This is a genomic window from Mesorhizobium sp. WSM4310 (assembly GCF_007003935.1).
Lineage (GTDB): Bacteria > Pseudomonadota > Alphaproteobacteria > Rhizobiales > Rhizobiaceae > Mesorhizobium.
In genome coordinates this window covers 1-45,962 of sequence record NZ_VFTA01000043.1, presented here as the reverse complement: position 1 = coordinate 45,962, position 45,962 = coordinate 1, and the positions used below count along the sequence as shown (strand labels likewise).

The following is a 45,962-nucleotide window of genomic DNA, read 5'->3' as shown; positions in this document are numbered from 1 at the left end:
CGATCCTTCGGCTGAGAATTGCGCTTGATTGACAGTGGCGAGGTCCAGCTTGGCCGCCGCTGTCCCGCCGCAAGTGATGGCAAGCGCCGCAGCCACGAGGAGAAGGAGCCTGACCATAGATGCACTCCACCAGAACCTGGTTCTACGACGTATCAAGGCCGATATGGTTCCGCCCAAGCGGCAACTCACTGTGGGGACCGAACGACGGAAAGTGATGAGGACACCCGGGCATTCGGGCGCGCTCTCACGGGATGCGCTCTGGCCAGGCTTCGCGATCAACCAGAGGAAGGCGAGGACGGAACAGGCGAGCTTCGATCGCCGATCTCCCTGCTGGCTCGAAGAACCAAGATGGACGGTGCTCGTGATTAGGAGGAGGCGGTTATCGTCGCTTTCGCCGCATAACACCGCTATGGCTCGACGCCGTCACTGAAGAATGAACCGGACATCAGAGACGCCACCCTCAAGCGCTCCTGCGACGAGAGCCACGACAACTCCGAACTCATCGCGTTACTTCGCCGCCGCCTACGACGTCGCCCGCAGGAGCAGCACCCTCAAGGTTTGACCTGCAAATGGGGCATGACACCGGGAAGGCTTCAAACCCGTCCTGATCCAGCAAAATGCCGGGACTAAAAACATCTAGGAACAACGCGTAGGGGTAAAAGGATTTGCGCCAATTGCGTCCTTGGCAGGAACTGGCATGACAGAGCGACGTTTTCAGGGACACGCAGTCAAGGAGAGCTAGAATGCAAACCTCCCCCCTGAGTCCCGAGCATTCTGCGATGGCGCCTGCCATCGTTCCCTTTCATGGGACAGTGACAGTCAGATTCTCCGACGCCATTGTCGCATCCAGCGAGCGCGCAAAACTGCTCTACGAAGACGGACGAAATCCGGTCTTCTACATCCCTTTCGAGGATATCTATTTCGAGCTTTTCGAGAAAACCAACTCCGCCTCGGAGTCCCCATGGGGCACGGCTGGCTATTGGCGCGTTCATGCAGCCGGAGCATCCGCCGATAATTTCATGTGGGCCTATGAAACTCCTGAAAGGGCCGCCCTGGCCATCGCCCGGCACGGCGCTTTCGACCCCCAAAAGGCTCGCATTGACGCCGATCCGGCAGAGGACAAGCAGCATACGCCGCACCTCCCCGATTAGTTGTGTGGAGGAAGCGGTACGAACCGCCGAGATCTCGATTAGCAGCGCATCGGTTGACGACGGGGCGTCGGTCAAGGTTTGCGCAGCGGGCCGAAACAATAAGCATGGACTGGCTGGAAAGCGTCCAAGGTTGGTCGTTCCGATCTTAGCCTTCTTTGTCCACCCCTCAAAGCTGCAACTGCTCAAAGCCTCCGCGAGGGCTTTGAGGAGCATTCCGGCGCCGCCGCACGCTGCAATATCGCCACCCAGGAAAGAGGCGCTCGCCGCTTCAAGGAGTTTTGCAGAGCAGGCGAGATTCTTTACCGCGGCAGCCAACCCACAAAGCGCAGGGATACCTTTGGCAAGCGCGTGCAAACGACATGCCGTTGCACTCTATACCCCCTAAAGCGGCGGCACGCTCTCGCCATAAAACGCCAGAACTTTGTTGCCTCCGAGCGTCCCGCGCACCTCCCGGCAGTTCGAACAAGGGCTGGCTTCGCTGTAAGTGTCCGATTTAGGGCCGGAAGGACGCGCTCGGCCACTCGGATGTCTCGGCCGGAGTTACGATGCTAAGGGTAGAGGCGGTCGCGTGCGCAGGGGGAGGACGCTCCTCATGCATCGCTTCAGGACTGCACCGGGCCGGCCAGACGATCACAGCGGGGTGAGGGAACCTAAGTGTGCTGGACATGTTGGCGCTTGGGCACAGCAAAAGGAACCAATCAATGGCACCAAAATCATCGCGCGACATTCCGGGACAAAAGCCTCGCAAGGACAGGGATCGCAATCCGGAAGGCCGCCGTTAAAACCCCGGATGAGACGAATGACTGGGATCGGGATGCAGTCCACGGTGAGGAAGATTTCACCGGAATAGACATTGAGCGGGATCGAGTCGAGATAGGCGTCACCGTCCCAGGATTATGGCATTGCCTAAGAGGCTGAAGTGAGCCGCTTGGCACCCAAGTACATTAACGCCGAAGCAACACGAACTCGGTCCCAACCGGCTGTTTCGGCGCGGGTTATCAGCTCGTCAACATGGGACGTTAAGGCATCTTGGCAATCGGCGTCATACGGAGTCGCGATTACCTCATGAGTTGGGGGTCTAATTGCGGCTTCCTTTACCATCAACGTTCTCGTGAAAATAACAAGATTGAGGGAAAGGCGGCCGCCGGCTGTGGCAACCGCCTTTTTTGGCCTTAGACGTGGTCGGGCGTCCACGTTGAGAGGGGCGGGGTCGTGACCCCATCATCCATCAGTATATCTTTTTTCCGAGCGAAGGCCGTAAAAATGCCCCGTGCGGTTTCAGGGTCGATATCGCCTACCAAAGCGGCTTTGCAGGCTCGAATAGCCGCTTTCTGTTCCGGGCTATTGCCGCACCACTCCACTGCAAATTGATAGGCCTCGGCAACTGTGTTGAGTTGACGGGGAAAGCCTAACCCAACCCAGACGCGAACCGGTTGTTCAAAAGGCTTTGATAGCATCGCTGACTACCTCCTCCCATGCTCACGTGACCAACCCGCCGCTTCGGCTCCGGCCTTCGGGAACCACCCATAGGATGGCACCTGTTACTTCTTGATGGATCTTGGCTGTCTTTGCGAATCCACAAAATGCTTGGCGGGCGGCCGAAAGCGGGTAGTCGCTGTCGAACGCTCTCTGGCAGGCGCGAAGAGCGGTTTGGTAGCTAACGCCCCGTCTCTCCTTTGGCCACTCGTAGAGGAATTCCAGGGCGTCCTCGAGATCAGCAATTTCCTGTACCAGACTGCCGCCGCTGTTTACGAAAACAGGGCTGTCGAAAATCCGATCGTTCATAGGATCCTCCAAGTCGAACGAACAACTGAGTTTTTGATGCTGGCGCACCTCACGGTGAACGCCCGACGGCGATATGGGTCTGAGGATTTTGGCCGTCAAGATCGGTCAAAAACAGGCCTGAAAAAAATTTGCGCAACACGTTTGGCTTCCACCCCCGCAACCATCGTGCGGCCGTCTGGTGGCGGGCTCGCCGCCTTGCCGCATCCAATGTTGGATGGAGCAGCTTGATCATGCCGCTTCAAGTGCCTTGATGCCACCTCATTGCCGAGCTTGATACTTCCCCGAGCCTTGGCCTGATGATGGAGGGAGAAATCGCGTTGTCAAAGGATTGCGAGGACTTATTCCATGACCGCTAGGCTCATTGCAGGTCTCGTACGCGCCCGGCCGGCCGGCGAAGGTCAAGCCCGCCGCCGCGAAGGAGGCGGCGGGCTATTTTCTTACCAGCCTTGCCTGTTGTACCAGTCGTCGATATCGCGACGGACACGGTCGCGTTCGATGCCGTAGCGCTCCTGGATCTTACCTTCGAGTTGATCGCGTTTGCCGGCGATGCGATCAAGGTCATCATCAGTGAGTTTCCCCCACTGTTCTTTGACCTTGCCCTTCACCTGCTTCCAGTTTCCCTCGACGCGGTTCCAGTCCATCACGACCTCCTTCGTTACAAACAGATCGAACGTCGTTTCGCCAGGGAAGTTCCAGGCCGCCCGGCCTGTTGGACTCGTCGGGGGCCGGGGAGAAGGGCGCCCGCCCAGCCCTGGATGGACAATCCCGCAATTATTGGGCGTGCGCAAAGCCGGCACCTTTCGACAACGCGTTTAACGATTTGAACAAGGTAGCGGGATTGCGGGATCCTATGCGGGACGATCCTGCTATAATGTCTCATGGCCGTCAGAATAGTGGCTGTCCTGGTGCTTCTTGTGGCCTTCGCCTACGGATTCACAAAACTCGTGGAACGTTATGGTGGCGTTGGACACAGGCCCTCTGGGTGTGAGCAATTCTCTGACTGCCCCCACCCTAACGCCCCGCCTCCTCCCTAGGGCCGCGACGACACCCAGAAGAATGCCGAGCATCATGGCGAAAAAAGTCCTGATGATGGTGTTGACGCCGCCTGCCATTACCCATTTCGAGAACAGGTTGTCGGCGACGTGGTTCCACGAGCGCTATGCGCCCACCTTTTCTTCGCGGCGGCCGAGAGCTCGTTTTATAACTAGATGCGGTATTTGCGGCTATTCGATCGGGATACTGTTCAGCTCGGGCGAGCGGGCGCTTTTCTGCACGAACTGCGATGGCGGCGGGCCGGTTCGCCTTAGGTCCACAGCCTGCCGCCAAACTGAGGGAGTTGGAAAATGCATGGCCACCCGACAACTTGTGAAACTCTTCAAAATTGCCGGGAAAAGTATGGGCTAGGTAGCGCACGACCCTGGAGTTACCCATCAGCCGGTCCAAATAACGGCCGGCCGCCAACAGTTCCAGGCTCACAGGGCCAAGTCGCTCCATAGCGCTCAGAAATTCACAGCTTGGCCTGCCAAGTTCCGGCGTCATCGCGCCCGGTTGGTCTTCAGACACGTTGGCAATCATCGCCGGATAGAAACCCTCGGCCAGCAGCGGACGCGGCGTAAAAGCGATAAGGATCTTTGCGTATGTGAATGTGACCCGCTCCATGGCGACCATCAGTCGGGCAATTTCCAACTGCCTGTCGGGGAGCACATGCCGCAGCAAGCCGAAGATTTTCACCTTCACAGGGTAGTCTTGGAGGAAATCGAGGACGTCCGGGCAGATCCCGCTGACAGGTTGACGGCCTGCGTTCTTGCCAAGAAAGGGCTTGCTGGCATGCGCTGCTGCTCCCGGTTTGAACTTCTCGCCTTGCAACCTCTCGGCCACGGATTTTGGTATCGGGGCAAGTCCCTCGGACACCAACAACGATTGAAACCTTTTATCCCTCATTATCGGGCGAAGCGCTTCGACCAGGCTGCCCAACCGCTGTTCAGTTTCCACGGCTTCTCTTATGAAATCGCGCTTGCGTTGGCACTCTGCTTCATAGGCTGCCAAGAGCTTGGGCGCGAAGAGCTTCAACTTTGACCCTGGTTGATCGGCAGCAATGCTATGGGCGTGTCTCTGGTCGCTGTTTTGCAAGCATTGTTAGCGGCCTCGCTGGCTGCGGCGCGGCTTCTCGCCATAATAGTGCCGGAAATGTTCGGCCCGCGGGTACCTCTTTCTGTTACATTAGCGAATGCTCATATTGACGAAGCCGTTGGCTGCGCCAAGTTCTTCTGACGGGCAAAGAGCATCAAATGACCGAAACGACTTCATTGAAGCCACCGGACAGGCTGCAGCTTGCCCTGGCGTAGCAGGGAGGAGATTAGAGATGAAAACGGCTATTCCAACCTCTTTTACAAGACGGGGCGTCGTCACTGTTGCTGTGTTGGGCGCGGCCGCCGCGTCGACCGCAATATTGCCAGCTCACAATGCGCTGGCGCAGACCAAGCAAACCACGCCTGAGAAAAGTCTATATGAACGGCTGGGTGGCGTGTTCGCCATAGCTGCCGTGGTGAACTACTTCAGCGACGCCGTCGTGAAGAATCCCATTGTCGGCCAGAAGTCCAAGAACCCGCAGCTACGGCAATGGCACAGTAAGAACCTCGAACGGCTGCCCGGTCTTAAGTTCATGCGCACACTTTGGGGCTGCGACGTTTCGGGCGGGCCCTACAAGTTTGTGGCCGGGCTCGACGCCGCTCGGCCTTGAGGAAGCCCACCGCCGGCTGAAAATCTCGCCCCCGGCATTCGATGAGGTCGCAGCGGAGCTCGGGCGCACGTTGGACCACTTTAAGATTGCCAAGCCCGAGAAGGACGAAGTCCTGGCCGCCTTCGCCGCGCACCGCCGGCTACCGCGAAAAGGGCTGAAGACGCTCGCTCAATACGCGCTTGCGCCCCTTCATCGCCTGCCTTGTCGGAAAGGGCTGCTTTGCTCGTAGAAGTCCCGGCCTGCCTGGAAATGTGTAGAGTCATCTGAGCCATACAATTGGTAATGACGGCGAATAGTGCCTTTTCGAAACGTGCTGCAACGCGGTATTCGGAATGACCGCGTCAGGTTCCCTTCATGTTGACCAGCCTCGGAAGCGGGAAGTGTCGCATCTCTAACCGCATTACTAAATAGATGCTACAATGTAAAGTTGCATAACATACATTATGGAACCATTTTTATTGTTTTAAATCAAGTAGTTGTCTCGGTATCGCCGCGTATCTTTGTGCAGGTTGGCACGCTGACGAAAACCCACCAGACCCAGACCATCGCTGTGCTGATGCTGTGGCGAGCATCTTTTTCGCGTGCGGTGGCGTTCTTCGCTATCGTCCTACACTTTTACGCTGGCCTCCCTCGCCCAAAGCCGCAGCTTTCTGCAGGATTCAACATACGCGTCCACGGCGCCGGCGTCCGTTAACGGAACGAGGCCTTCATCGGCGGCGGAGTCAACGCCAGCTTTCATAAGCAAAGGCAATGCCCCTGGTGTGAACCCGATGAATTTGCAATGCGCAAACGCGTCTGCCACGAAATCCCGCGCCGCCGCTTCCCTCGTCAGCAGTTCCGCACCTTCTTCCGTTAACAGCAGAGCAACCGAGTCAAAGAGCACCGACGGCCCGCCATCCACAATGTGCCTGGCGACGATCGTAGTGTCATCGTCGGCGACTACGTTGCCTGCTTTCAGCGCGATCACCTCCATTGTTGCTCCCTCCGCCTCTAGGGCCGCTTGCAGCGCGGTGAAAAGAGCAGCATCCATACCATTGCTGACGAGCACACCGACCTTGCGTCCTTCAAAACTGTCAGGGCCATTTTCTATGATGCTCAAGGCAGGAGACGGCTCCAGATCCTTTCGCGGTGTCACGGCAGCGTCCGCCGCCTTAGGCATGTCGGCGATGCCAACTTTGTCCGCCACCGTCTGTGCCAAGCCCTCATCAATGTTGAGGAGATGAGCAATCATTCGCTCTCGGATAACCGGTGCCTCGACCTTGCTCAGTTCGAACGCGAGGGCCATTGCGATGTGGCGCTGCTCGGTAGAACTCTGGCTGTTGAAGAACTGGATTGCCTGGCTGTAATGATCCGCGAAACTTTCGGGGCGCAGTCTCACCGTTTGGCCGTCCTCGCCGTCGGCAAAGGATCGGAATCCTCGGTCAGGTGACTCCCTGGGCCCTTCACCAAAGGAGTTCGGTTGGTAGTTGGCCCGTCCTGTGGGGTTGTGCATCGCCATGTGCCCGTCCTGCTGGAAATGATGGAAGGGACATTTCGGTGCATTGATAGGCAGGTGGGTGAAGTTGGAACTTCCAAGGCGCTTCAATTGGGTGTCCAGGTAGGAGAAATTCCTGCCCTGCAAAAGAGGGTCGTTGCTGAAGTCGACGCCGGGAGGGACATTCTGCGTCATAAACGCGACCTGCTCCGTCTCGGCAAAGAAATTGTCGGGCATCCGGTCAAGGACCAATCGGCCAACGGGGATCGGTGGAAGGACTTCTTCGGGGATCAGCTTTGTCGCATCGAGGACATCGAAGTCGAAACCGTCCGCAAACTCCTGGTCAAAGAGCTGGACGCAGAGCTCCCATTCCGGGAAATTGCCCGACTTTATCGCGTCCCAAAGATCCCGGCGGTGGAAGTCCGGATCGGCGCCGTTGATTTTCACGGCTTCGTTCCACATGACAGACTGCATGCCGAGCTTTGGTTTCCAGATGAATTTCACGAAAGTGGATTCATCTGACGCATTGACCAGCCTGAATGTGTGAACGCCGAAACCCTGCATAAAGCGGAATGAGCGTGGGATAGCACGATCCGACATCACCCACATGACCATGTGCATCGATTCCGGCGTCAGGCTGATAAAATCCCAAAATGTATCGTGTGCCGACTGCGCTTGCGGAAATCCCCTGTCTGGCTCAGGCTTCACGGAGTGGATCACATCGGGAAATTTGATGGCGTCCTGAATAAAGAAAACTGGGATGTTGTTGCCGACGATGTCCCAATTTCCTTCCTGCGTGTAGAGCTTGACCGCGAATCCCCGCACATCGCGAGCCAAGTCGAATGAGCCCTTGCTTCCTGCGACGGTGGAAAATCTCACGAACGCCGGTGTCTTCTCGCCGGCGCGCTGGAAAATATCCGCGCGCGTGTATTTGGCTAGCGATTTGTAGGTCTCGAAGAAACCGTGCGCGCCATATCCACGCGCATGCACCACCCGCTCGGGGATGCGTTCATGATCGAAATGAAAAATCTTCTCTCGGAAATGGAAATCCTCGATGAGAGTTGGCCCGCGCGCGCCGACCTTGAGAGAGTTCTGGTCGTCGGCGATTGGGCTTCCCTGCGCGGTGGTCAGGGCCTTGTCGCTGCTTCCAGCAAGTTGGTGTAGCTCTCCACCCTCCCCTCTTACAAGGGTCTGATCATGGATGGTTGCAGTATTGATCTTCTTGGTCGTCGCCCTGCGCGCCATATGGTCCTCCTTGAGGGAACAGTTTCACTGAACAAGCTGCTCAGCAACCAGCGCAGAAGCGACAGGTTCCGCCCGAAACTGCGAGTTGTCGGATTTCTTTAATTGGACTGATGACGAAGGGATTTGAGGGCAGCTGCCGTCACTGCGCGGTTAGCGACCGTTGGCGCGCTACACGCGGAGGAGTTAGCTTGCGCGGTTCTTAATGGGCGATCGGTCATTGCGAACGCGTGCAGGGGCACGGCAAAGAACGCCGCCCTCGATCTACTGATGGCAACGCGACGCTTTCGCCTCGCTGAAACGGGACCGCGTAACTGCTCCTGGCTAGTGCAGCTGGCGCGGCACGAACCATGGCAGGTTCAACCGGGGAAGGCGGCATAAAGCATCACGCTCACCGAAATCTCACTGGGGCTTTCCAAGTCAGCGCATAACGCTTCCCGGCTAGCCTGACATGAGGTGAGGGTCGGCACTCGTCTTCCGCGCTGCTCCCTATAATGCGGGCCAGCTTCGATATCGGTATTCGATCTGTCTGCCGTGACATCATCCATGTGAAGGATCTGGCAACCGTCTCTCCAACCTAAAGTCTCGATCGGGGGGTAAAGCACCCCACTCGCTTCACAATCGGCCCGAGCGTTTTTCCATTGGAACCAAGCAAAGTCCGGGAGGTTTGCCTGTCATCGTCATCGCCAACGAAGGAGTAGCTGCATGAGAAATTCTTTTCGCCTGACGTCTCTATCGCTCGCCACCTCACTGGCGTTTGCATTGCCGTCGCTCGCCGCCGAAACCGCGCAAGACTTCGTAACCAAGGCCGCGATTGGCGGAATGTTCGAAGTCCAGTCGAGTAAGGTCGTCCAAGACAAGATTCAGGATCAGACGCTCAAGGATTTCGCCCAGAAGATGATCTCCGATCATGGGGCTGCCAACGCTAAGCTCGAAAGCATCGCCGGCGAGCAGAAACTGCAGGTGCCTGCCGATCTCGATGCTTCTCACAAGAGCGACGTCGACAAGCTGAAATCAGCCCCAGCACCGGTCGATAGGCCGTATGCGGACTTGCAGAAGGCGGCGCATGCCGATGCAGTCAATCTGTTCGAGACGTACGCGAAGGATGGCGACAATCCCGCCCTGAAAGCCTTCGCATCGGAGACGTTGCCCACGCTGAAGATGCATCAGGACATGATCCAGAAGCTTGCAACCAAGGCCCCTGCCGGCGAGAGCACCACGCCTGCGGTCACAAGCAGCGGCGCCAACAATCCCGCAGCTCCTTTACCCGGCGCCAACAGCTTCACGGAAGGCCAGGCAAAGAGCGCGATCGAGAAGGCCGGTTATGCCGACGTCTCTGCTCTGAAGAAGGACGACAAGGGCATCTGGCGGGGAACGGCGAGCAAGGACGGCAAGTCCACCCCAGTCGCTCTCGACTATCAGGGCAACGTCGTTGCCGGCACTCAGTAATCAGAAACAAAGGACAATGAGATGCAAACCATAACAGGATTGTTCGACAACTATGACGATGCCAACGATGCCATGGGCGAACTTGTTGCAACGGGCGTGCCTCGCGATGAGATCAGCATCGTGGCCAACAACGCGACCGGGTGGTACAAAGCCGACGAAACCGAGGCCGGTGAGGATGCGGCCGCCGGAGCTGGCCTGGGCGCCGTTATTGGCGGCGCCGGCGGCCTGGCGACTGGCCTCGGGTTGATGGCCATTCCGGGCCTTGGCCCTGTCGTTGCCGCAGGATGGCTGGCGGCCACCGCTGTCGGCGCGGTCGGTGGCGCCGTGGTCGGTGGGGCAGCTGGCGGCATTATCGGGGCTATGACGAAGGCAGGTGTCCCGGAAAACGATGCCCATGTTTATGCGGAGGGTGTCCGTCGCGGTGGAACGATGGTCACGGCCAGGGTCGAGGATAACCTCGCCCCGAATGCCGAACAGATCCTCAAGCAATACAACTCCGTCGACATCGCTGACAGACGCTCTGAGTACGAAGCCAGCGGCTGGACCGGTTTCGATCCAGAGGCCGACGTCTACCCTGAGGAAGACCTCCGCCGGGTCGGACGCGGGCGCGATCTCTGATGTAAACCGCGGGGCGGCGAAAGCCGCCCTGTCCTTCTCTTCGATCCGATCGATCTACCCGAGCGCCTAAGCGGCTAGCGACCCTTGAGGTCGACCCAGGCGGGAGCATGGTCGCTTGGTTTCTCCCATCCGCGCAATTCAACATCGACGCCAGCTGCGTGAATCCGGCTGGAAAGCGCCGGACTCACCAGAAGATGATCCATGCGCAAGCCGGAGCTGCGATCGTAACCGCCCTGGTAGGAGAAATTCCAGTAGGTGTAGATGCCTTTTTCCGGATGCATTGTGCGTACGGCGTCGACCCATCCGCTGGCCAACATGTCAGCATATGCCTTGCGACTCTCGGGGAAATACACCGCGTCTCCAACCCAGCGCTGCGGCACCACCGCGTCTATTGGGGTTGGGACGACATTGTAGTCGCCACACAGAACCGTCGCCACGTTTTCCTGGAGCAGCAGGTGTCCGTGGGCAATCAGACGGTCGAACCATCTAAGCTTGTACTCGAATTTTGGTCCCGGCGCCGGATTGCCGTTTGGCAGATAAAGACAGCCGACGATCAGACCATCGACCTCGGCCTCGAGATAGCGGCTGTGCGTGTCGTCCGGGTCGCCCGGCAGACCGCGTCGCCGTTCCAGGGGCACTCGTCCGCGAGCCAGGATGGCAACACCGTTGTATGATTTCTGACCGTGCCAGATCGCGCCGAAACCGGCGTCCTCGATTGCGTTGACCGGGAATTTCTCGTCCGATGTCTTTAATTCCTGCAAACAAACGATTTCGGCAGGGGTTTGGGACAGCCATTTCAGCAGCACAGACAGCCGACCGTTTACACCATTCACATTGAACGTTGACACACGGGTCATTGTCGATCGCATTGCGCCACCTATTGTGTTGATCTCGGGGGTGGATGACGTCGCCGCATGATATCGATAAGGCTGCTATGAAGATCATCCCAATTTTCAATTATGTCTTTGTCGGTAATGCCTTCTGCCTATGCTTCAATTACGAGCCGTTTCGCGAGTTCCGTTATGACGGCATTGTCCACGCGCCGGCCATCAAGCAGACCGTTTCTCTCCATCCACAGGTGTAAAAGCGAACGGCGCGCTGACATATCACTTTGGCGCTCCCGAATTCTCGATCGCATAGACAACAATTCGCCAGAGGCTTTCCCTCTCTCCATTCCACCTAGGCAGAAAGTTGACGCCGCGCGTGTTCATTTATTCATAAGCTCATGCACGCTTTTCCGTTCCGGTTGTCGTGGCGAGTGCCGGAGACGTTGCAAAAGTTGCTCCCGCGCGACTGGCGAAATTCCATTCCTGTCGACAGGAGCGCTGCCTACGCTAGATCGTTGGCGAGGGCTCTCGACAGGGTCAAGACAACCAGAAAGAAGGCTAAACCTGAAGATGCTCGAGCCGCGTTGAAGGGCTGGGCATTCTTCGCCGTTCTCATGGCCGGCATCTTTGGCGTGGCCCATGCCTTAATCGAAGTGTAAGTGACTAACGATCCCGTCCGGTTAGCATTCCATCCTTCCAGTCACACCGACCGTGGCCCGGCGCCTGGGGACGATCATTTCACAACTGCTTCAACCCGCGTAGCGCATCCCGCGCGTCGGCTCGCGCCTCGCTTGCTTCCGGATAGACGGCATAGGCCGGATAGTTGAATTCCCGGGCGCGCCTTCCACGACCTCCAGCTGCCCCGCCTCGATATGGGAAGCTGCGGCGCCCATGTACCTTCCGCCGGCGGCAAGGATGTACTTCAGCACGAGCGGACCAAGACCGACCATCAATCCCGGTCCTCCGAAGGCAGAGGAACTGGTACCATTCTGGCGACGTCAGGCGTCTTTTAGGAAGCACCTGAAGTACCCGTGCAATGAACATATGGAACTCCGCCATGTAGTTGCGCAAAAACTGCTCGGTGGATTCAACCGTCACTTCGCCGCTATCCGTGATCAGGCCCGGCGTGAACTGTATATAGGCTTCCGGGGCATTCATTTGCGGCGAATTGCAAAAGCTCAGCACGCTCCGCAGGTTCTGCTGGGCCACGGCGGTTCCGATAGTGCCGGGCGAGGTCCCAATGACGGCCGAGGGCTTGCGAGCGAAGGAATTCTTTCCATAAGGGCGGCTTGCCCAGTCGATCGCGTTCTTCAGCCCGCCTGGGATCGAGCGGTTATACTCGGGTGTTATGAAAAGCACTGCCTCCACAGCGGCGATGGAGTCTTTGAAAGTGCGCGCGACAGGTGGAAAGTCGGCATCGTAGTCGTAGCTATAGAGCGGCAAATCCTTGAAGGAAATCTCCGACATCTCAAGCTCTGGCGGGGCGAGCTGAACGAGTGCTTTTGCAAGCTTGCGATTGATCGAGGCATTGGCGAGGCTGCCGATCAGGTAGCCGACCTTATGCGTGGTCATGAAGCCCTCCGGCGTTTCCCACCGACCCAACCAGCAGTATCCGCTTAATCAAGGGTAGGAGCCAGTAAAATTTCGTCAGGTGTCCAAAGCCAATCACAAGCTTTGGATATCAATCTTGGCCGGGCAGGCAAGGCATTCGCCACGTCGGCGTGCTCGGCGATATGGCAGTCATACCGGTCAAATGCCCCGTTGACGGCGACCCTTTTTAACCAGCAATCATATCCCGCGGACGGCCACCTCGATACGTTCTTGTGGATTGTGCTAATCGCCGGCCTCCTGTGGCTGGGGTCGCTGCGCTTAAACGCAAGCCATTGATCCGGTCACTCTCCTGGCCGGAAACATGGATCGGCCCGCTCCGTCGCTGGCACTTCCGATTACGGCAAACCCATAAGTTGACTCAGTGCGGTTTCTGCAGGCGCGGGCGCGCAGGCTTGGACGCCGATGCTTCCTCGGTTCTTCGCGGCCATAGTGATGGTTAGCGTATGGACCCACTGGGGAATGCCGGATAGCCGCGATGGTTGGCGTAAGCAAGATTTCGCGCGTTTGCAGGTCCAGCGCCCCCGCTTGCGGCCTTTTCTATACTGAGCGATACTCTTTGGGGAAAGCTTGGGTTGTTGGGGGTGAACTATGCCAATTTACGACGTCGCAGAGATGTGCCTCGATCGAATTGTTAGATCGAAGGCAATCGAAGCATGTAGTCCAGACGCGGCTGCATTGATCATGAATTCACGCAGGTCAATCTCCCAAAAATGGGAGACAGATTGGATCCGCGTGACTGACGAAAATGGTGGGCGAGTATTCGCGTACACAATCGCCGATGATGGGGCCGACGATCCCTGTGTGTGATGCGCGGCGGACCTGAAAAGCGGGCAGTCCGTCGGGCGCCATTCCGGGCAGCCTGCAACGGAATTGCCCAGTTCAACGATTGGATGACGTGGCAACAACTCGCCGGGCAAGACCCCAGCCACCTTTAGCCCGGCGAGCCTGCTGCCTAATCAGGAGCGTGATCAGGCCCGGGATGACCCGGTGCCTGGTCCAATGCAAGATCGCTGCCAGCGCCCCTGTCCCGAAATGGGACGGCAACGCCATGTCGAGCGCCTTGTGTTTGTTTTGGGGGTCAACACCACGGTGCGCCAGTGCGCCTTGTCGAAGACATTGACCAGTAGGTCGTCAGGCTTGTCGGTCATTAATGGCCCCCCTCCTTCATATGCATGCTTCGCGCATATTTGCATTGGCGCATACGTCGACCAGCCGGCGGGCCGTGCTCACAAACAGCCCGTCGGTTATTCCCGGCTCCTATTCACATCCCAATCTATAGGCATCGGGCCGCATGGAGGACCGTCATGGAAGCAGTTGGCCTTTACCGGTGCCCAGGAATTCCACCATTTGCCTGCATCGTAGAGCGGGCCAAGGCTAGTTACATCAGCCAGGACGCCTACAGATCCGGCGGCTACAAGCCAGACTTCGACGCGTTGCCTTGGGAGGCTGAGTACAGGGCCGCAAAGCAAAAAGCCTAGGAGGGAAGCTCGGTTTTGGCGGCAGGCTGAACCGAACCCCGCCCCCTTTACCATCGAGCGATGCGGGCAACGGACGGGCGTTCGCACGAGCTTTTTCGATCGTCGCGAAGCCTTTGCCTCCTGCTGGTTCCCGTGCGGTCTCCGGAGATGACGGGTGGCGGGTTTGCTGCTGATCAGACTATGCGCAACAGCTCGCGCAGGCGGACTGGCAATCTCGGCGAAGCCTGCAACTCAACACAGCTCGCCTCCCAGCGCTGCAGATACTCGGCAATCGGGATACCGGTACGACCGGGCCAGCGATTGAGTGAGCCCAGTGCCTCGACGCAGCCTGGTGCGCGGTCGTATTCGGCGAGGATGGTCACCGACATCGCCTGGGCGAAAGGATTGAGGCCCGGTGTTTCGATTTCGCTGCGATTGTCCGCAAACCACGCCGCGGCGTTGCCCGTGAGCGCTTGGCTGTCGGCCAGCGTGGTATAGCCTCGGATAATGTTCTGACGATACCCGGCAATGGCATCGCCGAAGGCGTTGTCGCCGGCGAAGGGCGGGTTCTGCTTCCAGTCCATCGCCAGGCGGCCCAGCCCGCGCAGCGAGAAGGCTTCGACCATCGCTTCCTCGAGCCACTGGCAGGGTGGTGACGGCTTGGCCTCGGCCTGCCAGCTGTTGGCGGTGACGTGGCCGAGCTCATGCCCGAACTGGTAGGCAAGCTTCGACCAGTCGCGCTCGCCAATATCCACAATGATCCACGCCATGGTGCTGCCGTCCGGATGCAGCCAGACGGACGGTGGGCCTGACGTATGCTCGTCGACGCGAAGCCGGGTCGGCTGGCGATCGGAGACCAGGCGGACGCCATCCAGGCAGGCGTGCCGCATGCGCTCTACGACTTGCTCAGCTGCGCGCGGCAGCATGTGGCCCCAGTTGCCTGCGAGTTCGATGGGGGCGGAGAGTAGGGAGGTGGCGGTAGGATAAGGCGATGTGGTGGCCGCGCCGCTCGTGCCCCAACCGCCTGACTGAGTCAGCGTCGCAGGGGCTAGGCTTCCGGCTGCTGAGCCCGCAAACAGGGTAACGAAATCCCGTCGCCGCATTTCGATTCCTGATGTCCGATCCATCATAATGAGGAGCATCATGCGAAAATCACAGAGCGTGTCCGTGAGTGGGAACGCGCACTTCGACCTCAGGGTTCCACACTGTTTGACTAGGTAAGCCGAAAGCACGAGGTGTCCCCCCTGGGCAGAGCTGAGCTACTCCCAAGGATCGCCTCGGATCGGCGCGCCGATGGGCAGCTGATAGCGGACGGATGGTGCAGTCCCATTCAGGATGGAACGCGTAGCCGCGTGTCTTCATCCCGGCTCCGGACGTGAGCCTTTTTGATAAGTCGCGCTATCGACGTGCCGGGCGGATAGTGATGGACGTGGAGCACTAGGCCCGTCGCCGAGCTTTTGCTACTCGACCTTCTATACCCGGACACCCGTTCCATTTGAGCCGCCGCCATCGCGATGGTCAGCTCGCGGGCTTTCGGATAGCGCTCGCGCACGATCGCGCCAAGCCATTGGCGGAGACCTGCGAGACTGCCTCCAGACCGCACCATCCTTGCCCGCGCCCATCGAGCTCCGAGCCGACCAACTCTCACTTTTGCCGAATCCCGCTCGCAATGCGAATTATGTGTTGTGACGGGACTCTTAAGTTCGCCAGCTGTCGCAGCGCGTACCGCACTGGAAGCCCTACCATTCTGTTGAAGGTGGGAACTGCCGCACCTGCTCGGTGAGTCCCCACTCGGAACAGATTACCGAGAGCTTCCATTTGCTCGCAACATCCAATTGCGCAATGCGTTCCTGCCGGACAGTAAACCACGCATCTAATTCCGCGACGTCGCCATCGAAGTGGTCGACGGGCGAAATTCTTCGTAGAACTAATCCGAATCCGTCGAGCAACATTACAAGATCGTGAAAAAGTCTCTGCTTCTCGTAAATCGGATATAGGTGTGCTTCCAACTGCAAGCCCAAGCATCCGCTGAGCAGATCCCCAAATCCTTTGAGAATTTCAAATTCCGTCCCTTGCGTGTCTATTTTGATAACATCAGGCGGCGGGACTTCGCCGGCCAGAAATAATTCTAAATAGGTTTTCACCTCGACATCAATATTCGACATTATATCAAACGCCGGTCTCACCGAATATCGATCGAGGAACGTTCGATTAGGCAAACGCGTCGACGAGCAACCACTACTTTTGGTCAAATACAAAGTCGATATACCAGAGGCTTCGCCGAGAGCGCTCTGAATTACCACGACCTCCGCAAACCTGTTCGAGCTTTTCCTAAGTTCAACTGCCCTTGCCGGGTTTGGTTCGAACATCACCGCAACAATGCGATCCTCAACTTTTGACCATGACTGCTGAAGGCCACCGGCCGCTCCGATATCCGCTACCACGAGGTGTTTGCCAAGATCTAGATCGCGCCCCGACCGACTAGTCCACGACCTCCAGCTGTCGGCGGTTCTCACTTCGGGTCTTGCAGGCACAGATGCTGGAACTGAAGCGTCGATCATGTTGAGGAATCTGTCCGGAACAATCGCAAAACCACCTTTGAAACTTTGAGACGTGTTGGCACGATCTATTCTTAATCGGGATAAATCATCGGAAAAATCGAAGTCTCCTATGAGAGACGCATTAACTTCTTCAAGAGAATATGGAAACATTTTTCTTATAAATTCATCTTCGCTTAGTCTAAATTGCGTACCATGGCCCGTCCCCAACGAACTTTCCGCCCATTGAATGGACTGAGTCTTTCGTAAATTCTCGAGAGCCAGGTTTCGATCCATCGCTTTAAGATGAAAGAGGAACAGGCTTCTGTTTACCAACTGAGGGTACTGGCAACTATGAAATCCAGGATCCCACGTCAGTGGAATCCTAGAGATTAGAGGTTTACAATAATCTGCAGCAAATCGAACGTACCGCCTTTGAGACAATATCGGGCGACTTAGGTTGATATTCGGCTCCACATTCTGCAGATGCTGCACCTCGACACCAAGGGCAGTGACAAACTGGTCACACTGCCGCCCCACGAAATCTACGAGTCCGGCAAACAGCGCTGGATCCGGAATCAATATCTCATCAACGTCCGAGAATATCACCGCGTCGTAGTAGCAGAGCAAACTCGCTTGAAATCTGCTTACAAATGCCGATCTTTGGTACTCATCAAATTTGTCTCGAGGGACACGAACGGTATTTGCACGTCCTAAGTTATTTGTACTCCCATCGTCCGACCCGTGGTCTAGAACGAATAGGTTTTCTTCACCGACGGCCCGCCCGTAGTGCCGTCGCCAGATTGGCAGGAACACTCTCTCGTTGTATACCATCGTAACCGCGGCGATCTTTAGCTGCTTTGCCACGTCAGGTTCGCGAAGCGTGAACCTCTCCCACGCGCCGCATTCCGTGCGCGAAAGAGTGATCCGCCCATCAGATTCTGCACTGAGAAAGGCGCCTAGCGCCTTGAGTGCAATCTGGCCTCCGTCAAGACGCACCACTTCAAGAACGGTTGAAGTTGCGGTAGTTCCCGCTCCCAACGGCCCTACAATAGACCAGGAATGGTTGGTTGAGCAGGCTATCGGGTGAAGCGTCGTCAATACGACGTGCATGATTTGGGCGCGCGGTCCATCAAACACGAGTCTCGCATTCGGCGGGCTGATTGCGGGGGAGCCGTGCCGCAACTCACCTGTCGTCGGATCAACATTCAGAACGGTTCCGTGCGTCGTGAACACACGCATCGGCGATCCTGGTTGTTCTGTCGGCACGCCATCCTCCGATACCTAGCAGTTCATTCGGCCCTCTACCTACTTCAAATTGGTCCTTCTCGGAATCGAGTTTAGCACTGGAAGTGGCCATAGACTTCGACTTCCGATAAGTGCAGATACTCCCTTCGTGGAATCGAAATCCGCACGAAGCGGATCAGGACCGGTTCCTCGGCGCTCCACAGCAATGGGCGGCCGCTGCTGCACCCGCCAAAGACCTGCCCGGGCTCGGTGCGGAAGAGCAACGTCCATCGCTCTCCATCTGTTGATCCCTCCACAATCAGTGGCGAGGCTCGTCGCTGCATCCACTCTGGAATATTGTCACGATTGAATATCCTAATAGCTAACACTTGAGCTAGCTGTTCAAGGTCAACCATCCACCACGGATTTTCGGTATTGTTAGTGTGAAATCCCAGCACTTTCGCTGGATTTCCGTTTGCGGCATTCCCCGCGTCTTCCTCCACGGTGCGGCCATTGGACCATTGACTCACGGAACTTTGAGTGGCTCGCTTGTTAAGCGCGAGATTCGGCAGCGACAGGTCTATGCGCGGTTGCGCCTCAAGCTCGCGGACCGGCTGGTAGCCCCGCAGTCTACCAACTTCGAGATAGTGGTGCAGCGGATCCTCGAACCACCCTTCGCTTATCTCCATTGCGGCGTCGATGTATCGGTGCGCGTACCAGACGGAGTCGAAGGTGATGGCAGACCCCTGCGCCGCCCTCGTCGGCAAGCCGTTGTCGTAGTTCTCCCTCGGCACACGCAGGAAAGGAGCGGCGGTCTTCAGCAGCGCGACCTGATTGCGCGATATTTCTTTCCATCTGCCTGATATCCGTTGGTGATATTCCAGGCTCTGTTCCTCAGGCAATCCATAGTTCAACGGAAATAGAAAGTATCTATAGCGAATGTCGTCAACCGGCAGCAGATCGATCTCGCGATGGTGCGCTGGATTGTAGAAACCACTGAGTGGAAGAAAGATCGTCTGCGCTCGGGAAAGCCACGCCGCTAACCAGGAGAACGTACTGACCGCAACGACAATGTTCTTTGCGGAACGAATCAAATCGAAGTCCGCCCTAGGCCCTTGGCTGTCGTAAAATATAGCTTTCGGGAAGCGAGATTTAAGCTGTCGTACGTACTCTGAATCGGCGAGCTGTCCGGCAAACACCGGATTTAGCCCTGTCGAAGCGATCACATCCTCATAAAACTCTATTGGAAGCAGTGGATAGTGGGGTACACCCTGAAGAATTTCAGCGGTACGAACATTAATCAGCAAGTCACTTTCGCCGATTTTCCGCGAGGGGGGACTGTAAGGGAAAAGCGGTTGATAGACGTGAGGCGGCTCAAGGAACTCCATCCTCTGCAGATGGTCGGCCATCATTATGCGGACCGACTCGCTCCGGTTCGCAAGAACGCAAATCTCATTAATGTGAGGCCGGAAAGCGTCCCAGGTCCATAGATCTATATTATCAAAAAAGTGTTCATTCTGCGTATCGTCGGGAATTTCCAGATCCCACTCCGGAATCGAAACGTTAACAATGCTACAATTCGCAACCCGCTTAGATATTGTTAGAGCACCCATATACTGGATCATTTTATTTGCTAAATTGCCTCGATGCCTCATAACGACTACGCGCCTGCGCGTAAAGTGATTATCTTTCGTCAACTGCATCATCGCGCCACACGCCTCCGTAGTCCCCGTCCCGCCATACTTACTGACGGATTTTCGAACCCCACATCAAAACTGTTTAACAGTTGCACCACCTTGCGCAATATTCTTCAACTGACAGAAGTGTTGCAGGTTATTTTTCAACCTGTTGTTCTCCGGGTCCAAGTTCAGCGCCCTTTGTCCCCATTCCACGGCGCGGTCCATGACATTGAGGCGCCATGCCGCGATGGCGCCAAGGTCGTACAGCCGAAACCCCCAGCAGTTCGCGTCGTCAAGGTAACTACCTGTGCGGTAGGTCTTTTCGATCCCATTGGTGCTGGCCCAGAAGAGATTCAACCAGTCGGCCTTGCCATGAAACTCTTCGGCCAGGTCAAGCCAGATCTCGCGCCGGTGCGGTGCTTCCATCCTCGCCTTGTCCAGCCAGGACAATTTCTGCTCTGGCCGCATGCGCGCGATATAGCGCATCGCCTCGGATCGTTCTTCCGCCCACTTGCTTGTCGGCAATTCAAGGTAGCGCTCAAGCAGTTGAACGGCCCGCTCTTGTTGGTTGGCCCACATCAAGTCCCGCCCGAGCCAGAAGCAGATCTGCGCGTCGTCGGGATCTTCCTTGTGCGCAACCTCCATCAGTGGCAGGTAGCTGCTCCTTGTTGGCTTGGTGAGGTCCTGCACTTCGAACATGACAATGTCGTTGCTGTTCGTGGTGACCTCTCGATCGCCGGTGAAAAACAAGGCCTCATGCACTGGCCGCTTGAAACGATATCCCCAGCGATGGTGAAAATTCTTCGCCGGCCAGCTTCGCAGCGGCGTAGGGTCATCGACACTCGATCTGTAGACCGTCTGGCAATAGAGGGCTGTCGTCTCGGGCGTCCAGGCCGCCTCGAGCTTCGGCCGCCAGCCGGGCTCGAGAAATCGATCCATGTCCATTGTACAGCAGACATCGACGTCGGGCGGGATTAGCGCCATGGCTGCGTTGCGGGCATCGTCGAAACGCCACGGGCGGACCGCTATCCGGTGCACGGTAACGCCGGCAGCGGTCAGCCGCGCCACCGTGTCATCGGTACTGCCGGTGTCAGCGACAATGCGATAATCGGCGTCGACGGCCGAGTTGGCCCAGCGCTCCACGTTTGCGGCCTCATTCAACGCTATGGTGTAGACGGCGACTTTCACCAGAAACCTTCCATAGGATCTATGAGCGAAAGGAGTATGTTCGGTAGACAAAACGTATCGGCCTGGCGATGTATGGATTGGTATCGATCATGGTAAGAATTGACTTCATCTCTTCATAAGGATCAACACCGATCGAGCGAAGATACGAGTAAAATGCACCCGTCTCGTGATTGCTTACTTGGGTATGCCGCATCAGAAATTCATCGACGATGCCCGCTGTCCAGCGGTCCGCGAGGTGATGACCCCAATATAGATCCAGTCCCCATCCTGAGATCGATAGGTCAAAGGAATGGAGCATCTCCTGCAGGAAGGCGCGCCTGAAGAACGGGGCCATGACCTCGACCCAATTGGTGGTCCGCAGCTTGAGGCCGGGATGCTCGCGTGTCAGCCCCATCGCGTCGATGCAATCCGGGGTCAAGGCGGGTTGAGCAAGATCAAGCGAATATTCTTCGCAAATTGCAAAAAAAGCATCCGGATTGAAAAGAAGTTCTATATCGTCATCAAGAAATAAGGCCCCCTCATAGACGTTATGAAGGTCTGTAGCCTCGAAGAACCGTTTAGCGCCGTGCATTTTTGATCGGCCGCCCGCAAAAACAATTTCGGCCCTATTTCGAAGAATATCGTCCCGGTGTGGCGTAGCGTAGTAATTTATCGCGAGGTCGTACTGGCGCTCCCCTTGCGGGATCTCGGAAAAAAACGAAGGGCGACGCTTCGATCCGGCGCGTATCAGGACGAGATATCGCCTCGGGTCCCTCGGGACCGATAACAGCTGAATATCGTTCGAATTCTCAAACATTGAACCGACGGTTCTCGCTCAGATTGTTACCGAGTATCCCCAGTTCCCGCGCACTTGCGTATGGCTACGAGACCACCCATCAGCTTGGCGCGATTCAACTCGTAGTGGCTGTCGAAGAACAGGATTTCGGCGAACTGACCGGCAAGCGCGCTCACCCCCAGCGGATCGACCGAACGCGCGCTGCCCTGCTCCTTGATCTCACGCAGCAGGGTCTTGGTCAGCGTGATCTTGCTCGCGTCTTCACCGGGCGGCTGCCAGTCGAGGTCTTCGATGAAGTACCAGCCACTCGGTTTAAGCAAGGAAAAGAATTCGCGAAGCGTAAGCTGTTCCCCAAAGGACGCGTGGCTGCCGTCGTCGATCACCACGTCAAGTGACTCAGGCTCGAGTTTCGCGGCGATTTTGCGCAGGTCCTCCGCCCTAGACTGATCGCCGACAAACGACCTGAACCTATCATTGTTCAGATGGGAAAGATCGTTGAGGTCGACGCCGATCACTTGGCTAAACGGAAAGTACTTTTGCCAAAGGCCCACCGATGCTGGTGTGGCCCGATCGTCGATCGCCGCGCCGCGGTGCTGTACGATCTCCATAATACGCTGCACCGCAAGCCGGCGGCTCGACAGCAACCGATCATAGACGCGAGCATAGCAGTGCCGGTTGCCTGTGTGTCGATTCTTGTCGGTCGGAAATTGGTCGGCAAGCTTCGTTAGCGAGGAAAATCCGGCGAGGGGATCCATCAGCGACGAGATCAACGGCGCCCCTTCGCCGCCCAGCCGGGCCTCATTGCGCGCCGTCCACAGATGGACGCCGAACACCCGCTCATCGTTCAGATAGTCGGCCAAGTCCGCTATCGGCTTCTCGAACCGGTCGATCTCGGTCCAATCGATGGTGTTGAAGAACATTGGGCTGAACACCCATTCTCGCAGTTCGGCTCCCGCGCTGGAGGCAATGTAGTCGGATAGAAGCTTGGGGCCGATGTCGCCGAACTCCTTGCCGCTGGCGTCATGGAAGCGCGAGATCGACAACTCATACAGGGCCCTGAGATGACTGCAGTAGGGTCTGGCATAGATGACGTTACCGCAAACAAAATGACCCTTGTGCGATCCGCGCCATTGCAGATTGAAGAAATGATCGCCGCGGAACGGGAAGGCTCGCAGAAGGATGATATCGGAATCCATCCATAGCCCACCATGCTCGTAAAGCAGGGCGTAGCGAAAGATATCGCTGAAATACCTGATCTCGGAGCCGGCGACGATCCGATCGAACAAGGCTCGCGGCATGACGTCGTCGGCATTGCGGAGTTCGACCCCGTGCGGGACGAGGAATTCGAGCTTCTCCGGTGCGAAGCTCCACACCCGCACCGGATGGCCCGCTGCCCGCATCGACGTCGTGGCAGCGATCAAAGTACGATGCTCGGCCTTGTCGGACATTACCTGGTAGAAGCAGTTGATCTGCGGAAGCGCGGTACCGTCGCTGCCAAGGAAGCGGGAAATCCGCGCGTCGAACTGGTGCGATCGTTCCCGCCGTTCCGGCGGAGAATCGACGTCGCGCAGGAACGGCGCGAGCTCATGGAAGATGTCGTCTGCCGACTTCATTCCGCCAGGGCCGAGGTCCTTGCCTTCCGACGGCGCCTGGCTTGCGTCGCCCATGGCTCCGTTGTCAGCACAGTCAGGCTTGATCCCTGCTTTGGTTGGCGCAGCGCCATGCCCCGAGACCAGCGTCACCCTGGACGCCGTGCCGGCCGCACCTGATGGCAGGCTATCCACGTCGTCCAACATCGACCTAACCTCCGCCTCGTCGACGGTCGCGATCCAGGATTCGCTGTCGGTGACGCTGTAGGAAATCACCAAACGCCTTTCGTCAGGGTGCCACGCCAGCCCGGCAGCAAATTCGACGCCCTTTTTGTCGAAGAAGAACGGCCGGCTTACTTTTCGCAAGGTGTTGGCTTCATCGAACCAGACGAACCGATGCAGGTAGTAACGCCGCTTCTCGGCGGCCCGCCACTGGACTTCATGAATCAATGCAAGCCACCCGCCGGCAAATGCGATCAGCTGTGTTCCACCCCTGAAACTCTTCGCTGCAATTGCGGGAGGAGTCTCGCTGAGAGTCGAGCCCCGCTCGTCCACGGTCCGGGTGGGATCGCAAAGGTAGATGAATTGCAACGCCTCTGCCCCTCCCCCCACCGTGCCTGGCTTGACTTGCGGCATCCAGTTCTTCTGGTGCAGCCGCGGCCCCGCCGGGCGGAGTACGCGCCAGTCGGTGAGCCGGCAGGAAGCGTCCTCATCAATGCGCGCGACGATCTGCTCGCACCAGCCCTCCTCCGTCAATTCGCGCACGCACGAGACGCCCCATAGCGCATCGCGCCAAGCGAACAGGCGCATGTCCTCAAATCCGAGAACACGGTCGTTAGTGGGTTCCGGCATATCGGCCGGCGGCAAAACCTCGCTTGCGGACTGAATGGCGAGCTCATCACTTAATCGGAGAAGGAAATTGCGCGTGTGAACCGGCACTCCACCCGGCGTGTCGTATTGCAGGTTGTCTTCGGCCAGCGTGTAATTCACCGTTCGCTGCAAAAGCACGATCCGGTCGCCCAATCGAGCCACCGACTGGTTTGACGACCGATAGCCATCGGGCGCCGTAAAGCCGACCGGACGCGCGCTAAAGGACGGCATCATTGTCTTGGCGGACTTCACATAGAAGAACAGGTTGGACCACGCCAACTCCCTCGGGCCATCGTCGATTGTCCGGTTCAGCGCCAGCCAGTTGCATGCCGCGAAACCACGGTCCTTGCGCACGGGGTCGCGCGCGTAGTTTGCCGCTATCGCAAACTCTTCCACCATGCCTGTCGTGTAGATGTAGTCCTCGATAAACAGGATGTCCTGTTCCGGCCGCTTAATCGCCAGCCCCGCTTCCGAAAACAGGGCGCTGGCGTGGTTCATCCCTTTGTCGCGGTAGAACCGGGCCAGGTCATAGAGCGGCTCGGCTCGTTGCGGCCGTTGATTGAAGGCGGCAAGCGCCTGCTCAATGAAGCCGGGCTCGTCGCCCAGTTTGCGCAGGCAGCGAGCCCCCTGAAGGCGGGCGTTCCACGCCTCCTCGTCCCAGCCGCCCATGGCGGCGCGTTTGGCGTAGGCCACCGCGGCCTCCGCGGTCCGGCCGGCATCGCGATAGGATTGCGCCAGGTAGAACCAGTAGCGCTGATTTTCCGGATCCTTTTCGAGGGCTTCCAGCAGAAGCTTCGCATCACGTTCGAATTTGTCGACGCGGTTCGATCCGCTGGCGTGGTCCTTGTACCAGGCACCGCGCAGCTCCTGCACGCCCCCAGGCACATCGAGATATTCGTGGGTCACACCGTAATAGCGCGCGCCGGCGTCGCGCCTGACCAGGCGCGTGTTCCAATAGGCCAAGCCGGACTCCGACCGCTGCAGCAGCCGATAGCCCGCACTGTCGAGCCGCGATCGGAAGCCCGCGTCCTCGACCATCAGCTCCATGTCGGCGTCGTCAAACAGCAGATAATCGTAGGCGAGTGGCGAGGCATAGGCGTGATCGAGCGCTGCGTTGCGCGCCTGCTCGAAATTGTGGAATGGGAATTCGTGCAGCTCGCCGGGCAGGTTGCGAGCAGCGAAGAACGATTTGATGAAATCCTGGGTCCCGTCGGTCGAGCCGGTATCGCCGATGACCCAGCAGTCAATGTGGTCGACAACCGCACCGAGACAGCGTTGAAGGTTCGCCATCTCGTTCTTGACGATCATATTGAGGCAGAGCCGCTTGCCGTTTGTCATTCGTGATCCATCGGCCTTCAATGCGACTGTCGGCGACAGGAACGGTTCGCGTGTCGCCGCGCTTGCCGGATCCGTTTCGATGCGGATTCGCCGAGCCTGGACCGCTCATGCCTTCGCCCGCTGTAGCTGTCCACTTGCCAGTCCGGCTGCGCAACAGCTTCTATTTCAAAGATCCGATCACTCCTTCTCATGGATCCTATAGGTCGTTCTCAGGAAACCGCGCTTAACCTTGTCCACAGTGGTTAGCAGCCAGCCGTCGGGCCAGCGGGCGGCAACGGCGACCGTGAAAGGAGGCTGCTTGAACTGCAACGCCGGCATTCACCGCTCCGTCCGGTCTGACCGGTAAGTTCTGTATTTCGCCGCCATTTGCAGGCTGCCGTCAAGGCCGAGGCACCAGCGTCCGCTGAGACATTGCCAACCCGTCTGGCTGCGCCATCGTCGATAATTTGCATGGAAGATGGAGACCTTCAATTGCTGTCTAAAGCAGGCAGGATTGCAAGTAGTCCTATTAAACATCTGATTGTCATACCGATTCTCCAAGCCATCTCCCCTGCAATTGCCAAAGCGGCACTACCTCGTTCGAGCTAATTTAGTAGTTGCTTAATTTATAGTTTACAATTTGCTAATTTTCGAATCTACTAAACCGCGGTGTTGAGGGGCCCTCGCAGTTTGGACGGCCGAATGCCGGAATATCTGCGAAATTCTTTCTTGGGAGTTGAGTTAGAAGGGTCTGGGTTATCAAGGACGTTTCGCGGATTGGAAGGCGCGTCCACCGGGCACGCCAGTTATATGTCGCGACCATGTCCCCCCTTGGTTTGGAGGCGGACGACTTCCCATTCCCTTAAGAATTGTCGCCGAGGCATCGGCGCCATCGTTGATGGGAGTGGGTGTTGGGTCGAGTCTTGCCACGTGCGCACGGGAGGGGTGCACAGCCTCGGTTCGGCTGGCCGCAAAACCATCAGCCGGCCGATCGCCCGGAGTTCGGTGAGCACCAATATGCGCGCGAGGCAGACCCCGCCGCGCTGGACGCAACCGGCATTCAGCCTGAACCCGCCCTAAACCAGACCGGCTTCGCCATCGGCCGCGTACGCGAACTCGGCGCGGACCCGGCGGTGGCGACCTCGATTGTCGCAGATCACTTGTCGTTCAACGTCATTCATTTGAAGGACGACGGCTTTCCAATCCCGGAGTTTCCTGACGAGCCGACGCCGAGCCTTCGGCGTAGCCTGGAGGGATTGCGTAGTGGGTGGGATGACATCGCCTGCCGACCGGCGGTGCCGTGGTACAGCACCCCGTTTCGGACGGCGCAGATTCATTTGCAGACAAGCGCTGGAAACGATCGGCCAGACGCTGCAACCGATGCTTTGGACATCGGCGGCAATCCCTTCATGGCAGTTGCGGGCGGCTCACGGCGGGGTCGTCCACGCTTCGCTGATCCGCCCCACGATGCGGCGCCGTTCGATGCCACGACGCCGCCAACCCGACAGAGACTATCCGCCCGCTCGATCGCGCCGACCTTGCTGGCGCAGCCGATCGGCGGCGATTGAAAATTGAGAGTGACGACAGAAAAACGCAGCGGCGCATTCGTCCGCTGACCACGGAGAGTATCATGAGCTATATAACAGGGTTTGCAGTCATGGAAGTTACCGTTAGAGGCGCCTTGCCCATCGGCGACACGACCGAAAATGTGCCCTATTTCATCCTGGACACGGCTAAGAGCGCCATCGTCGGTCAGGTCATCCTGCCCAAGGCCGTCAAGCGAAGCCTCGCTGTCGCTGTCACCGTCAAGGTTCCGGCCGCAGCCGGCTCATTTGCGATTGGTACGTTTGACGATGGCGGGAATTTCCAGGCCTGCAGCTTTCTCCGCGTAGAGAGCCCTTCTGTCCAACGACCCGACGGCGCCGTCGGTCTATCCGGAAGATGACCGTCCAATCTCCTTGTCGTTGTCGCGACCGCACGCCGGCCTAGCGTCGGGCGGTTTTTCCCTAGGATTGAGTTCAAAGCCAACAGGAGCCAGTCATGGCCCGTGCCTCTGAAATTCTCTTTGTCGATCCTTCAGTCTCCGATCTCAACACGGTTCTCGCCAATCTGAGGGCCGAAGTCCAAGCAATAGTGCTGGACGGCCGCCGACCGGCGGCACAGCAAATCGCCGCCGCGTTGTCAGGGCACGAAGGGCTCGACTCGGTCCACGTCATCGCTCATGGCGCGCCTGGCCGGGTTAGCTTTGCTGCAGGAGAGTGGTCGGCCGCCACAATGAAGGAAGATGCTGGGGATCTTGCTGCAATCGGCAGGGCGCTTGCAGCGGACGGCGAGCTGCGGCTGTGGAGCTGCGAGACGGCATCAGGGAATGCAGGCGAGACCTTCATAGGGGCTTTGGAACGGGCGGTCGGCGCGGACGTCCGTGCATCCCGGTCGCTGGTTGGCGCAGCCGCCCTGGGCGGCGCCTGGGAACTTTCCGAATCCTCCCCTCTGCCGCCAATCACTCCAGTCGGCGTGGCGAATTACGCGGGGGTACTTGAAGCGGGCGACCTGACGCTTACCGGCACTGTAGATGCGGGCAGCAGTAAAAGCATTAATACATATTACCTTATTGACACACAGAATACACCGGCTACTACAGACGACTCGGTTGTTGGTAGCTTTGTTCTTCCGTCCTCAGCTAATGTCGCCGCTCCAAATTTTGCGATAACTATAACAGTCCCTGATATTACTCACACGTATCTTATCTACGATTCGGGATTTCGCCTATACGGCACGCTTTCCCCTACCGTCCCCGCCACTAATCCTCAAACTTATACTTTCTTTACCGAGACCATCAACAATATCGGCGCCGCAGGCAACGACGGCGATCACTTTAAAAATGGCCAATTGACCATCGCGAGTAGTGGTGCTGTGGGTGCAACAGGCCCTGCAGGCCCGACCGGAGCCACGGGTGCTACCGGTGCGACAGGTGCCACGGGGGCAACTGGAGCGACGGGTTCGACCGGCGCCACGGGCTCAACAGGTGCGACTGGCGCAACGGGTGCTTCAGGTGGCACCGGCTCGACTGGTGCGACAGGCTCTACCGGTGCAACCGGAGCGAGCGGTGCAACAGGAGCCACGGGGGCGACTGGCGATACGGGTGCCACGGGTTCGTCTGGCGCCACAGGTTCGACCGGCGCGACCGGAGCGAGTGGTGCAACGGGCTCCACTGGCGCAACAGGCTCGACCGGTGCGACTGGCTCGACCGGTGCGACTGGATCGACTGGAGCAACTGGAGCGACTGGATCGACCGGCGCCACGGGTGCCACGGGTTCGTCTGGCGCCACAGGTTCGACCGGCGCGACCGGAGCGAGTGGTGCAACGGGCTCCACTGGCGCAACAGGCTCTACCGGAGCGACCGGTGATACCGGAGCGACTGGCTCAACCGGGGCCACGGGCGATGCCGGTGCGACAGGCTCGACTGGTGCCACGGGCTCGACCGGTGCGACTGGCTCGACTGGTGCCACGGGTTCGACCGGTGCGACCGGCTCGACCGGTGCCACGGGCTCGACCGGCGCAACAGGTTCGACTGGTGCCACGGGTTCGACTGGCTCGACCGGAGCAACGGGCTCGACAGGTGCCACGGGTTCGACCGGTGCCACCGGTTCGACCGGTGCGACTGGCTCGACTGGTGCAACTGGCTCGACTGGTGCGACCGGGGCAACTGGCGACACCGGCGCAACCGGAGCCACGGGTGCAACTGGTGATACCGGGGCGACTGGTGCAACGGGTGCCACTGGCGACACCGGCGCAACCGGAGCCACGGGTGCCACTGGCGATACCGGAGCGACCGGAGCCACGGGTGCAACTGGTGATACCGGAGCGACTGGTGCGACCGGGGCAACTGGCGATACCGGCGCAACCGGAGCCACGGGTGCAACTGGTGATACCGGAGCGACTGGTGCGACGGGTGCCACTGGCGACACCGGCGCAACCGGAGCCACGGGTGCCACTGGCGACACCGGAGCGACTGGTGCAACGGGTGCCACTGGCGACACCGGCGCAACCGGAGCCACGGGTGCCACTGGCGATACCGGAGCGACCGGAGCCACGGGTGCAACTGGTGATACCGGAGCGACTGGTGCGACCGGGGCAACTGGCGATACCGGCGCAACCGGAGCCCCGGGTGCCACTGGCGATACCGGAGCGACCGGCGCCACGGGTGCAACCGGCGATACCGGCGCAACAGGCTCGACTGGCTCGACTGGTGCCACCGGCTCGACTGGTGCCACAGGTTCGACTGGAGCAACCGGTGCGACTGGCGCAACGGGCTCGCAAGGTCCGACAGGCCCGACCGGAGGAACCGGTTCGGATGGTGGTGGAACCGGTAGTCATGGCAACAACGGCCACGGCAACGGAGAACAGCCCGCACCGGGCAATTCCGGGAACCATAACAATGCCGACAACAGCGGACATCAGGGACAGGGCAACTCTGCCGGTGGTCAGGGCAAAGGAAACGGGGGGCAAGCCGCGGTCACGTCCAACACGCTCGGGCTCAAGGACACCACACAGTTCCTGCAATCCGGCTCGGCTGACGGTAACAGTGATCCCGGCAAGAATGCGTCGTTCGGCCAACTGGTCAGCCTTGCGGCGACTTCGGTGACGACAGACCTGCTGAACGTCCTCAAGACAATCAGCGGATCTGGCAACAACCAGAACAAGCCTTCCGGAGCGAGCACGGATCTCACCTCGGATCAGACCAAGCCTGGCGCCGGCTACGCCAGCAACGACCACGCCGTCAAGACGTCCCTGAAGGATCTTTTGAAGCCGCACGAGTGAGCGGCGAATGGACCTGGACCATGACTGGTCCAGGGTTAAAACGGGCGCGCGGGCTTCGCTGGAAAGCGGGTCCGCGCGTCCAACATCCCGGACAGGGATTGGCATGAGAGTCGCACGGCGAATCAATTCGGAGTACAGTGGCGGCATGATCGAAACCCTCGGCAGGGACGCTTCGGCCCAAGAATTGTCGAGTTCGCTCTCGTGCCGGAAGACAAAGCCATGGTGAACCTCCCCGTGAACGCCGAAATCCAGGCGGTCCCGATCCAAGCCGGTTCTGCGCAAGGCGACGCGGCGGGCGGCGAAAGTACTATGGCGCGGATCCCTGGTGGTCCGGCCGAATTCGACAAGATCGGGCCGCGCCTCAAGGCGATGCTGCGAGCCGCCCGCTATCACGGTGTCGAGCTCGACCCGAACGAATTCAGGGCCGCGAGCGCCGTTCCGGCCGCCGCCGATCTGTCGCAGTGGGCGCAGGACGCCGGCATGTGGTCACGCGCCGTGCGCATCCGCTGGTCCCACCTTCTGCGCTTCCAGGACGCCGGGCCGGTCGTGCTTTTGTTCAACGATGGCGGCGCGGCTCTCCTCACCGGGGCGAGCGCCGAGCGAAACGTCGTCTTCCTGAAGAGTGCGGATGCACCCGACGATGGTGAGGCCGTCGCCATCGACGAGCTGCGGCTGTCGCAGGTGTGGACGGGCGAGGCACTGCTGGTGCGTGCCACGCGATCCTATGTCGCGGCGGACGCGCCCTTCACCCTTCGCTGGCTCGCCGAACTGGTGCGGCTCGAAAGCCACGCCCTGCGCGATATCACCATCGCCTCGTTCACGCTGAGCGTCCTTACCATCCTGCCGCCGCTCATCGTCATGACGGTGGTCAACAAGGTGCTGCAGTTCAACAGCATCTCGACGCTGGTGCTCCTATCGGCGGTGATCGCCGTGGTTTTCGCCTATGAGACACTGCTTGGCCATGCACGGCGGCTGATCATCAATGTCGTGGGCGCCCGTCTGGACACCAAGTTGCAGTTGCACGTCTTCAGCCGGCTGTTACGCCTGCCGCTCGACTATTTCGAGCGTCATCCGGCCGGCGAGACGATGTATCATCTCGCCCAGGTCTATCGCATTCGCGAGTTCCTGACCGGAAAACTCCTCAGCACGTTCCTGGATATGATTACGCTGTGCGTGCTGGTACCGGTCATGTTCTACATCAACCCTGCCCTCGCCTGGATCGTGCTGGCCTGCGCGGTGGTGATCATGCTGATCATCCTCGCTTTCCTGAGGCCGCTGCGCCGCAGATACCAGCGGGTGGTCGACGCCGAGACCTGGAAGTCGGCGGCACTGGGCGAGACTGTCGTCGGCATCAAGACGGTGAAGGCGCTCGGTCTCGAGCCGCAGCGCAAGGCGCTCTGGGACGAGCGGGTGGCCGAAGCGGGAAAGGCGCGTCTCGCCTTCGGACAGCTGGCAAGCTGGCCGCAGACCCTGGTCACGCCGATCGAACGCGTGATGGTGCTCGGCACCATGCTGATCGGCGCCTATCTCGCGATGAACGACCGCACCGGCTACATGGTTGGCGGCTTGTTCGCCTTCATGATGATCGCCCAGCGCGTGGCGCAGCCGCTGGTTGGCCTAGCGCGGCTGGTTGAAGACTACGAGGAGGTCGGTGCGGCGATCGGCGAGGCAGCGTCGGTCCTCAACCGGCCGCTGGAGAGCAGTTCGAATTCCACCGGCCTGAGACCCAGGCTGGTCGGCGAGGTCGTGTTCAGCGACCTGACCTTCAGCTATATCGCCACCAAGACGCCGGCGCTCGACCGGGTCAGCTTCCACATTCCGGCCGGCAGCATGTTTGGCATCGTTGGGCGCAGCGGGTCGGGAAAATCGACAATCGCGCGCCTCCTGCAGGGGATTAACCGCGACTACAGTGGTTTCCTTAAGCTTGATGGCGTCGACCTCAAGGAAATCAACCTGCGCCATCTTCGCCAAGGGCTCGGCGTGGTCCTCCAGGACAACTTTCTGTTCCGCGGGTCGATCCGCGACAACATCATCGCCGGCCGCCCAGGCCTGACGCTTTCCGACGCCATGCGCGCCGCGCACCTCGCCGGTGCCCAGGAATTCATCGAGCGGATGCCGAATGGCTACGACACCTACATCGAGGAAGGTTCGCCCAATCTGTCAGGCGGTCAAAAGCAGCGGCTGGCGATTGCGCGCGCGCTCATCCACGATCCGACCATTCTCATCCTCGACGAAGCGACCAGCGCACTCGACCCGGAGAGCGAGGCGGTTGTCAGCGCCAACCTCATGCGCATAGCCAGCGGGCGCACGATGATCATCGTTTCGCACCGGCTCGCCTCGCTGACCGAGTGCGACAACATCCTTGTCATGGATCAGGGCAAGGTCCTCGACGTCGCGCCGCACGCGACCTTGCTCGAACGATGCGCGCTCTATCGCCAGTTGTGGTCGCAGCAGAACCGGCACCTCGATGGCCGCCACGGCCGCCCGGTCGCTGTCCCGCCGCGGTTGGTTTGATCATGTCGCGCGCCTCATATTCGCATCAGGTCCGGTAACCCATGAGCAGCACCTCCCTCACCGCCCCTCCCGCTCGGTGGCACCGGATGGAAACGAAGGATCCGACGACGCCGGCCATACTCGAGTTCCAGTGGCCGTCGACGGCTGTCGCCAATGCGCCTATTCCGCGGGCGGCGCGAGGCATTGTCTGGATCGTCTCTAGCCTGGTCATCGCGCTGATCGCCCTGGCGGGGCTGATACCGGTCGATCAGGTCGTGACGACCAGAGGGCTGGTGGTCTCGCAATCCCCCAACATCGTCGTTCAGCCGCTGGAAACAGCGATTGTCCGCTCGATCGAGGTGCGGGAAGGACAGCGCGTCAAAGCTGGCCAATTGCTTGCCCGCCTCGATGCGACCTTTACCTCAGCCGACCAAACGGCACTGGCGATGCAGGTCTCGACGCTTGAAGCCGAGGTGGCGCGGTTGAAGGCCGAGGCCAGCGGCCAGACGTTCACCTACAACGGCCTCGACCCGAGTTGGACCCTGCAGGTGTCGATATTCGAGCAACGTAAGGCGGTCTACGACGCCAAGGTGGAGAATTTCGAACGCCAGCGTGACGAACTTAGCTCGGTGATTTCGCGATCGCAATCGGATGCCGACGGCTACCGCCAGCGGCTCACGGTCGCCGATTCGATCGAGCAGATGCGTAAACAGCTTGAGGCAAGGCAGGTAGGAAGCCGCCTCAACACGCTCCTAGCTGAGGACAACCGGGCGGAAATGTCCCGGGCACTGGGCAATGCCGATCAGACCGCGGAAGCAGCCAAACGCCAGCAAGCAGCGGTGGCCGCCGAGCGCGACGGCTACATTCAGGGCTGGCGCGCTGAAGTCTCGCAGAGCCTGTCGGAGGCGAGTTCGCGGATCTCGGACGCCCGCGAACTGCTCAACAAGGCAAAGCTTCGAAACCAGTTGGTCGAGTTGAAGAGTCAATCAGACGCCATCGTTCAATCGGTGGCAAAAGTCTCTGTCGGCTCGGTCATGCAGTCAGGGGAGCGCTTTATCACGCTCGTGCCGGCCGACGCGCCGCTCGAGATCGAGACAAACATCGTTGGCAGGAGCAGCGGTTTTGTGCATGTCGGCGACCCGGTGGTCATCAAGTTCGACACCTTCCCCTATTCGCAATACGGCCTCGCCCATGGAACCGTGCGGGCACTCAGCCCGGATTCCTTCTCGGCACAGGAGCAAGCGCGCGATCCGAACAGTTCCCTGGCCATGCTGCCTTCCGACGCCGAGCCATTCTATCGGACACGGATCTCCATCGACCAGGTCGCCCTCCACGGCGTTCCCGCCGGTTTCGCCGTCAGCCCCGGCATGCCGGTGACCGCCGACGTCAAGGTCGGTCGGCGCACGATACTCAAGTACATTCTCGGCGTCATGCTCCCGATCGGCCAGGAGGCGATGCGGGAGCCTTAGAGTACTGGAGGAATCAGAGGCTCGGATCGATGACAATCCTGGATCGGCTGACTGGTCTGGCCTTCCCGGCGGCGGTGTTGCGTCGGGCGATCCAGCTTGCTGACGGCGGCAAGGCGGCCGAAGCCTTTCCGCTTATGGCGAAAGCGGCGCGCGCGGGGATCGTTGACGCCGAGTACCGGGTCGCGCGATGCTATCTGGAAGGCGCCGGTGTGCCACCGAGCCGTATGGAAGGCGCGCGATGGCTGCTGCGGGCGGCAAACCACGGGAGCGCGGATGCGCAGGCGGTCCTCGCGGCGCTCTACGTCACCGGGCTGGTGACGGCGGAAGCCGACGGCAAGTGGCCCTCGGAGCACTTGTTCAAACCTGATTCCCCGGGAAAACCAGACTTCGCGGCCGCTTTCGACTTTGCCACCAAGGCGGCCGAGGCAGGCTCGGCCACGGGACAGGCGATCCTCGGTTATATCCTTACCAGCGGCCCAGCATCGATGCGCGATCCCGATGCCGCACACCGGTGGTACGAGAAGTCGGCTTCTGCCGGCTGCGCCGAAGGGTGCCTGGGCTTTGCCTTGTCGCTGGCTCGCCGCGGCAAGCGCGAGAACAGGGCCAGGATCGCGGACGAGGTGAGACGCGCGGCCGACGCCGGCCTGCCGACCGCGACCTATCTTCTTGCAGTCCTTACCGAGCACGGGCTCGGCGTAGCACGCGACATGGCGGCAGCCGTTCAACTCTATCAGGCTGCGGCAGAGAAGGGCCTGCCCTCCGCCCAGTTCCGGTTGGGATTGGCGCTGATTGACGGTGCACTCGTCGGCCAAGATGTCGCTGCCGGGGAGGGGTGGATGCGGCGTGCAGCCTTGGTCGGCAATATCGAGGCGGCCTATATGCTGGGCGATCGCTATGCGAAGACGCAGCGGCCGGATTTTGCAGAAGCCGCGAATTGGTATCGGCGGGCGGCCGAAGCGGGCCATCAAGACGCCGCCCGCGCTTTGGCCTCGCTCTATTTGACGGGAAATGGTGTGGCTCAGGATGTCGAGGAAGGAGCACGCTGGCTGCGATCTTCCGCAAATGGCGGCAATCAGCAGGCACAGACAGACCTCGCCAATCTTATCCTCGGAGGAGCCGGCGAGCCGGACGACGGTGCAAGCGTTGCCGGATGGTTCGAGGCGGCCGCATCATCGGGTGACCTCATCGCGGCATTCAACCTTGGGCTCTGCTTCGCCAAGGGCGTCGGCGTTCGCCAGGACGAGGGGCAAGCGGCTCACTGGCTGCGGCGCGCGGCCGAAGGCGTCGCCGAGGCGCAATATATGTATGCCCGCCTTCTCCAGGATGGACGCGGCGTGGCGCCCGACCCAACTCAGGCCCGTGTGTGGTTTGCGCGGGCGGCCGACGCCGGCGTCCTCGACGCACGCGTCGCGCTCGCCGAGATGCAACTCAATGGGCGCGGCGGCATGCCTGAGCCCGAGGCTGCAATGCAGCTGTTTGAGCAGGCCGCCGCCGACGGTCACGCCGGGGCGATGTTTGCGATTGGCGCGCTGTACGGAGCCGGCCACGGCCTGCCGGTCGATCAGGCAGCAGCGCAGAAATGGTACGCCGCCGCTGCCGGACGCGGGCATGGGCAAGCCCAATTCATGCTTGGACGTTATCTCTTGAAAGGCCTCGCCGGGGAGCGCGACCCGGTGGCAGGCCGTCTTTGGCTCGAACGTGCGGCTGCGCACGGTATCGGTGAAGCGGCAGAGGAATTGGCGGCTGCGGGCGGGTCCAACTAGGGCTGCTGTGGCCGTTGGAGTGAAGCAGCGCCAATAAGGCTGGAGGACCATTGGAGATCCGCCGACCGACTGGCCGCGCCCTGAGTTATATGCTCGTTCGACGCGGGAATTAGAGGCCCGGCCCCCAGGCGCCGTATTATTCCTTGTCAGGCCTGGCATATATTCTGGGGCCGCAGCAGTCACAGGTCCCAGATTGAGTGGTTCAGTAAGTTTGCACCACGGCGGGTCCACACAACCCAACTTCCGTTAAGCGCATAATGCGGCTGGAGGCGCAAGGCACGGATATCCCGGCGAACAAGGAGCGGTCAATATCGTCGGCAGAAGAGCCTGCGAAAAGAGCTTTCGGCGGCTCCGTCGGAACGAAAAGAAGAGAGTGCGATTTTTGCACACGTTGTCCCGTAAAATCTGATTTCATTTATCTATAGCGTAGTGATATCGCCGGACGGTTGCCTCCTTCAGCGTTCGGTTCATCCGCTCGACCTGACCGTTGGTCCATGGATGGTTGGGAGGGACGGTCTCGTCTTGTGCCGCGACGATTTACCAGTTTCGCCTGGAGCGCCACGTCGCCGTGCTGATCTTGCCGCCGAAGCATCTGACACGACCAACCGTTCAATTGAACTCTACGCGTGGGGCTGCCGCATCTCGATTGGTGGGCCGATTAGCCGTCATCCGCGGTTGAACGGAAAAGAAACCATTCGGCATCAAACTACTGCTTTTCGACGCACCTTTTTCGAAATGTCGGAACGAACGGCGGTCGAGCCGACAACGATGCCCCCATAGGTGAACCCGGTTCCATGAAGAGTCTAACAATACGCCACCGCATCCTCGTCAGCTTCGCTGCCGTTCTTGTGGTGATGTCGGTAATAGCCGTCATCGCGTACGCTTGGTTCCTCCAGACCCAGCAGGAGGCGACAGAGGTCGAAAAGGGCATCCTCCCAGACCTCTCTCACAGCACCGAGATCATGATCGGCCAGATGACCGCCCATAGCCTGCTCCAGGAATATGCGCTTGAGGACAACCCGTCGGACAAACGCACGCTTGAAAGCGCGATCGCGAGCAATCGCGATCAGGTGCAGCGGCGGATGGACGACTATGAAGCGAAAATCGTCTCCGATGTCGACAAGCAGAATTATGCGGCCGTCAAAGAACTCGCCAACCAATTTCGCCAAACTGAAACTGCTGTGCTGGACGCAAGCCGGGCTGCCCTGTCGAAAGGTGAAACTCCCAATGAGCGTACGGCCATCAAGAACACCGTGGAGCCGGTCTTTCTAAAATTGCAGTCCGCCCTGCAAGCCATGGTCGAGGATCATAGAGGCGAGGCGAACAGCGCGACACAGCGGATAGGCTCGATCGTTAGGACCGCGGAAGTGGGTTTGAGCGCTGGCCTGCTGATCGCCCTCGGGCTGGCCCTTCTTTTAGGATACCTGCTGTTTCGCGCCATCACGGGCCCGCTCACTCGCCTAGTCGACGCGGTTCAGTTGATGCGGCAAGGCGACTTCAGCGACCGCATCGATCTCAGGCGTCGAGACGAATTCAGCGTGCTTGCCGACGGCTTCAACGCAATGGCGGACGATCTCACCACTCTCATTGGTCAGGTTCAAAGGTCCGGCATACAGGTCAGTACGTCGATCACGGGGATCGCCGCCACCTCCAAGCAACAGCAGGCAACCGCCACCGAAATCGCAGCGACCACCACCGAGATCCGCGCAACAGCCAAGGAAATCTCCGCCACGTCAAACGAGTTGGTCCGGACGATGAACGAGGTCTCGACAGTTGCCGAGCAAACAGCTGTGGTCGCCGGCGGAGGGCAAGCGGGACTGGCCCGCATGGAAGAAACCATGCACCAGGTCATGGAAGCGGCGGCCGCGATCAATTCTAAACTTGCGATCCTGAGCGAGAAGGCCGGCAGCATCAACCAGGTGGTGACGACCATCACCAAAGTCGCCGATCAGACGAACCTGTTGTCGCTCAACGCTTCCATCGAGGCGGAGAAGGCAGGCCAATATGGCCGAGGCTTTGCAGTGGTGGCGACCGAAATCCGAAGGCTCGCGGACCAGACGGCCGTGTCCACCTACGATATCGAGCAGATGGTCAAGGATATCCAGTCGGCGGTCGCGGCCGGGGTAATGGGCATGGATAAGTTTTCAGAGCAGGTCCGCCGGGGCATGCAGGAAATCCAGCAGGTCGGCGGGCAACTGTTCGAAATCATTCAGCAGGTTCAGGGCCTGGTGCCACGTTTCGAAGTCGCCAATGAAGGCATGCAAGCCCAAGCGACCGGCGCGGGCCAGATCAGCGACACGCTCACCCAGCTGAGCGAGGCAGCTCAGCAAACAGTCGAATCTCTTCAGCAATCGGCACTCGCGATCGACGAGCTCAATCAAGTCTCGGGCGGGCTGCGAGGCAGCATTTCAAGATTCAAGCTGAGAGCATAGCAAGCTGGCAGTCGGAGATGACAATGCTATTCCTCGCCTTCAGCATGGGTAAGGATCGCTACCTGATCGACGTCAACCAGATTGAAGAGGTGTTGCCTTACATCGATGTCAAAGTGCTACCGGGAGCGCCGACCGGAGTGGTCGGACTGGCCAGCTATAACGGAATACCCATCCCGTTGATCGATGTGACTCTTCTGGCACTTGGCCGGCCATCCGAGCCGCGGTTGAGCACCCGGATCGTTGTGACGCGCTATCCGACGCAAGGTGGCGAGCAACGCCTGCTCGGGCTGATCGCGGAACGGGTGACGGACACGCTTGAGCGGGACCCTGCCGACTTCGCGCCGTTCGGACTGGAGCCAGGAACACCGCCCTATCTCGGTCCGGTGGCTTCGGATGGCCTGGAGATCATTCAGTGGGTCAAAGCGGAAGCGCTGCTTTCGGAAGAGATTCGTACCGCATTGTTCCACCAGGCCGCGATGGGTGATTGATGACCGGCGCAATCGAAAAACTCCTGACGGAAGCCATTGGACTGGACAGTGCCAGCGTTGGGCCGACAGTGGTCCGCCAGGCGGTCAGAGATCGAATGGCAGCATGCCGGATAACCAACCTTCAGGCCTATTGGGAACAGCTGACCGGTTCGCAGCAGGAACTGCAGGAGCTGATCAATGCTGTGGTGGTCTCGGAGACCTGGTTCTTTCGCGACCGGGAAGCGTTCACGATGCTGGCGCGGCATGCCCGTGTGAGCAAACGTCCTCAGCCGATAAAAGTCCTGAGTCTGCCATGTTCAACCGGCGAAGAGGCTTATTCGGTTGCCATGGCCATGTTCGATGCCGGCTTTGAGGCACACGAGTTCAACATCGATGCAGTGGACGTCAGCAGCCGCAATGTCGCGGTTGCTGAACGTGCCGTCTATGGGCGCAATTCGTTTCGCGGCAGCTATCTCGAATTCAAGGACCGCTATTTCGAAGCGGCCGAGGGCGGGTTGCGGCCCCATGCTGCGGTGTTAAAACAGGTTCGGTTTCGGGTCGGAAACCTTTTCGATCCTCGCGCGTGGTTCGGGCATGAGGTCTATGACATCCTGCTGTGCCGCAATTTGCTGATCTATTTCAATCGAGAGCTGCAGGATCGCGCATTGATCTGCCTGAAGGACCTCCTGGCCAAGGACGGACTTCTTCTGGTCGGTCCGGCGGAAGCGTCGCTTCCAAGGTTGCACGGCCTCGTTTCCGCTGAATGGCCACTGGCCTTCGCCTTCCTGAAGTCGGAGCCCGTTAAGACCGCGGCCCCGATAGTTTCCGCTGCCGTTCCTGTGCGGCCCCCAACCCCGAAGGTCAACAAGGCCAAGCCTGTTGTTCCGCCTCGGCTGGCAATCGGCAGGGAAGGTCGCGTGCGGGCCACGGCCAAGCCGCTAGACCAGCTCGCGGAAAGCCTCATCGCGGTTGAGCGAATCGCCAATGCGGGACGGGTAAAGGAGGCACAGGAAGTTGCCCTAGCGCATCTTAAGGCATTCGGTCCTTCGGCGGAAATCTTCTACCTCCTGGGCCTCGTTCAGGATGCGGATGGCGCTGCGCCCGAAGCCGCGCAAAGCTATCGGAAGGCGCTCTATTTCGCGCCAAATCATCGGGAAGCTCTGGTCCATCTGGCTTTGCTGCTTCGAAAGCAAGGCGACCATAGCGGCGCCGAGGCATTGGCCGGCCGGCTGGATCGGGCCCACAAAAGGAGCGGCACCTGATGGCGGCTTCGACAGGGATCGCTCAGCCGGTGGAGGAGATTGAAATCGACGACTGCTGGCGCCGGATCGGCGTGCGCGGCGACAAGTCGTGTCCGCTACTCGAGCGGCATTTGCACTGCCGCAATTGCCCGACCCACAAGAAGGCTGCACGGCGCCTCCTCGACCGTGCAGCCTCCTCGCAATATCCCGGCGAATGGCCTGACAAATCTGGTCCTGCCGATCTCGGTTCGGCAGACGACGAGGCGGTAAAGACCGCCGTTCTCTTCCGTTTGGGAGAGGAATGGCTGGCGCTTCCGGTCGGGATTTTTCATGAAGTGGCTGAGTCTCGCCGCGTTCATTCGCTCCCGCACCGAAGGAACAGTGCAGTGCTCGGCATTGCCAATGTCCGCGGTGAGTTGCTGATCTGCCTGTCGCTCTCTGAATTGCTCGGAATAGACGAGCGCAAGGAGGGGGAGCTAGGCACGCGATCCAAGCCATTTCGCCGCCTGGTCGTGGTCGGCGAGCCCGACAAGCGGGTTGCCTTTACGGTCGACGAGATCCACGGCTTACACCGCTACCGGGAAGGAGATACGCTCGCTGTGCCGGCCACGATCAGCAAGGCGCTGTCGGCCGCCACGGTTGCCGTGTTGCCCTGGCAGGGACGAGCCGTTGGCTGTCTCGACCCGGGACAACTGCTCGCGATGCTGGATCGGAGCATCGCATGACAGACGAGGACTTCAGCCAGGTTTCGATGCTGAGCCTCTTCCAGGCCGAACTGGAGAGCCAGTCGCAGGCTTTGACCTCCGGTCTTCTGGCGCTCGAACGCGATCCTGTCGCCGCCGATGCCTTGGAAGCATGCATGCGAGCCGCGCATTCCCTGAAAGGAGCTGCCCGCATCATCGACCTGACGCCCGCGGTCAAAGTTGCAAATGCGATGGAGGATTGCCTGGTCGCCGCGCAACGTGGGCATCTCAGGGTGCGACAGGAGCATATCGATGCGCTTCTGCAAGGCACCGACCTTCTGAAATTGATTGCATCGGGACCATCGAGCGAGAGCGTGCCCCCTGACGTCGAAGCCTTTCTCGCCAAGTTCGCGGAATTGGCCCTCCCCGATGCCACCCACTTGCCCCGCAAATCCGAAGCTGATTTCCCAGATGCCCAGGGGGTGCCGGCGACCACCCTTTCAGCGAGCCTCCTCGTTGCGACGGTGCCGCAAAGCCAAGGAAGCATCGGCTCCGACAGAATGGTTCGGGTGACGGCGGACAGCCTGAATCGATTGCTCGGGCTAGCCGGTGAGTCGCTGATGGAAGCGCGGCGGCTCAGGCCGTTCGCCGACGGGCTGCTGCGGCTGAAGCGGCTTCAATCGGACCTCGCAAGTGCGTTCGACGACCTTCATGCAGTGCTGCCGGCTGTTTCAAAGGACGAAGCAGTGGTGGAGGCGCTGGCCGAAGCGCAGCGAAAGCTTCGGCTGAGCCAGGCGTTCCTGGCGGAGCGTCTCGATGAGCTGGATTCAGTAGATCGAAAGGCCACCGATCTTGCCAACAGATTGTACGACGAGACGTTGGCGAGCCGGATGCGGCCGTTTGAAGACGGCGTGCGGCACTATGCGAGGATGGTTCGCGACCTCGGACGTACCCTCGGCAAGCGGGTGCGGCTGGAGATCGTAGGCGGCTCCACCGGCATCGACCGCGACATCCTCGAACAACTCGACGCACCTCTGGGGCATCTCCTACGCAACGCTGTAGACCACGGGCTTGAACCGCCCGAGGAGCGGGTCGCGGCAGGTAAACCGGCAGAGGGTCTCATCAGGCTCGAAGCGCGGCACAATGCCGGCCTGCTGCAAATAACCGTGGTGGACGACGGCAGGGGCATCGATTTGGCGGAGCTGCGCGAGACGATCGTCGACCGGCACCTCGCAACCAGGGAAAGTGCCAACACACTCAGCGAAACGGAATTGCTCGCCTTCCTGTTTCTGCCCGGCTTTTCGATGAAACTGGGCCTTACTGACGTCTCCGGCCGTGGTGTGGGGCTCGACGCTGTGCAGGCGATGACCAAGGAGGTCCGCGGTATCACCAGCGTCTCCTCGGAATTCGGGCACGGAACTAGGTTTCAACTGCAACTGCCGCTGACGTTGTCGGTCCTGCGCACGCTGCTCGTCGATGTCGATGGCGAGCCCTATGCGTTTCCGCTCGCTGCCATTTCGAAGACACTGAAATTGCAGCGGATGCAGATCAGTCTCCTTCAGGGTCGGCCGCATTTTCGTCTGAACGACCGACAGATCGGGCTGGTCACGGCACGCGAGGTGCTGAACCGTGGTGAGCCCGGATCTTCCGAACCGGACGCTCTCTCGGTCGTCGTCGTAGATGCCGGTCAGGGCGAAGCATACGGCCTGATCGTCGATCGTTTCCTCGGCGAACGCGAGCTGGTAATCCGGCCTCTCGATCCCCGCTTCGCCAAGATCAAGGACATCAGCGCCGCGGCCCTGATGGAGGACGGTTCGCCTGTCCTGATCTTCGACGTGGATGATCTGATAAGATCGGTGGAGAAGCTTGCATCATCCGGTGGATTTCGAGCCCTTCGGCGTGCTGCGGGCGGTCCAGAACCCGGCAGGCGCAAGCGCGTGCTGGTGATTGACGATTCACTCACGGTTCGCGAACTCCAGCGCAAGATGCTGGGCAATCACGGCTATGAGGTCGAAGTGGCGGTCGACGGCATGGACGGGTGGAATGCCGTCCGCTCCGGCCCCTTCGATCTTGTCGTGACGGACATCGACATGCCGCGCATGGACGGCATCGAGTTGGTGACCTTGATCCGAAAGGACGCTCATCTCAAGAACACGCCGATCATGATCGTTTCGTACAAGGATCGCGAGGAAGACCGCTCGCGCGGACTTGACGCCGGCGCAGACTACTATCTGACCAAGGGCAGCTTTCAGGACGAGGCGCTGATTCATGCCGTCGTGGACATGATTGGCGAGGCGACAGGATGAGATCGAAATTGGAAGCCAAGGAATGAGAATCGGCATAGTCAACGATATGCCGATGGCGGTCGAGCTTCTGCGCCGGCTGGTCGTGTCGACCCGCGAACATCAGGTCGCGTGGATGGCGGCCAATGGGCGTGAAGCGGTCGAGGCCTGCAGACGTGACCTGCCGGATCTGATACTCATGGATCTAGCAATGCCAGAGATAGACGGCGTGGAAGCGACCCGCCGGATCATGGCAGAAACCCCGTGCTCGATCTTGCTGGTGACCGCCAGTATCGAAGCCAACGTCGCCGGGGTCTACGAAGCAATGGGTCATGGCGCGCTCGACGCGGTCGATATCCCGTCGGTGGGCATCGCAGGCAACGCCTCCTCGCAATCCGCACGGCTTCTGACCAACAAGATTGCAACGATCGGTAAGCTGGTCCGTGATGCGCCATCCAAGGCAAGCGGGCCGATATCAGTTGCCGCCGACCCCTCCCCTCAACGCTTGGTAGTGATCGGCGCCTCGGCGGGCGGGCCGGCTGCCGTTGCAAAGGTGCTCAGCGCCTTTCCCATTGATTTTGGCTGCGCAATCGTGCTCGTCCAGCATCTCGATTCTCAGTTCATTCCAGGCCTTGTCGATTGGCTCGGGCAGCATACCCCGCTTCCGATCCGTCCGGCGCGAGAAAAGGAGAAGCCTCAAGCGGGCACCGTTCTTGTCGCCAGTTCGGATGACCATCTGGTTTTCAAATCGGCTCAGCAACTCGGCTACACGTCCACCCCCAAGGACAACGTCTATCGGCCGTCGGTGGATGTGTTTTTCGAAAGCGCGGCGCAATGGTGGCCGGGTTCGGTAATTGGCGTCCTGCTTACAGGCATGGGTAGGGATGGGGCGCGCGGGCTGAGAAAGCTGCGCGACAAGGGGCATCTCACAATCGCGCAGGATGAAGCAACCAGTGCAGTCTATGGCATGCCGAAGGCCGCCGCTGCGATCGGTGCGGCGGTTGATATTCTTCCTTTGAGCGCTATCGGCTTACGCATAATCGAAGCCTGCGGGCGCTCCACGTGAAAGGGGATCGTCTGATGACGCAACAATCCGAGCTGGTGCCGCCGCTGGCAGATAACTATTCGTCGATGGTTCTGCTCATCGATGATCAGGTCATGGTTTGCGAGGCGGTCAGGCGCGCCCTGGCTAACGAGCCAGATATCGCCTTGCACTTCTGCACCGACCCATTGAAGGCGATGGCGGTCGCGGATGAGGTAAAGCCAACCGTAATCCTCCAGGACCTGGTCATGCCCGGGGTCGACGGGCTGCATCTGGTGAAAGAATACAGGAAGCGTTCGTCGACACACTCGGTTCCAGTCATTGTGCTGTCGAGCAAGGAAGATCCAGCTACCAAAGGCGAAGCTTTCGCTGCCGGGGCCAACGACTATCTCGTCAAACTGCCGGATCGCATCGAGCTGATTGCGCGCATTCGGTATCATACGCGGGCCTATCTGGACCATGTCCAGCGAGACGCGGCGTACCGCGCGCTGAGGGAAAGCCAGCGACAGCTGATCAGCGCAAATCTCGAGCTTGAGCGTCTGACGCGGATCGATGGCCTGACGGGTCTCGGCAACAGGCGCTATTTCGATGAATATCTGGCGGCTGAGTGGAAACGCGCGCTTCGCGCACAGTCTCCCTTGTCGCTATTGATGATCGATGCCGACAACTTCAAACGATACAACGATGCCTATGGCCACATGGCCGGCGATGAGGTGCTCAAGCAAATCGCCCGGGTTATCCAGGGCAGTTCCGGCCGCTCCACCGATCTCGCTGCGCGCTACGGAGGCGAAGAGTTCGTCATCGTTCTGGTCGACACTTTGCTGGAACAATCGAGCAGCATCGGGGAGCGGCTCGTCCAGGGCGTTCGGAACCTGAACATCCCGCACGGCCCGGATCGGGTTACCATCAGCGTCGGCGTCGCGACAACAGTGCCCAACGAGAACGAGACGCCAAACGATTTCGTCAATGCCGCCGATTTGGCACTCTTCCGCGCTAAGTCGGAAGGACGAGATCGTGTGGCGCTTCACGTGCCCCGCAGCTAGGTGGCAGTGACGATTTAACTATTTGAGCCAAATGGACGTTGGGCACTCGCAGAGGGTAGACGGGGTCGGTCCAGTACGGTCTGGGCAAACTCTAATGCATCTCAACGAGTCGTCGCTATAGTACGTCAAGGTACTCGGACGCATTCGTCGTTTTCCGTTCAGGACAACAGGTTAATCCCGAAAAACCTGAGCTGTGTCAGCGGCCATGCGAAACCCAAAACGAACGCGGGAGCCGATATGTCAGGTTTGCCGCCCAGGCTATTACCGCCGGCTCAATCTGCAAGCACGCTCCGCCTTTGCGTGTTTTTCGTGTGACTGACTAATCAGCTGATTTCCATTTCTATTCGGTTCGGCGAGCCGCTTGGGAGAGGCAATCACCTCGTGTATCGCCTTAACGCGTCAGCGATCCTTCGTTCTCGCACACAGCACCAATCTTGTGGCGGTTCCCGTCTACGATCAATCATTCTGTCAAAGAGTACCTGTATTTGATTGTACGCTAATATACGTTCTCAGCTAGGCAGGCACTGGGGCTATCGAACCAGACGAAGGAAATTGGATGGCCACTCTCCATTATGCATCAGGCGGATCAGCGACGGACGTCGCAACCGCCGGGTTCAATCTTGTCGACGTTTCATCCGTGGACGAACTCAACGCCTTGCCGGCTGGCACGAAAGGTCTGGTCTGGCTCGA

At 59.5% G+C, this 45,962-nt stretch carries 32 protein-coding genes and 2 pseudogenes; 20 read left to right on the top strand and 14 right to left on the bottom strand.

The features are described 5' to 3' along the window. The first annotated feature begins 743 nt into the window (after positions 1-743). On the top strand, positions 744-1,151 hold the full coding sequence (locus FJV80_RS30125) for a DUF427 domain-containing protein (RefSeq protein ID WP_142878166.1): 408 nt from the start codon (positions 744-746) through the stop codon (positions 1,149-1,151). Positions 1,152-2,323: 1,172 nt separating this feature from the next. On the opposite strand, the gene FJV80_RS30115 is transcribed toward FJV80_RS30125, so the two are convergent. The 5 genes from FJV80_RS30115 to FJV80_RS35380 all read right to left on the bottom strand — a co-directional run bounded on the left by FJV80_RS30115 (position 2,324) and on the right by FJV80_RS35380 (position 5,006). Continuing rightward, positions 2,324-2,608: a DUF982 domain-containing protein gene (locus FJV80_RS30115; RefSeq protein ID WP_095776118.1), complete on the bottom strand. Its 285-nt coding sequence runs from the start codon at positions 2,606-2,608 to the stop codon at positions 2,324-2,326. Between the two features lie 22 nt (positions 2,609-2,630). Then, complete coding sequence (locus tag FJV80_RS30110; RefSeq protein ID WP_142878165.1) at positions 2,631-2,936, bottom strand: DUF982 domain-containing protein; 306 nt, start codon at positions 2,934-2,936, stop codon at positions 2,631-2,633. A 49-nt stretch (positions 2,937-2,985) separates the two neighbouring features. Next, positions 2,986-3,168: a hypothetical protein gene (locus FJV80_RS30105; RefSeq protein ID WP_142878164.1), complete on the bottom strand. Its 183-nt coding sequence runs from the start codon at positions 3,166-3,168 to the stop codon at positions 2,986-2,988. Positions 3,169-3,373: 205 nt separating this feature from the next. Continuing rightward, a complete protein-coding gene (locus FJV80_RS30100) occupies positions 3,374-3,577 on the bottom strand; it encodes a CsbD family protein (protein ID WP_095776116.1) in 204 nt (67 codons plus the stop codon). A gap of 370 nt (positions 3,578-3,947) precedes the next feature. Then, positions 3,948-5,006, bottom strand: a complete 1,059-nt coding sequence (locus tag FJV80_RS35380; protein WP_246689087.1) for a plasmid partitioning protein RepB C-terminal domain-containing protein — start codon at positions 5,004-5,006, stop codon at positions 3,948-3,950. 12 nt (positions 5,007-5,018) lie between these two features. On the opposite strand from FJV80_RS35380, the gene FJV80_RS30090 reads away from it, so the two are divergent. Both FJV80_RS30090 and FJV80_RS30085 read left to right on the top strand, forming a co-directional pair. Continuing rightward, complete coding sequence (locus tag FJV80_RS30090; protein ID WP_142878163.1) at positions 5,019-5,207, top strand: hypothetical protein; 189 nt, start codon at positions 5,019-5,021, stop codon at positions 5,205-5,207. A gap of 91 nt (positions 5,208-5,298) precedes the next feature. Beyond that, complete coding sequence (locus FJV80_RS30085; RefSeq protein ID WP_246689086.1) at positions 5,299-5,676, top strand: hypothetical protein; 378 nt, start codon at positions 5,299-5,301, stop codon at positions 5,674-5,676. A 607-nt stretch (positions 5,677-6,283) separates the two neighbouring features. On the opposite strand, the gene FJV80_RS30080 is transcribed toward FJV80_RS30085, so the two are convergent. Next, positions 6,284-8,395, bottom strand: a complete 2,112-nt coding sequence (locus FJV80_RS30080) for a catalase (RefSeq protein ID WP_142878162.1) — start codon at positions 8,393-8,395, stop codon at positions 6,284-6,286. 702 nt (positions 8,396-9,097) lie between these two features. Between FJV80_RS30080 and FJV80_RS30075 the strand changes: the two genes are divergently transcribed. Both FJV80_RS30075 and FJV80_RS30070 read left to right on the top strand, forming a co-directional pair. Then, on the top strand, positions 9,098-9,841 hold the full coding sequence (locus tag FJV80_RS30075; protein ID WP_142878161.1) for a DUF4142 domain-containing protein: 744 nt from the start codon (positions 9,098-9,100) through the stop codon (positions 9,839-9,841). 21 nt (positions 9,842-9,862) lie between these two features. Then, complete coding sequence (locus tag FJV80_RS30070; RefSeq protein WP_095789570.1) at positions 9,863-10,459, top strand: hypothetical protein; 597 nt, start codon at positions 9,863-9,865, stop codon at positions 10,457-10,459. Between the two features lie 74 nt (positions 10,460-10,533). On the opposite strand, the gene xth is transcribed toward FJV80_RS30070, so the two are convergent. After that, positions 10,534-11,316 carry an exodeoxyribonuclease III gene (xth, locus tag FJV80_RS30065; RefSeq protein ID WP_095789569.1) on the bottom strand — a complete coding sequence of 261 codons (783 nt, stop codon included), beginning with the start codon at positions 11,314-11,316 and terminating at the stop codon, positions 10,534-10,536. A 77-nt stretch (positions 11,317-11,393) separates the two neighbouring features. Here xth and FJV80_RS34745 point away from each other — a divergent pair, with 77 nt between their 5' ends. Beyond that, positions 11,394-11,543 (top strand): hypothetical protein, encoded by a 150-nt coding sequence (locus FJV80_RS34745; RefSeq protein WP_185973342.1) that lies wholly within the window; start codon positions 11,394-11,396, stop codon positions 11,541-11,543. 751 nt (positions 11,544-12,294) lie between these two features. Here the strand turns inward: FJV80_RS34745 and FJV80_RS30060 are convergent. From FJV80_RS30060 to FJV80_RS30030, 7 genes and pseudogenes are all read right to left on the bottom strand, one after another. Beyond that, positions 12,295-12,858 (bottom strand): annotated as a pseudogene (locus FJV80_RS30060) (NADPH-dependent FMN reductase); the annotation flags it as partial. Between the two features lie 1,690 nt (positions 12,859-14,548). Beyond that, positions 14,549-15,499 carry a hypothetical protein gene (locus FJV80_RS30055; RefSeq protein ID WP_246689085.1) on the bottom strand — a complete coding sequence of 317 codons (951 nt, stop codon included), beginning with the start codon at positions 15,497-15,499 and terminating at the stop codon, positions 14,549-14,551. 594 nt (positions 15,500-16,093) lie between these two features. Continuing rightward, positions 16,094-18,160 carry an FkbM family methyltransferase gene (locus tag FJV80_RS30050; protein WP_142878160.1) on the bottom strand — a complete coding sequence of 689 codons (2,067 nt, stop codon included), beginning with the start codon at positions 18,158-18,160 and terminating at the stop codon, positions 16,094-16,096. A gap of 71 nt (positions 18,161-18,231) precedes the next feature. Continuing rightward, entirely contained in the window at positions 18,232-19,743 is a 1,512-nt protein-coding gene (locus tag FJV80_RS30045) for a discoidin domain-containing protein (RefSeq protein WP_185973343.1), read from the bottom strand. A 144-nt stretch (positions 19,744-19,887) separates the two neighbouring features. Continuing rightward, positions 19,888-20,985 (bottom strand): glycosyltransferase, encoded by a 1,098-nt coding sequence (locus FJV80_RS30040; protein WP_185973344.1) that lies wholly within the window; start codon positions 20,983-20,985, stop codon positions 19,888-19,890. A gap of 19 nt (positions 20,986-21,004) precedes the next feature. Next, complete coding sequence (locus tag FJV80_RS30035) at positions 21,005-21,781, bottom strand: DUF707 domain-containing protein (RefSeq protein ID WP_142878157.1); 777 nt, start codon at positions 21,779-21,781, stop codon at positions 21,005-21,007. A gap of 26 nt (positions 21,782-21,807) precedes the next feature. Beyond that, positions 21,808-25,557, bottom strand: coding sequence for a glycosyltransferase (locus FJV80_RS30030; RefSeq protein ID WP_142878156.1), 3,750 nt, complete (start codon positions 25,555-25,557; stop codon positions 21,808-21,810). A 902-nt stretch (positions 25,558-26,459) separates the two neighbouring features. Between FJV80_RS30030 and FJV80_RS30025 the strand changes: the two genes are divergently transcribed. The 14 genes and pseudogenes from FJV80_RS30025 to FJV80_RS29960 all read left to right on the top strand — a co-directional run bounded on the left by FJV80_RS30025 (position 26,460) and on the right by FJV80_RS29960 (position 45,272). After that, on the top strand, positions 26,460-27,104 hold the full coding sequence (locus FJV80_RS30025; RefSeq protein WP_095776101.1) for a hypothetical protein: 645 nt from the start codon (positions 26,460-26,462) through the stop codon (positions 27,102-27,104). 62 nt (positions 27,105-27,166) lie between these two features. Then, complete coding sequence (locus FJV80_RS30020; protein WP_143750390.1) at positions 27,167-27,481, top strand: hypothetical protein; 315 nt, start codon at positions 27,167-27,169, stop codon at positions 27,479-27,481. 95 nt (positions 27,482-27,576) lie between these two features. Further along, positions 27,577-27,960: pseudogene (locus FJV80_RS35375) on the top strand (DUF4347 domain-containing protein); the annotation flags it as partial. Positions 27,961-30,177: 2,217 nt separating this feature from the next. Then, positions 30,178-30,357 (top strand): hypothetical protein, encoded by a 180-nt coding sequence (locus FJV80_RS34735; RefSeq protein ID WP_185975288.1) that lies wholly within the window; start codon positions 30,178-30,180, stop codon positions 30,355-30,357. A 219-nt stretch (positions 30,358-30,576) separates the two neighbouring features. Then, complete coding sequence (locus tag FJV80_RS30010) at positions 30,577-32,871, top strand: peptidase domain-containing ABC transporter (protein ID WP_185973334.1); 2,295 nt, start codon at positions 30,577-30,579, stop codon at positions 32,869-32,871. Between the two features lie 86 nt (positions 32,872-32,957). Next, entirely contained in the window at positions 32,958-34,319 is a 1,362-nt protein-coding gene (locus tag FJV80_RS30005; RefSeq protein WP_185973335.1) for an HlyD family type I secretion periplasmic adaptor subunit, read from the top strand. Between the two features lie 29 nt (positions 34,320-34,348). Continuing rightward, positions 34,349-36,082, top strand: coding sequence for a tetratricopeptide repeat protein (locus tag FJV80_RS30000; protein ID WP_142878153.1), 1,734 nt, complete (start codon positions 34,349-34,351; stop codon positions 36,080-36,082). 794 nt (positions 36,083-36,876) lie between these two features. After that, entirely contained in the window at positions 36,877-38,514 is a 1,638-nt protein-coding gene (locus FJV80_RS29990) for a methyl-accepting chemotaxis protein (RefSeq protein WP_142878152.1), read from the top strand. Between the two features lie 23 nt (positions 38,515-38,537). Next, complete coding sequence (locus FJV80_RS29985; protein WP_095776179.1) at positions 38,538-39,002, top strand: chemotaxis protein CheW; 465 nt, start codon at positions 38,538-38,540, stop codon at positions 39,000-39,002. Continuing rightward, entirely contained in the window at positions 39,002-40,243 is a 1,242-nt protein-coding gene (locus FJV80_RS29980; RefSeq protein ID WP_142878151.1) for a protein-glutamate O-methyltransferase CheR, read from the top strand. Before FJV80_RS29985 ends, FJV80_RS29980 begins: the two co-directional genes overlap by 1 nt. Beyond that, the gene (locus tag FJV80_RS29975; RefSeq protein ID WP_142878150.1) at positions 40,243-40,947 is read left to right on the top strand and encodes a chemotaxis protein CheW; all 705 of its coding nucleotides are present in this window, start codon (positions 40,243-40,245) and stop codon (positions 40,945-40,947) included. The genes FJV80_RS29980 and FJV80_RS29975 overlap by 1 nt, the downstream gene beginning before the upstream one ends. Beyond that, positions 40,944-43,211 (top strand): hybrid sensor histidine kinase/response regulator, encoded by a 2,268-nt coding sequence (locus FJV80_RS29970; RefSeq protein ID WP_142878149.1) that lies wholly within the window; start codon positions 40,944-40,946, stop codon positions 43,209-43,211. The genes FJV80_RS29975 and FJV80_RS29970 overlap by 4 nt, the downstream gene beginning before the upstream one ends. Before the next feature lie 22 nt (positions 43,212-43,233). After that, complete coding sequence (locus FJV80_RS29965) at positions 43,234-44,253, top strand: chemotaxis response regulator protein-glutamate methylesterase (RefSeq protein WP_142878148.1); 1,020 nt, start codon at positions 43,234-43,236, stop codon at positions 44,251-44,253. Positions 44,254-44,267: 14 nt separating this feature from the next. Further along, entirely contained in the window at positions 44,268-45,272 is a 1,005-nt protein-coding gene (locus tag FJV80_RS29960) for a PleD family two-component system response regulator (protein ID WP_095776171.1), read from the top strand. Positions 45,273-45,962 lie beyond the last annotated feature (690 nt).

Bases quoted from the DNA above. Each gene is read 5' to 3' on its own strand.
- FJV80_RS30125 (WP_142878166.1), top strand. From the start codon at position 744: ATGCAAACCTCCCCCCTGAGTCCCGAGCATTCTGCGATGGCGCCTGCC.
- FJV80_RS30115 (WP_095776118.1), bottom strand. From the start codon at position 2,608: ATGCTATCAAAGCCTTTTGAACAACCGGTTCGCGTCTGGGTTGGGTTA.
- FJV80_RS30110 (WP_142878165.1), bottom strand. From the start codon at position 2,936: ATGAACGATCGGATTTTCGACAGCCCTGTTTTCGTAAACAGCGGCGGC.
- FJV80_RS30105 (WP_142878164.1), bottom strand. From the start codon at position 3,168: ATGATCAAGCTGCTCCATCCAACATTGGATGCGGCAAGGCGGCGAGCC.
- FJV80_RS30100 (WP_095776116.1), bottom strand. From the start codon at position 3,577: ATGGACTGGAACCGCGTCGAGGGAAACTGGAAGCAGGTGAAGGGCAAG.
- FJV80_RS30085 (WP_246689086.1), top strand. From the start codon at position 5,299: ATGAAAACGGCTATTCCAACCTCTTTTACAAGACGGGGCGTCGTCACT.
- FJV80_RS30080 (WP_142878162.1), bottom strand. From the start codon at position 8,395: ATGGCGCGCAGGGCGACGACCAAGAAGATCAATACTGCAACCATCCAT.
- FJV80_RS30075 (WP_142878161.1), top strand. From the start codon at position 9,098: ATGAGAAATTCTTTTCGCCTGACGTCTCTATCGCTCGCCACCTCACTG.
- FJV80_RS30070 (WP_095789570.1), top strand. From the start codon at position 9,863: ATGCAAACCATAACAGGATTGTTCGACAACTATGACGATGCCAACGAT.
- xth (WP_095789569.1), bottom strand. From the start codon at position 11,316: ATGACCCGTGTGTCAACGTTCAATGTGAATGGTGTAAACGGTCGGCTG.
- FJV80_RS34745 (WP_185973342.1), top strand. From the start codon at position 11,394: ATGAAGATCATCCCAATTTTCAATTATGTCTTTGTCGGTAATGCCTTC.
- FJV80_RS30055 (WP_246689085.1), bottom strand. From the start codon at position 15,499: ATGATGCTCCTCATTATGATGGATCGGACATCAGGAATCGAAATGCGG.
- FJV80_RS30045 (WP_185973343.1), bottom strand. From the start codon at position 19,743: ATGATCCAGTATATGGGTGCTCTAACAATATCTAAGCGGGTTGCGAAT.
- FJV80_RS30035 (WP_142878157.1), bottom strand. From the start codon at position 21,781: ATGTTTGAGAATTCGAACGATATTCAGCTGTTATCGGTCCCGAGGGAC.
- FJV80_RS30030 (WP_142878156.1), bottom strand. From the start codon at position 25,557: ATGACAAACGGCAAGCGGCTCTGCCTCAATATGATCGTCAAGAACGAG.
- FJV80_RS30020 (WP_143750390.1), top strand. From the start codon at position 27,167: ATGAGCTATATAACAGGGTTTGCAGTCATGGAAGTTACCGTTAGAGGC.
- FJV80_RS30010 (WP_185973334.1), top strand. From the start codon at position 30,577: ATGGTGAACCTCCCCGTGAACGCCGAAATCCAGGCGGTCCCGATCCAA.
- FJV80_RS30005 (WP_185973335.1), top strand. From the start codon at position 32,958: ATGGAAACGAAGGATCCGACGACGCCGGCCATACTCGAGTTCCAGTGG.
- FJV80_RS30000 (WP_142878153.1), top strand. From the start codon at position 34,349: ATGACAATCCTGGATCGGCTGACTGGTCTGGCCTTCCCGGCGGCGGTG.
- FJV80_RS29990 (WP_142878152.1), top strand. From the start codon at position 36,877: ATGAAGAGTCTAACAATACGCCACCGCATCCTCGTCAGCTTCGCTGCC.
- FJV80_RS29985 (WP_095776179.1), top strand. From the start codon at position 38,538: ATGCTATTCCTCGCCTTCAGCATGGGTAAGGATCGCTACCTGATCGAC.
- FJV80_RS29980 (WP_142878151.1), top strand. From the start codon at position 39,002: ATGACCGGCGCAATCGAAAAACTCCTGACGGAAGCCATTGGACTGGAC.
- FJV80_RS29975 (WP_142878150.1), top strand. From the start codon at position 40,243: ATGGCGGCTTCGACAGGGATCGCTCAGCCGGTGGAGGAGATTGAAATC.
- FJV80_RS29970 (WP_142878149.1), top strand. From the start codon at position 40,944: ATGACAGACGAGGACTTCAGCCAGGTTTCGATGCTGAGCCTCTTCCAG.
- FJV80_RS29965 (WP_142878148.1), top strand. From the start codon at position 43,234: ATGAGAATCGGCATAGTCAACGATATGCCGATGGCGGTCGAGCTTCTG.
- FJV80_RS29960 (WP_095776171.1), top strand. From the start codon at position 44,268: ATGACGCAACAATCCGAGCTGGTGCCGCCGCTGGCAGATAACTATTCG.